Source organism: Neptunitalea chrysea, assembly GCF_027924145.1.
Taxonomy (GTDB): domain Bacteria; phylum Bacteroidota; class Bacteroidia; order Flavobacteriales; family Flavobacteriaceae; genus Neptunitalea; species Neptunitalea chrysea.
Genome location: NZ_BRVP01000004.1, coordinates 57153 through 114823 on the forward strand (window position 1 = coordinate 57153; position 57671 = coordinate 114823).

The 57671-nt window shown below is 33.7% G+C and carries 56 protein-coding genes, 1 pseudogene and 1 riboswitch (2 of these 58 cut by a window edge); of the genes and pseudogenes, 22 read left to right on the forward strand and 35 right to left on the reverse strand.

Annotated features, from left to right (window positions below):
- From lon to rpsA, 4 genes are all read left to right on the forward strand, one after another.
- Positions 1-1458, forward strand: the 3' portion of a protein-coding gene (lon, locus tag NBRC110019_RS03470) for an endopeptidase La (RefSeq protein WP_281752413.1). Its footprint begins 993 nt before the window's first position; 1458 of the gene's 2451 nt are visible here — the last part of the coding sequence; its start codon lies off the left edge, out of view; its stop codon occupies positions 1456-1458.
- 139 nt (positions 1459-1597) lie between these two features.
- Complete coding sequence (porQ, locus tag NBRC110019_RS03475) at positions 1598-2617, forward strand: type IX secretion system protein PorQ (protein WP_281752415.1); 1020 nt, start codon at positions 1598-1600, stop codon at positions 2615-2617.
- A gap of 23 nt (positions 2618-2640) precedes the next feature.
- Positions 2641-3324, forward strand: coding sequence for a (d)CMP kinase (gene cmk, locus NBRC110019_RS03480; protein WP_281752417.1), 684 nt, complete (start codon positions 2641-2643; stop codon positions 3322-3324).
- A gap of 182 nt (positions 3325-3506) precedes the next feature.
- Positions 3507-5273 (forward strand): 30S ribosomal protein S1, encoded by a 1767-nt coding sequence (gene rpsA, locus NBRC110019_RS03485; RefSeq protein ID WP_281752419.1) that lies wholly within the window; start codon positions 3507-3509, stop codon positions 5271-5273.
- 77 nt (positions 5274-5350) lie between these two features.
- Here rpsA and NBRC110019_RS03490 read toward each other — a convergent pair whose 3' ends face one another.
- The 6 genes from NBRC110019_RS03490 to NBRC110019_RS03515 all read right to left on the reverse strand — a co-directional run bounded on the left by NBRC110019_RS03490 (position 5351) and on the right by NBRC110019_RS03515 (position 10340).
- On the reverse strand, positions 5351-6016 hold the full coding sequence (locus NBRC110019_RS03490) for a response regulator transcription factor (protein ID WP_281752421.1): 666 nt from the start codon (positions 6014-6016) through the stop codon (positions 5351-5353).
- Positions 6009-6791 carry a sensor histidine kinase gene (locus NBRC110019_RS03495; protein ID WP_281752423.1) on the reverse strand — a complete coding sequence of 261 codons (783 nt, stop codon included), beginning with the start codon at positions 6789-6791 and terminating at the stop codon, positions 6009-6011. Before NBRC110019_RS03495 ends, NBRC110019_RS03490 begins: the two co-directional genes overlap by 8 nt.
- A 658-nt stretch (positions 6792-7449) precedes the next feature.
- Positions 7450-8055, reverse strand: coding sequence for a hypothetical protein (locus tag NBRC110019_RS03500; RefSeq protein ID WP_281752425.1), 606 nt, complete (start codon positions 8053-8055; stop codon positions 7450-7452).
- A gap of 160 nt (positions 8056-8215) precedes the next feature.
- The gene (locus NBRC110019_RS03505; RefSeq protein WP_281752427.1) at positions 8216-8962 is read right to left on the reverse strand and encodes a hypothetical protein; all 747 of its coding nucleotides are present in this window, start codon (positions 8960-8962) and stop codon (positions 8216-8218) included.
- A gap of 135 nt (positions 8963-9097) precedes the next feature.
- Entirely contained in the window at positions 9098-9760 is a 663-nt protein-coding gene (locus NBRC110019_RS03510; RefSeq protein ID WP_281752429.1) for a hypothetical protein, read from the reverse strand.
- A 10-nt stretch (positions 9761-9770) separates the two neighbouring features.
- Positions 9771-10340 carry a hypothetical protein gene (locus tag NBRC110019_RS03515; protein WP_281752431.1) on the reverse strand — a complete coding sequence of 190 codons (570 nt, stop codon included), beginning with the start codon at positions 10338-10340 and terminating at the stop codon, positions 9771-9773.
- Positions 10341-10592: 252 nt separating this feature from the next.
- Between NBRC110019_RS03515 and NBRC110019_RS03520 the strand changes: the two genes are divergently transcribed.
- Entirely contained in the window at positions 10593-11183 is a 591-nt protein-coding gene (locus NBRC110019_RS03520; RefSeq protein WP_281752433.1) for a DUF2062 domain-containing protein, read from the forward strand.
- Here the strand turns inward: NBRC110019_RS03520 and NBRC110019_RS03525 are convergent.
- The 3 genes from NBRC110019_RS03525 to NBRC110019_RS03535 are packed head-to-tail and all read right to left on the reverse strand — an operon-like array spanning position 11176 to position 14151.
- A complete protein-coding gene (locus NBRC110019_RS03525; RefSeq protein ID WP_281752435.1) occupies positions 11176-11973 on the reverse strand; it encodes an ABC transporter ATP-binding protein in 798 nt (265 codons plus the stop codon). The genes NBRC110019_RS03520 and NBRC110019_RS03525 overlap by 8 nt on opposite strands.
- Before the next feature lie 3 nt (positions 11974-11976).
- Positions 11977-12999, reverse strand: coding sequence for an iron chelate uptake ABC transporter family permease subunit (locus NBRC110019_RS03530; protein ID WP_281752436.1), 1023 nt, complete (start codon positions 12997-12999; stop codon positions 11977-11979).
- Complete coding sequence (locus NBRC110019_RS03535) at positions 13000-14151, reverse strand: ABC transporter substrate-binding protein (protein ID WP_281752438.1); 1152 nt, start codon at positions 14149-14151, stop codon at positions 13000-13002.
- Positions 14152-14391: 240 nt separating this feature from the next.
- Positions 14392-14596: riboswitch (cobalamin riboswitch) on the forward strand.
- A gap of 29 nt (positions 14597-14625) precedes the next feature.
- On the opposite strand from NBRC110019_RS03535, the gene NBRC110019_RS03540 reads away from it, so the two are divergent.
- From NBRC110019_RS03540 to NBRC110019_RS03550, 3 genes are all read left to right on the forward strand, one after another.
- Positions 14626-16458: a TonB-dependent receptor plug domain-containing protein gene (locus NBRC110019_RS03540; protein WP_281752440.1), complete on the forward strand. Its 1833-nt coding sequence runs from the start codon at positions 14626-14628 to the stop codon at positions 16456-16458.
- A 3-nt stretch (positions 16459-16461) separates the two neighbouring features.
- Positions 16462-17541 carry a YncE family protein gene (locus NBRC110019_RS03545; RefSeq protein WP_281752442.1) on the forward strand — a complete coding sequence of 360 codons (1080 nt, stop codon included), beginning with the start codon at positions 16462-16464 and terminating at the stop codon, positions 17539-17541.
- Positions 17542-17776: 235 nt separating this feature from the next.
- Complete coding sequence (locus NBRC110019_RS03550; protein ID WP_281752444.1) at positions 17777-18637, forward strand: tetratricopeptide repeat protein; 861 nt, start codon at positions 17777-17779, stop codon at positions 18635-18637.
- A 68-nt stretch (positions 18638-18705) separates the two neighbouring features.
- Here NBRC110019_RS03550 and NBRC110019_RS03555 read toward each other — a convergent pair whose 3' ends face one another.
- A complete protein-coding gene (locus NBRC110019_RS03555; RefSeq protein WP_281752446.1) occupies positions 18706-20232 on the reverse strand; it encodes a GFO_1087 family putative carboxy terminal peptidase in 1527 nt (508 codons plus the stop codon).
- A 127-nt stretch (positions 20233-20359) separates the two neighbouring features.
- On the opposite strand from NBRC110019_RS03555, the gene NBRC110019_RS03560 reads away from it, so the two are divergent.
- The 4 genes from NBRC110019_RS03560 to NBRC110019_RS03575 are packed head-to-tail and all read left to right on the forward strand — an operon-like array spanning position 20360 to position 22452.
- Complete coding sequence (locus NBRC110019_RS03560; RefSeq protein WP_281752448.1) at positions 20360-20878, forward strand: GFO_1088 family ECF-type sigma factor; 519 nt, start codon at positions 20360-20362, stop codon at positions 20876-20878.
- Complete coding sequence (locus NBRC110019_RS03565) at positions 20856-21311, forward strand: PG0215 family putative anti-sigma factor (RefSeq protein WP_281752451.1); 456 nt, start codon at positions 20856-20858, stop codon at positions 21309-21311. The genes NBRC110019_RS03560 and NBRC110019_RS03565 overlap by 23 nt, the downstream gene beginning before the upstream one ends.
- Positions 21312-21314: 3 nt before the next feature.
- The gene (locus tag NBRC110019_RS03570) at positions 21315-21845 is read left to right on the forward strand and encodes a GFO_1090 family protein (RefSeq protein ID WP_281752453.1); all 531 of its coding nucleotides are present in this window, start codon (positions 21315-21317) and stop codon (positions 21843-21845) included.
- A 49-nt stretch (positions 21846-21894) separates the two neighbouring features.
- Positions 21895-22452 (forward strand): GFO_1091 family lipoprotein, encoded by a 558-nt coding sequence (locus NBRC110019_RS03575; protein ID WP_281752455.1) that lies wholly within the window; start codon positions 21895-21897, stop codon positions 22450-22452.
- 99 nt (positions 22453-22551) lie between these two features.
- On the opposite strand, the gene NBRC110019_RS03580 is transcribed toward NBRC110019_RS03575, so the two are convergent.
- Both NBRC110019_RS03580 and NBRC110019_RS03585 read right to left on the reverse strand, forming a co-directional pair.
- The gene (locus NBRC110019_RS03580; protein WP_281752457.1) at positions 22552-25023 is read right to left on the reverse strand and encodes a right-handed parallel beta-helix repeat-containing protein; all 2472 of its coding nucleotides are present in this window, start codon (positions 25021-25023) and stop codon (positions 22552-22554) included.
- A 485-nt stretch (positions 25024-25508) separates the two neighbouring features.
- On the reverse strand, positions 25509-26324 hold the full coding sequence (locus NBRC110019_RS03585; protein ID WP_281752459.1) for a 2,3,4,5-tetrahydropyridine-2,6-dicarboxylate N-succinyltransferase: 816 nt from the start codon (positions 26322-26324) through the stop codon (positions 25509-25511).
- A 106-nt stretch (positions 26325-26430) separates the two neighbouring features.
- On the opposite strand from NBRC110019_RS03585, the gene ruvX reads away from it, so the two are divergent.
- The 3 genes from ruvX (at position 26431) to NBRC110019_RS03600 (ending at position 28029) form a co-directional block, all read left to right on the forward strand.
- Positions 26431-26847: a Holliday junction resolvase RuvX gene (ruvX, locus tag NBRC110019_RS03590; protein WP_281752462.1), complete on the forward strand. Its 417-nt coding sequence runs from the start codon at positions 26431-26433 to the stop codon at positions 26845-26847.
- Positions 26848-26937: 90 nt separating this feature from the next.
- Positions 26938-27528 carry a peptide deformylase gene (def, locus tag NBRC110019_RS03595; RefSeq protein WP_281752464.1) on the forward strand — a complete coding sequence of 197 codons (591 nt, stop codon included), beginning with the start codon at positions 26938-26940 and terminating at the stop codon, positions 27526-27528.
- Positions 27529-27579: 51 nt separating this feature from the next.
- Complete coding sequence (locus NBRC110019_RS03600; protein WP_281752466.1) at positions 27580-28029, forward strand: DUF5606 family protein; 450 nt, start codon at positions 27580-27582, stop codon at positions 28027-28029.
- A gap of 59 nt (positions 28030-28088) precedes the next feature.
- On the opposite strand, the gene NBRC110019_RS03605 is transcribed toward NBRC110019_RS03600, so the two are convergent.
- From NBRC110019_RS03605 to NBRC110019_RS03615, 3 genes are all read right to left on the reverse strand, one after another.
- A complete protein-coding gene (locus tag NBRC110019_RS03605) occupies positions 28089-29228 on the reverse strand; it encodes a response regulator (protein ID WP_281752468.1) in 1140 nt (379 codons plus the stop codon).
- A 219-nt stretch (positions 29229-29447) separates the two neighbouring features.
- Positions 29448-30686 (reverse strand): beta-ketoacyl-ACP synthase II, encoded by a 1239-nt coding sequence (gene fabF / locus NBRC110019_RS03610; protein WP_281752470.1) that lies wholly within the window; start codon positions 30684-30686, stop codon positions 29448-29450.
- A 40-nt stretch (positions 30687-30726) separates the two neighbouring features.
- Complete coding sequence (locus tag NBRC110019_RS03615; protein ID WP_281752472.1) at positions 30727-31317, reverse strand: TetR/AcrR family transcriptional regulator; 591 nt, start codon at positions 31315-31317, stop codon at positions 30727-30729.
- A gap of 154 nt (positions 31318-31471) precedes the next feature.
- Between NBRC110019_RS03615 and NBRC110019_RS03620 the strand changes: the two genes are divergently transcribed.
- A complete protein-coding gene (locus NBRC110019_RS03620) occupies positions 31472-33643 on the forward strand; it encodes a TonB-dependent receptor (protein ID WP_281752474.1) in 2172 nt (723 codons plus the stop codon).
- Here the strand turns inward: NBRC110019_RS03620 and NBRC110019_RS03625 are convergent.
- Positions 33638-34500, reverse strand: a pseudogene (locus NBRC110019_RS03625) (bestrophin family protein). The gene NBRC110019_RS03620 and the pseudogene NBRC110019_RS03625 overlap by 6 nt on opposite strands.
- Before the next feature lie 151 nt (positions 34501-34651).
- Here NBRC110019_RS03625 and NBRC110019_RS03630 point away from each other — a divergent pair.
- From NBRC110019_RS03630 to NBRC110019_RS03650, 5 genes are read left to right on the forward strand one after another with little or no spacing between them, the layout of a single operon-like run.
- Positions 34652-35275, forward strand: coding sequence for a tetratricopeptide repeat protein (locus tag NBRC110019_RS03630; protein WP_281752475.1), 624 nt, complete (start codon positions 34652-34654; stop codon positions 35273-35275).
- A 3-nt stretch (positions 35276-35278) separates the two neighbouring features.
- A complete protein-coding gene (locus tag NBRC110019_RS03635; RefSeq protein ID WP_281752477.1) occupies positions 35279-36625 on the forward strand; it encodes a histidine kinase in 1347 nt (448 codons plus the stop codon).
- Between the two features lie 9 nt (positions 36626-36634).
- Positions 36635-36934 (forward strand): 2TM domain-containing protein, encoded by a 300-nt coding sequence (locus NBRC110019_RS03640; RefSeq protein ID WP_281752479.1) that lies wholly within the window; start codon positions 36635-36637, stop codon positions 36932-36934.
- The gene (locus NBRC110019_RS03645; protein ID WP_281752481.1) at positions 36912-37247 is read left to right on the forward strand and encodes a 2TM domain-containing protein; all 336 of its coding nucleotides are present in this window, start codon (positions 36912-36914) and stop codon (positions 37245-37247) included. The genes NBRC110019_RS03640 and NBRC110019_RS03645 overlap by 23 nt, the downstream gene beginning before the upstream one ends.
- 23 nt (positions 37248-37270) lie before the next feature.
- Positions 37271-38026: a LytR/AlgR family response regulator transcription factor gene (locus NBRC110019_RS03650; RefSeq protein ID WP_281752483.1), complete on the forward strand. Its 756-nt coding sequence runs from the start codon at positions 37271-37273 to the stop codon at positions 38024-38026.
- On the opposite strand, the gene NBRC110019_RS03655 is transcribed toward NBRC110019_RS03650, so the two are convergent.
- Both NBRC110019_RS03655 and NBRC110019_RS03660 read right to left on the reverse strand, forming a co-directional pair.
- Complete coding sequence (locus tag NBRC110019_RS03655; protein ID WP_281752485.1) at positions 38023-39207, reverse strand: LETM1-related biofilm-associated protein; 1185 nt, start codon at positions 39205-39207, stop codon at positions 38023-38025. The two genes, NBRC110019_RS03650 and NBRC110019_RS03655, sit on opposite strands and share 4 nt — an antisense overlap.
- A 135-nt stretch (positions 39208-39342) precedes the next feature.
- Positions 39343-41577 carry a bifunctional alpha,alpha-trehalose-phosphate synthase (UDP-forming)/trehalose-phosphatase gene (locus NBRC110019_RS03660; protein WP_281752487.1) on the reverse strand — a complete coding sequence of 745 codons (2235 nt, stop codon included), beginning with the start codon at positions 41575-41577 and terminating at the stop codon, positions 39343-39345.
- A gap of 75 nt (positions 41578-41652) precedes the next feature.
- Here NBRC110019_RS03660 and NBRC110019_RS03665 point away from each other — a divergent pair, with 75 nt between their 5' ends.
- Complete coding sequence (locus NBRC110019_RS03665; protein WP_281752489.1) at positions 41653-43458, forward strand: glycoside hydrolase family 15 protein; 1806 nt, start codon at positions 41653-41655, stop codon at positions 43456-43458.
- A 258-nt stretch (positions 43459-43716) separates the two neighbouring features.
- On the opposite strand, the gene NBRC110019_RS03670 is transcribed toward NBRC110019_RS03665, so the two are convergent.
- From NBRC110019_RS03670 to NBRC110019_RS03750, 17 genes are all read right to left on the reverse strand, one after another.
- The gene (locus NBRC110019_RS03670) at positions 43717-44550 is read right to left on the reverse strand and encodes a DNA adenine methylase (protein ID WP_281752491.1); all 834 of its coding nucleotides are present in this window, start codon (positions 44548-44550) and stop codon (positions 43717-43719) included.
- A gap of 167 nt (positions 44551-44717) precedes the next feature.
- Positions 44718-48083 carry a hypothetical protein gene (locus NBRC110019_RS03675; protein ID WP_281752493.1) on the reverse strand — a complete coding sequence of 1122 codons (3366 nt, stop codon included), beginning with the start codon at positions 48081-48083 and terminating at the stop codon, positions 44718-44720.
- 2 nt (positions 48084-48085) lie between these two features.
- Positions 48086-48439, reverse strand: coding sequence for a hypothetical protein (locus tag NBRC110019_RS03680; protein ID WP_281752495.1), 354 nt, complete (start codon positions 48437-48439; stop codon positions 48086-48088).
- Positions 48440-48446: 7 nt separating this feature from the next.
- The gene (locus tag NBRC110019_RS03685) at positions 48447-49325 is read right to left on the reverse strand and encodes a hypothetical protein (RefSeq protein ID WP_281752497.1); all 879 of its coding nucleotides are present in this window, start codon (positions 49323-49325) and stop codon (positions 48447-48449) included.
- The gene (locus NBRC110019_RS03690) at positions 49304-49765 is read right to left on the reverse strand and encodes a hypothetical protein (RefSeq protein ID WP_281752499.1); all 462 of its coding nucleotides are present in this window, start codon (positions 49763-49765) and stop codon (positions 49304-49306) included. Before NBRC110019_RS03690 ends, NBRC110019_RS03685 begins: the two co-directional genes overlap by 22 nt.
- A gap of 52 nt (positions 49766-49817) precedes the next feature.
- Positions 49818-50714, reverse strand: coding sequence for a hypothetical protein (locus NBRC110019_RS03695; RefSeq protein WP_281752501.1), 897 nt, complete (start codon positions 50712-50714; stop codon positions 49818-49820).
- 3 nt (positions 50715-50717) lie between these two features.
- Positions 50718-51002: a hypothetical protein gene (locus tag NBRC110019_RS03700; protein WP_281752503.1), complete on the reverse strand. Its 285-nt coding sequence runs from the start codon at positions 51000-51002 to the stop codon at positions 50718-50720.
- Entirely contained in the window at positions 50987-51358 is a 372-nt protein-coding gene (locus NBRC110019_RS03705; RefSeq protein ID WP_281752505.1) for a hypothetical protein, read from the reverse strand. The genes NBRC110019_RS03700 and NBRC110019_RS03705 overlap by 16 nt, the downstream gene beginning before the upstream one ends.
- Positions 51348-51629 carry a hypothetical protein gene (locus NBRC110019_RS03710; RefSeq protein WP_281752507.1) on the reverse strand — a complete coding sequence of 94 codons (282 nt, stop codon included), beginning with the start codon at positions 51627-51629 and terminating at the stop codon, positions 51348-51350. The genes NBRC110019_RS03705 and NBRC110019_RS03710 overlap by 11 nt, the downstream gene beginning before the upstream one ends.
- The gene (locus NBRC110019_RS03715; protein ID WP_281752509.1) at positions 51629-51844 is read right to left on the reverse strand and encodes a hypothetical protein; all 216 of its coding nucleotides are present in this window, start codon (positions 51842-51844) and stop codon (positions 51629-51631) included. Before NBRC110019_RS03715 ends, NBRC110019_RS03710 begins: the two co-directional genes overlap by 1 nt.
- Positions 51845-52318: a hypothetical protein gene (locus NBRC110019_RS03720; protein WP_281752511.1), complete on the reverse strand. Its 474-nt coding sequence runs from the start codon at positions 52316-52318 to the stop codon at positions 51845-51847.
- Positions 52319-53302: a hypothetical protein gene (locus NBRC110019_RS03725; protein ID WP_281752513.1), complete on the reverse strand. Its 984-nt coding sequence runs from the start codon at positions 53300-53302 to the stop codon at positions 52319-52321.
- The gene (locus tag NBRC110019_RS03730; protein ID WP_281752515.1) at positions 53287-53910 is read right to left on the reverse strand and encodes a DUF6046 domain-containing protein; all 624 of its coding nucleotides are present in this window, start codon (positions 53908-53910) and stop codon (positions 53287-53289) included. The genes NBRC110019_RS03725 and NBRC110019_RS03730 overlap by 16 nt, the downstream gene beginning before the upstream one ends.
- A complete protein-coding gene (locus NBRC110019_RS03735; RefSeq protein WP_281752517.1) occupies positions 53910-55889 on the reverse strand; it encodes a phage tail tape measure protein in 1980 nt (659 codons plus the stop codon). The genes NBRC110019_RS03730 and NBRC110019_RS03735 overlap by 1 nt, the downstream gene beginning before the upstream one ends.
- A 256-nt stretch (positions 55890-56145) precedes the next feature.
- On the reverse strand, positions 56146-56532 hold the full coding sequence (locus NBRC110019_RS03740; RefSeq protein ID WP_281752519.1) for a hypothetical protein: 387 nt from the start codon (positions 56530-56532) through the stop codon (positions 56146-56148).
- Positions 56532-56969, reverse strand: a complete 438-nt coding sequence (locus tag NBRC110019_RS03745; protein ID WP_281752521.1) for a hypothetical protein — start codon at positions 56967-56969, stop codon at positions 56532-56534. Before NBRC110019_RS03745 ends, NBRC110019_RS03740 begins: the two co-directional genes overlap by 1 nt.
- A 3-nt stretch (positions 56970-56972) precedes the next feature.
- Positions 56973-57671, reverse strand: the 3' portion of a protein-coding gene (locus NBRC110019_RS03750) for a DUF2586 family protein (protein WP_281752523.1). The gene runs 483 nt beyond the window's last position; the window shows 699 of its 1182 coding nt (coding positions 484-1182); its start codon lies off the right edge, out of view; its stop codon occupies positions 56973-56975.

Below are 57671 nucleotides of genomic sequence, written 5' to 3' on the forward strand. Positions count from 1 at the left end.
TTTTTAGACTTACCTTGGGAAGAGTTTTCTAAAGATAATTTTGATTTAAAGAGAGCGCAAAAAGTACTGGATAAAGATCATTATGGTTTAGAGGATGTAAAGAGACGTATTATTGAGTATCTAGCGGTACTAAAGCTTCGTAACGATATGAAGTCTCCTATTTTGTGTTTATACGGGCCTCCTGGGGTTGGTAAAACATCGTTAGGGAAATCTGTAGCAGAGGCTTTAGGGAGAGAATATGTACGTATTTCTTTAGGCGGTTTACGAGATGAGGCAGAAATAAGAGGACATAGAAAGACTTATATAGGGGCTATGCCGGGTAGAATTATCCAGTCGCTTAAAAAGGCAGGTACTTCTAATCCTGTATTTGTGTTAGATGAGATTGATAAGCTTTCTGTAGGTCATAATGGAGATCCTTCATCTGCTATGTTAGAAGTATTAGACCCTGAGCAGAATACTGAGTTTTATGATAACTTCTTAGAGTTAGGATACGATTTGTCTAAGGTGATGTTTATTGCTACAGCTAACAGTTTAAACACTATTCAGCCAGCTTTAAGAGATCGTATGGAGATTATTAACGTAACCGGATATACCATAGAGGAGAAGGTAGAAATTGCAAAACGCCACTTGTTACCAAAACAATTAAAAGAGCATGGTTTAAGTAGTGATAACCTTGTGATTGGCAAACGAGAGCTTGAAAAAATTGTAGAAGGGTATACAAGAGAATCTGGGGTAAGAGGATTAGAGAAGCAAATTGCCAAAATGGTAAGATATGCTGCCAAATCTGTGGCAATGGAAGAAGAGTATAACATAAAAGTTACGGTTGAAGATGTTGAGAAGGTGCTTGGGCCTGCCAGATTGGAACGCGATAAGTATGAGAATAATGATGTAGCGGGTGTAGTAACCGGATTGGCATGGACCAGTGTGGGAGGAGATATCTTATTTATAGAATCTATTCTGTCTAAAGGAAAAGGAGCAATGAGTATTACGGGTAACCTTGGTACAGTTATGAAAGAATCTGCTACCATTGCGTTACAATACATTAAAGCAAATGCTGATGAATTAGGAATTGATGCAGAGATATTTGATAAATATAATGTACATATTCACGTTCCTGAAGGAGCAACTCCAAAAGACGGACCAAGTGCTGGTATTACTATGTTAACCTCGTTAGTGTCATTATTTACGCAACGTAAGGTGAAAAAGAGCTTGGCTATGACAGGTGAAATCACGTTACGCGGTAAGGTGTTACCCGTAGGTGGAATTAAAGAAAAAATATTAGCTGCTAAAAGAGCAAGAATAAAAGAAATTATTCTTTGTGAAGATAACAGAAAAGATATTGAAGAGATAAAAGAGAGCTATTTAAAAGGACTTACGTTTCATTACGTAAAAGAAATGAGCGAAGTGGTAGCTATTGCGGTCACCAATCAGAAGGTGAAAAAGGCCAAGAAATTATAAGTGAAATAGCCCTGTGTATACAGGGCTTTTTTATAGCTCTATGTAGAATGTTGAATGGAGTAGTAATTTAAATGTAGGAGGATTAAAATATTCTTTAATACTGCACGTTGTTTAAACAAGATTTATTTATTTTGCGCACATGCAAAAATTCTGGCTAACCTTATTTTTACTTTTAAACTGTTTATTTATCTATGCCCAGATGGGAGGTAAGTATACTTATCAGTTTCTAAATCTGGTATCTAATCCTCGTCAGGCAGCGTTAGGAGGAAAGGTTATAACCAATTACGATAACGACGTTTTACAACCTATTTTTAATCCGGCAAGTATAAATAATGATATGAGCCATCAATTGGCTTTAAGTTATGTAAATTATCTTGGCGATGTAGGGTATGGTTCTGCTGCCTATGCCTATAAATACGATAGGTATGTAAACACAATTCATGGAGCAATTACGTATGTAAACTACGGTAATTTTGAGGGGAGAGATGAATACGGAAATGTTACTGGAGATTTTAGTGGAAGCGAAACTTCTTTATCTTTTGGATGGGCATATCAAATTCCGTGGTCCGATTTTCATGTAGGAATTAATACAAAGTTTATTTATTCTACCTTTGAAAGTTATAACTCTGTTGGTGGAGCTTTTGACCTTGGGTTGATGTATATTGATGATAAGCTAGATTTTAATGCTGCTATTGTGGTTCGTAATATTGGTGCGCAATTCACTACCTATGCCGGACAACAAGAACCCTTACCCTTACAAGTAGATGTAGGGCTTTCTCAATTATTAGAACATGTACCTATTCGTTGGCATTTAACCTTTGAAGATTTACAATACTGGAATGTTTCTTTTTCAAATCCAGTAAACTCAGAGGAGTCTTTAGATGGTACGGTAACCGAGGAAAAAGATAATATTTTTAAAGAAGTATTTAGGCATACCGTAGTTGGGGCAGAATTATTTCCTGATGGTAATTTTAATATTCGTTTGGGATATAACTTTAGAAGAGCGGCAGAAATGAAAATAGAGGAGTACAGAACCTTTTCTGGATTCTCTGGTGGCTTTGCTCTTAAAATAAATAAAACAAAGATTAGTTATACCTTTGCTCGGTACACAAATGCATCTCACAGTAGTTTGCTTGGGTTGCAGTTTGATTTAGAGTAGGTTTCCAATTTCAAAAATCAACTATGACAAAAAAAATTATAATAGCGATTGATGGTTTTTCTTCAACCGGTAAAAGTACTATGGCTAAAAAATTGGCCAATCAACTCGGTTTTATTTACGTAGATACTGGGGCAATGTACCGGGCTGTAACCCTCTATGCTATGCAACATAATTTAGTAGCTAAAGAGTATACTAATACCGAAGACTTAATAGCTTCTTTACCACAAATACGATTAACTTTTACGCTTAATGAGCAGCTTGGGTTTGCTGAAATGTATCTTAACGGAGTTAATGTAGAGAATGAAATACGTACCCTTGAAGTATCTTCATTTGTAAGTACGGTAGCCGCTATACCGCAAGTACGCCAAAAGTTGGTAGAGGAGCAGCGAGCTATGGGAAAAGAAAAAGGGATTGTAATGGATGGTCGCGATATTGGTACAGTGGTATTTCCTGAGGCTGAGTTAAAATTGTTTTTAACGGCGTCGGCAAAAGTTAGAGCAGAAAGACGTTTTAAGGAGTTAACCGATAAAGGAGATAATGTAAGTTTTGAATTGGTATTAGAGAATATAGAGCAACGCGATCATATAGATTCTACACGTGAAGATTCGCCTTTAAAGAAGGCTGAAGATGCTATAGAAATAGATAATTCAGATTTAAGCAGAGAAGAACAATTTAGCCTTATTTTAGATATTGTTTCAAAAAATTAGCTAAAAAGAGTTTTTTAAGAGATAAGTGCTTGTTAATCAAAAAGGAAGTTTGTACTTTTGCACTCCTTTTTAGCACGGTTAAGGAAGAAGAGGGGATAGAATTATTTATTTTTAATAACAACTTCTGTTATATAGTGTTTAACTTTCTTATATAGAGCAGAATACAAATTTTTAATCAGCATATGGCTGAAGAAGTAAAAACAGAAACTAAAAATCCGGAAGAATTTTTAGCTAATTTCAACTGGCATAACTACGAAGAAGGTATTGATCAAGTTGAGGATGACAAACTACAAGAGTTTGAAAATTTAGTTGAGCAAAACTTCGTAGATACTGCAGATGAAGAAGTAGTAGAAGGAGAAGTAATTCACATTACAGATCGTGAAGCTATTATTGATATCAACGCTAAATCTGAAGGTGTAGTTTCATTAAACGAATTCCGTTACAATCCTAACTTAAAAGTTGGTGATAAAGTAGAGGTATTAATTGATGTTAGAGAAGACAAAACAGGACAATTAGTATTATCTCACAGAAAAGCCAGAACTATTAAAGCATGGGATAGAGTAAATGCTGCTCATGATAGTGGTGAGGTTGTTAACGGTTATGTTAAGTGTAGAACTAAAGGAGGTATGATTGTAGATGTATTCGGAATCGAAGCTTTCTTACCAGGTTCTCAAATTGATGTTAAACCTATCCGTGACTACGATCAGTACGTTAATAAAACGATGGAATTCAAAGTGGTTAAAATTAACCATGAGTTCAAAAACGTAGTTGTTTCTCATAAAGCACTTATTGAAGCTGATATTGAAGAACAGAAAAAAGAAATTATTGGTCAGTTAGAAAAAGGACAAGTATTAGAAGGTGTTGTTAAAAACATTACTTCTTATGGTGTGTTCATTGACCTTGGTGGTGTTGATGGTTTAATTCACATTACCGATCTTTCTTGGTCTCGTATCAACCACCCTAACGAGGTTGTTGAATTAGATCAGAAACTAAATGTTGTAATCTTAGACTTTGATGATAACAAGTCTAGAATTCAGTTAGGTCTTAAGCAATTACAGAAACACCCATGGGAAGCTCTTGGTGAAGATGTAAAAGTTGGTGACAAAGTTAAAGGTAAAGTAGTAGTTATTGCTGATTACGGTGCGTTTATTGAAGTTGCTGATGGTGTTGAAGGACTTATCCACGTTTCTGAAATGTCATGGTCTACTCACTTACGTTCTGCGCAAGATTTCGTAAATGTTGGTGACCAAGTTGAAGCTGTTGTTTTAACTTTAGACAGAGAAGAGCGTAAAATGTCTCTTGGTATCAAACAATTAACTCCAGATCCATGGACAGATATTACTACTAAATATCCTGTTGGATCTAAGCACAAAGGTACTGTACGTAACTTTACTAACTTTGGTGTGTTTGTTGAATTAGAAGAAGGTATTGATGGATTAATCTATATCTCTGATCTTAGCTGGACTAAGAAAATTAAGCACCCATCTGAGTTTGTAAACGTTGGTGATATTTTAGAAGTTGTTGTTCTTGAATTAGATGTTGATGGACGTAAACTTTCTTTAGGTCACAAACAAACTACTGCAAACCCTTGGGATAAGTATGAACAAGAGTTCGGTTTAGGAACTGTTCACACTGCTGCTCTTGAAGAGATTGTAGACAAAGGTGCTACAATTACTTTCAATGAGGATATTGTTGCTTTTATTCCTTCTCGTCACTTAGAGAAAGAAGATGGTAGCAAACTTAAGAAAGGTGAGACTGCAGAATTCAAAATCATTGAATTTAATAAAGAGTTTAAAAGAGTAGTTGCTTCTCATACAGCTGTATTTAAAGATGAAGAGAAGAAAAACATGAAAGCTGCTACAGTTAAGTCAAACAATACTACTGAAAAAACTACTTTAGGAGATTTAGATGCATTACAAGAATTAAAAGATAAAATGGAAGGAAAATAATTTTCTGAAGTTTTAATAATAAAGAAAAACCTCTGATGATTCATCAGAGGTTTTTTTATGACTATAACTGATCAATTTTAATCTGCATCTTTCTTAAACGGAGGAGTTAATTGGTTTTTAAAAGAAAACAATACCAATCCAACTTTTGATTTAATGTCGTAACGGTCAAAAATAGCCGCTCTGTATGCCTCAATAGACTTTACAGATAGCCCCATAATGTCTGCAATTTGATCATAGGTGTACTCTTCTGCTTGGCATACCAGTGTTAAAAATTCCATTTCTCTTTCAGATAGTTGAATATTGGATCCATTTGTAGGTTTGTTTTCGTACTGGCGTACACGTTTTAAAATTTCTGATACATTATTATATCCTATTTTTATAATGTTGTCAATGGTAGCTTTTAATTCTTGAGCGGTACAGTTTTTATGTAAAAAGCCACGGGCACCCAAATAATAAGCTTCATCAATAATAGACTCATCAAAGTTCTGAGTAAGCAGCAAAACCTTTATATCTGCATCTTTTGCCTGTAACTCTTCCAATACTTCTAAGCCATTTTTAAAAGGCATCGAGTAATCTAGTATGTATAAGTCGGGTTTGGGCTCTAATGGTAAAGAATTCAGGAAATTTACGCCGCTTTCAAACTCATGTAGTACCTCATAGGTTTCCATCCTTTCCAAGAGTCCTTTAAGACCTTGCCTTACAATCTTATGATCGTCTATGATACAAATAGTAGTTTTATTCATGCTTAGAGTTTTTTGTAAGTGTTATGGTTGTTCCTTCGTTGGGGTTGGTGTCAATATCTACAGTATAATTAATAGCTGTGGCTCTGTGTACTATATTTTTAAGTCCCAAACTACTTTTTTCTTTAGCAGTTTCATAGTTAAAGCCTTTTCCATTATCACTAATATACATTTTAAATTCCGGTTCCGTATCTACAATAATATCCACTTTAGTCCCTTGCGAATGCTTAAAGATGTTATTCATAATCTCCTGAAAAATACGGTATACAACAATGGTTTCGTTGGTGTTGTATTGTTTTTGCATAGCCCCGTGCAAGGTAAAATAGATAGTTATAGAGTTGTTCTTTTGTAAACGTTGTACTTCTTTATTAATAGCCTTTAAAAGGCTATGTTGCAATAATAATTGGTTGTTTAAAGAGTGACTAATATTACGTATAGACTGTGATAATTGGTTTAAAGACTCTGAAACGGGTTCTAATGTTTCGCTTAATTCAGGTTGATCTAGTTTAAGGTTTTCTAACTGAAAATTGATATAGGTAAGCTGTTGCCCAGCATCATCATGTAAATCTTGTGAAATATTATTAAGCGTTTGCTCTTGGGTTTCTATAATAGTATCGTTCAGTGTTTTCTGAAAATTCAAATCCTTTTCATAAATAACTTTGGTATAGGTTTTTACCTTTTGTATATACAGCTTTATGATTAATGCACAAAAAAGTACAATCAGGCATATAAATAAAAAACCTATGATGATTCCAAAAGCTATATTTTTAAGCGGCATGTTTTTTTTACTTTGAATATATATAGATTCATTAATGAATAATATATAAGATTTATTGTGGTGATGATAATTTCATATAAAGGTACATTTTGAAATATGATTTTTTCTAAAATAGCTAGGTTTCTAAATCCAAATAATAGACTGATTCCAAAAAAATATATTATAGGGGCACATATAAGTAAAAAATTATTATCAAAAAAAAATGATAATTCCTCATTTTTTAGTTTATGAAATGAAATGAAAATGAAAAATGAAATATAAAAAATACAACCAATAATAGTGTTTATGTATAAAAATTCAGCTTGTGATAAGAAAATAAAATTTGATAATGAGATTAATACATAAATAAAAATGAATTTAAACTTTTTCTTATTAATACTATTTAGAGAGTTACTGTATAGTAAAAATAACCATAGGCCGTTTGATATTGTTAAATAAAAGGAAGTGGTTAAAATAATGCTTATATTATTGATAATTAAAATAATATTAATTATTTCAGTTAGAAGCGATAAAGAAATTATTAGAGTTACTAGGAGTCTAATTTTAAGAATAGAAATAGCATTAATTAATGTTATTAAAATATAAATATTAACTGGATTAATTAATGCTATTATATCTTTAAGTGTTTGCATATACTTAATTAAACGCTGTAAACGATTTATAAACTTTTTGGAATTTGTGAAATATCCAAAGTTAGATTACCTCGGCCTGGAATTACAATTATTATTTTATTAAGAGTATCGTTTGGGGTTTCAATTTTAGCGCTTTTAAATTCAATTTTAGATCTAACATCTAAATTCATATATTTTTCAATTGCTTTAAAAAGTACTATTGAGTAACAATTTTGATTTTCATCAAACTTAGTTAGTTTTCTAAAAGTAACTTTATTATCTTTTATATAAAAATTTAAATAATATTCATAAAATTTATGGTTTCCAATAGAGTCTTTTATTGCCTTAAAAGGTATTGATAATGGAGTAGTTTGATTATCAACTGTTACTCGATAATTATTCACAGAAACCATATGCTCAATAAGTGTTGTGGAGTATAATAAGTCGGGGCAGACATTTTTACCATTTTTTTTTAGCCAATCAGCTTTGTCACTTACCCTTGTAATGTTTTTATAGTCTGTTAAATCACTACAAGAAGCAGCTTTGGGTGTTACTAAAGTGGAAGTGTTATTTGGTTTTTTATTTTCGCAACAAGAGTATATAACTAATAGGAGACATGTTGAAAAAAGTAAATACTTAAGTGAATTTTTCATGTTTAAATAAATTTCTGATATGATTATTTAGTTTTTAATATTTATACTAATTAATTAGTATAAATCATTTCACTAGCAATTTTATAATTTGTCACACTTATTTTTATTCAATTTTAAAATTGTTAATTGTAGATTTATTTATATGATATCTTAGGAAACACTAATTATTTAATGTGGGATTATCTGTATAATCATAAGTCAATACAATTTCCCTTTGAGGAATTTGTATGTGTATACTATTTATTTTTTCAGTAAATAGCATTTCCTTGGAGCTATTTTCCGTTAATTTATTTTCAATTAATAGACTTTTTAAAAAAGGCAAAGAATAACAAGAATCAGAAGTATTATAGTTACTAAGTTCTGTTAAGACAAGTGTTCCGTTCTCAATGCTTAAGGAAATATACTGATTGTAATTATTAGGAATTTTTTCTACAGAACTTTCATCTAAAAGGTCTTTTAATTCATTGTAAAATTCATAGACCGAAAGAGATGCCTGTTGAGACTGTTCTGGGTATAAGGTAGTTTGTTCAGAAACTCTATGCGCTTCTTCAATTAATGGAAATGAAACTTCAAAATCGATATAATCGTCGTTTTCATTTAGCCAATTAGAAACCGAAGTGTCACAACTGGTACTATTTGTTAAACAATTGTCATAAATAGCATTTAAATTAATGTAGTAAATAAGGTTACTGTTAATTGTAGTACTATCGGCAATAAATGTGTTGTTTGCTGTTTTCCAATTAGCTGTAACTGTAGAGGCTTTAATTGCAATATAGTTGTCCTCAGTTGTGCGCGCTACTAAAGATATATCTGTTGAGTGAGTGTTTGTTTCCTCTGTTTCTTCTGTGCAAGAAATCCATACAACAGAGATTAATACAAAGGCAGTTCTAAGAATAATTTTTTTCATGATTTATTGAATTTGAATTAATGCTAATGTAAACAGTTAGTATAATGTACTCTATTGTAAAACCACTAGTTAACACTTAGTGTATTCCTTTTTTTAAATTAGGGGTTCCCCTAGTGTATAGAAATGATTGTTTAATTACATAGGTGGTGTTAGTTTGGTTGATGTTTTTCCTTTTTTAAATTCACTATGCATGTATAATGTTATTAATATCAGGTATATACAGTTGATGGTGGTGGTTAATAGCGAGAACAAGTCAATGTTCGCAAAAATAATTTCTTCGCTAATTTTTTTGCTTCTAAAAGAAAATAATAAACTAAACCCCATAAAGTAAATTATAGGAGCCATTAAAAGCGTAAATTCATTAGAAGAAAAATAATCTGTCCTTTCTTTTTTTAGATGTATAAAACTCTCGGCTAAAAATAGCGGAATATATATAAAGGTGCCTATAACAAAATTATAATGGTTGAATTGTTTTATGCCTTCCCCAAAACTAAAGTTAAACAAGCTTAACACAAGAAAGAGTACAATCGCTAGGGATACCACTATAGGCTTTACAAAGGTATTATGGTTTAAAAGCACTAAAAACCACAAAACAAAATGGACTGTTACATAAATATTGGAGGTAAGTGCACCTGAAATATTAAAGAAGCTCTCAAATTCTAAAAAAATAGTATTGATAAGAATAACAGATAAAATACCTAATACTAACAAGTTTTTTTTATTGGGCTTAAAATGCATGCAAAAAGCAGCTATAATTATAGTAATACCATAACCTAATAAAAAAAACTTGTTTAGCATAGTTTAGATGTTATCCCGGATATTTTGTTAAATTATAAAAATCTGTTGAACTTCCAAAGGTTAGCTTTATTAAAATATCGCTATTTGTATCTTTAATTACCTGAAAAACATTATCGTTATCCATAAAACCATATTTGTTTTTTAACGCAATAAATAGTTTTGCAGCAAAAAAGTAGGCTCCTGAATCAAAATTGGTATTGGTGCTGTAACTAGCTTTACCCGCACTTTCAGTAATGGCTAAAAATTCAGTGTAGTTTTCATCAAAGGTGTTGTACTTGCTTATAATATTATTATACGTTATGGTGTCTAGTACACTATAGCTAGTAGGTGCAGATACTTTATGTAAAGCAACAAGACGAGCATACTCAACAGAAGTTTCTGTGTATTTACTTTCTTCTCTTAAAAATTTAACCCGGTTTAGCATGTTAGCAGGACTCTGAAGGTTTACGTAAAAGAAGTCGTTATCTTCCATAATGCTAACGCCTGTGTAGTCTGTGTCTGCTAGTATTTTTTCTTCCCATCCACTTACAGGGTTGTAGTCAACTAATACTTTTGATTTTTTAATGGCAATAATTTTCATAATAAAAGGGTTTTTGTTAGATAAAATGTTAGGATGAAAGTAGCGGCTTTCATTTTTATTCTAGTTCTAGAAATCACTAGTTATTGAATAGGTTATTTCTTGTAGAGAACTAGGGGTAGTGAGTTTATATATAAGGGGTTTACCTAATTGTTTTATTGCTTATTTTAAGATAACTCCCTAGAAATCTCAACATTTTTTTAACTAAATTCTCGTTTTCTATTTATATCTTACCTCTATAAAAGTTTTATGGAAATGAGTAACCTGCTAAATCTTAATAAAGCTTTTGATAAATACACTGGTGATGAGGTTGTGAAACGGTTCCTTTTTCATGTTCAAGTAGTGTATTTACAAATTTGGCATGCTATGGTGCTTTTGTTTTATTGGAAACCTAAGATCATAATTAGCAATTTTAAAAGTAAGGGGTTCAAGAAATTTTTACGAGAAGATATTTTAGGAAGTAATGACACCCCCAGGAAAAAAGCACTTTCGGTGGCTTTGGGTATAGTAGTTGGGTTTACTCCATTTTATGGTTTTCAGTCTATTATAGTACTATCTTTAGCGAGTATATTTAAATTGAATAGAGCTATAGCATTAGCTACCTCTTACATAAGTATACCTCCGTTAATTCCGTTTATTGTGTACGCCAGTTTAAAAACCGGCTATTGGGTTTTGGGTAATCATGCGCCCCTTACGTTAGATGCCATTTTTAATAAAGTGGATATTTGGGAACAAATAGAGTTTTATTTATTAGGTAGTTTGGTTTTATGTGTTGTTTTAGGAGTATTCTTTGGGATGCTCACCTATACTTGGTTAACGTATTTAAATAAAAGAAAAACTACTTAGTTTTATTTACTTTAAAACTTCCGGTAGCAGCATCAAAACGAATTAAATCTTTGGGAAATAGGTTACTAAAACTTCCATTACTAATAAGGTTACAAGGCTGATTAACTACAAAATCTTCTTTGGTAAGCAACATCATCTGATCACATAATTGTATGGCTAAATCTATTTCGTGCGTTGAAAAAAGAATGGTTTTTTGGGTGGTGTGTGCCACTTCTTTCAGTAAGCTTAAAGTGTATGCTTTGTGATAAATATCTAAGTGTGTAGTAGGTTCGTCTAAAATAATAATAGAGGTATCTTGCGATAAAGCTCTCCCTAATAAAACCTTTTGTAACTGTCCATCACTTAATTCGTAATTTTTACGGTCTTTAATAGGTTCTAACTTTAAAAGATCTATAACCTCTTTAATTTTTGCGATGTCAGTTTTTGTGAGAGAACCAATCCAATTGGTGTATGGTTGTCGTCCTAGGGCAATAATTTCTGTTACGGTTAAATTGCTGGCGGGTATATTACCTGTTAAAACTACGCTGAGCGCCTTTGCAAGTTTTTGCTCAGAATAGGTATTAACATCTTTTCCGTTTAATTTAATGGTACCGTTAATAGGATTGTTAATGCCACATAGTGTTTTTAACAGGGTAGATTTCCCTATTCCGTTAGCACCAATAAGTCCAATAAGTTCTCCTTTACCTAAAGCAAATGAGATGTTTTTAGCTATACTAATTACTTGTTTTTTATGAGTATAGCCAATTTCTAGTTGAGAAGCCTCTAAGGTATGTGAACTTGTGATACTCATAAATTACAAAAGTATTTTTCGTTTACGTAACAATAACCAAATAACCATTGGAGAACCTATAATAGCAGTAATAGCGTTGATAGGTAAAGTAAACTGGCTACCCGGTAACTGCGCTATACTGTCACAAAATAGCATTACAATACTTCCGGTTAACATGGTTGCAGGTATTAATATAAGATGATTAGCACTTTTAAATAGTAAGCGAGTTATGTGTGGTACTGCAAGACCAATAAAGGTTATAGGACCAGCAAAGGCGGTAATACTACCAGCAAGTAAACTGGCAGATATCATAACTATTAAACGTATTTTTTTAACGGAAACTCCCATACTTATAGCATACTGTTCGCCTAATAGTAAAGCATTTAAACCTTTAATGGTAAACAATGTAAAAAATATTCCTATAAATATAACAGCAGCAAACAATCCAACTTCTGGCCAGCTTAGATTTCCAAGACTACCTAGATTCCAAAATACATATTGCTGTAGTTTTTCCATCGAAGCAAAGTAAGAAAGAATGTTTACGATAGCAGAAGTAAGGCTTCCGAACATTAATCCTATAATTAATAGCGCCATGGTGTCTCGTATATTACGAGCTACTATTAAAATAGCGAGTAAAACTATAAAACTACCAATACTGGCACCAATAGCTATAGATAATGAACTTGATAGAAATGAAAAGCCCATTATAGAACCACCCATAACCAAAATAGCAACTCCTAAACTAGCTCCAGAGCTTATACCAAGTACAAATGGGCCTGCTAACGGATTTCTGAATAAGGTTTGCATAAGCAAACCAGAAACAGAAAGTCCAAATCCGGTTAAGATGGCGGTAATAGTTTTAGGTAGCCTGTATTGTAACACAATGTGTGTCCAGGTTTCTTTAGACGAACCTTGCCCCGTAACTATTTGAAAAACTTCAGTAAACGGAATTTTTACAGATCCTAAACTTATATCTATAATCATTCCTGCCAGTAGTAAAACTACTAGCCCAAGAAAGATGGTTTTATATGATACAGCTTTGGGCAATTATTCTAAAGTTTTAAAAAAGTGAGGTGTGTAATTTTCTAAAGCGTCTGGATGTAAATAATATATAATATCTTTTAACACCAAATCGGGTCTGGATGGAGCCATTTCATAATATAACAATCCCCCCGTAGGGCCTTTTGTGTTACTAAAGGTATAGATTTTTTTGTTCTTAAAAGCTTTAAAGTTTTTATATGAATTATTTTCCTGAGTTAATTGATTGTAAGCAATAAATTGCCCGGGAGCAATCCAAAAATCAGCATCAACACCCATATCATAAACCGATTCAAAAGTCATCTTCAAGCTACCTGTTTCGTCGGTATTTTTCCAGAGATAGTTGGTGTTGGCGTCTGCTAAAAATTGAGCCATCCAGCTTTTACCACCAGGCAGGTACCAAACATCTTTATACATAGCACCACATAAAACAGTAGGTTTTTCGGTACGTTCAGCCACTAATTGCTTTGCCTTGAGATAGTTTTTTTCTATATAATTAAAAATGCTATCGGCTTCTTTTTCTTTATTAAAAAAGGGAGCAAAAAACTTAATCCATTCTGCTTTTCCTAAAGGTGTTTCTTCTGCCCAGTCACCATTGTAAACAACAGGTATTCCTGTTTTTTGGATGGTTGCATAGGTTTTATTTTGGTCGTTTATAGAAAACCCAATAATTACATCAGGGTTTATGTCTATTACCAGTTCTGTGTTTATAGATTCGTTGGCTCCTAACTCTTTTATTTTTCCTTCTTCAATCATTTTTCTAGTGTTAGGAGACGAAATATATTGAGTATCGGGAAAGCCCACTAAAGTGTTTTCTACCTGTAAAGCTTCGAGCGAAGGAATATATGTTGTAGAAGTAGCTACAATTTTAGAAACCGGAGTAGTTACAACTGCATCAAAGTTTCCATCAGGCTTTTTATTTCCTTTAGGAACAAGGGCATAGGTAAAAGTTTTGGTAGCATGTGGCCACGGTTTGGTAACTTTTAGTAAGGTGTAACCATCTTTTTTTTCGATATAAAAACCCTTGGCATAGCTGGGTTTTAATAAGGAATCTGTTGTTGTTTTTTGAGGTTCAGATTGTTTTTCTTTACAGGAACCGAAAACAAAAGCTACAGTAAAAAGAAGTAGTAAAAATCTTGATATACCCTTAAATTTTTTCATAAGGTCAAAGGTATTTAAAATTGAATTGCTAACAAAAGTCATTTTTATAATCTAAATAATAGGTTACTTTTCAGAAAATTTAGGCGACATGGATTCAAATAATACAACGTTGTATTTAGTTGCAACCGTCATAGTGTTACATTTTTTAGTTGGCTTTATTTATTTGATTGCAAAGCTTTCTAAAAAAAATGATTTTGAAAGATGATATTTTTTAGGTTTTGTTAAAAAAATATATTGTAGTTTTGTTCACAGAATATTGGTTTTGTCAGACATGTATATTTGACAAATGAAAAGGGAATTCGGTTAAATTCCGGAGCTGTTCCCGCAACTGTAAGCTTAGTTTTTGTAAATGGTGACTACTTACTTCAATTACCACTGAACATTTTGTTTGGGAAGGTTGTAGTTATACGCAAGCCAGGAGACCTGCCATATTCATAATATAATTTTATATAAGCCTTCGGGAAAAAGGTATGTATGAATATGAAACAGAGCTATCTCATATCTTTATTTGTTTTTTTTGCTGTACACGTTGTTCATGCACAAGAACCTATTCCTTTGGAAGAGGTTGAAGTGTCCGATAGTCAGTTAAAAAGATTTTCTAACACCCAACAAACAACGGTGTTAACAGATAGTGTATTGGCAAAAAATGAGCCTTCGTTAACTTCTTTATTAAATTATTCTACCAATATTTATTTTAAAGAAAATGGACTAGGTATGGTGTCTTCACCTTCTTTCCGGGGTACTACTTCTCAACAGACGGCTGTATTGTGGAATGGGATTAATATCAACTCTCAATTAAATGGGCAAACCGATTTTAATACAATATCTATAAGAACTTTTGATGAGGTGGAAGTACGTAGCGGCGGCGGAAGTGTGCTTTTTGGAAGTGGAGCTATAGGAGGGTCTATTCACTTAAATGACTATTTAAGGTTTAATAAAGGGTTTAATACATCGGCATTACTACGTTATGGCAGTTTTAATACGTTAGACTCCAGTGTTAAATCGGGTATTTCAGGTGAAAAATGGAGTGCTAATTTGGCTATTGGAAGAACGAGTTCAGATAACGATTATGATTACGTAGCAGTGGATGCTAAAAACACGAACGGACAATTTTATAACAATAGTTTTTCTTTCAACACCGGATATAAAATAAATGATAAAAACCTTTTAAAGTGGTACAGTTATTTGTACGATGGAGAACGTCATTTTTCCACTATTACAACCAATGAAACTAAAACAAAGTACAGAGATTTTAATACTAGAAATTTGGTAGAATGGGATGGCTTTTACGGAAAATGGCTTTCTAAAACCAAACTAGCATATATTACAGAGCACTATAAATATTATGCCAATATAGATAGCGATAATTATACTGAAGGAGAGGCAAAGACTTTTATTGGTAAGTATGATATAGCGTATAACGTTTCTCCAAAATTGTTACTGAATGCCGTTGCAGATGTTACCCATACCAATGGAGAGGGGAGTAGTATTCCAGAATCGGAGCGAACCATAACCTCTTTTAATATAATGGCAAAACATACAATATTGGAAAAACTATTGTATGAGGCAACACTTCGTAAAGAAATCACAGCTAATTACGATAGTCCGTTTTTATATAGTTTAGGAATCAATTATCAACTAACAAAACAATACGAAATAAGATTTAACACCTCAAAAAATTTTAGAATACCCACGTATAATGATTTGTATTGGGTAGGTAGTGGAAACCCCAATTTGCTACCGGAAACCTCAGTACAGTACGAAGTAGGGAATTCTTATTCCTCCAAGCACATAAATGCATCTGTTACGGCATTTTACAATAACATTGAAGACATGATACAGTGGCTTCCATCCGGATCGGTATGGACTCCTGTTAACACTCAACATGTAAATACGTATGGTGCAGAAACTCAGTTGAAAACCTCTCTGAATATTAAAAGTCATGAAGTTGTTTTTATCGGAAATTATGCTTACACGGTTTCAAAAAATCAAGAAACCGATAAACAGTTAGTATACGTTCCTTATCATAAAGGGGGTGGTGCACTTTCATATGGGTTTAAAAATATAAGTGTTCAATATCAGCTATTGTATGTAGGAGAGGTGTTTATTTTAGCCGATAATAGCCCGAACTATGTACTTGACGATTATCTTATTTCTAACCTGTCTTCTGAATATGTGTTGGGAGAAAAACAAAAATTGACCATAGGCGTAAAAGTAAACAATATATGGAATAAGGCATATCAAACTGTTGCAAACAGATATATGCCAGGACTTAATTTTAATTTTTATTTACATTTTAAATTATAGAAAATGAGGGATTTATTTAAAAGTATGATTTGTGCAGCTTCGGTAGCACTACTTTTTGTATCATGTAACAGTGATGATGACGATACTAAAACAACAGAACCATTAGGAGATTATGAAACGGGAATTTTTGTAACCTCTGAAGGAGGTTCAGTATCTGGGACGGTAGATTTTATTTCTGAAGATTTTTCATCTGTTGAAAACGGAGTTTATCAAAATGTAAATGGTGAAAACTTGGGGACTTATTTAGAGTCAGCTTATTTTGATGATGAAACTGCATATGTAGTTGTAGATAATGCTTCTACAATTTATGCAGTAAATAAATATACTTTTGAAAAAATAGGAACTATTACAACGGGCTTATCAATGCCTAGATTTATGACAGTTAGCGATGGTAAAGGATATGTTACCAACTGGGGAGATCCATATGATTCGACAGATGATTTTGTGGCTGTTGTAAATTTAGAAAGCTTAGCGGTAGAAAGTACGATAGCTGTAGGTGAAGGACCCGAAAGAATTCTTTCTTATGATGGTAAAGTATATGTAACTCATAAAGGCGGATACAATACTAATAACATTGTATCAGTAATAGAAACTTCAAGTGAAACGGTTTCAACTATTGAAGTTGAAGATAAGCCTGATGAAATTTTTGTAAACGATGCAGGTGATATTGTTGTGTTATCTCATGGAGCTACTTTATACGATGCTAGTTGGAACTATATAGGAGATACAGTAGGGGCTATTTCTAAAATAGACCCTAGTAACAATACATTAGAGTTATCATTAGAGTTTGTAGAAGGAAGTCACCCTGGTTTAATGTATTACTATAAGGGTGTTTTATATTATGAATTAAGCGGTACTGTATATACAATGTCTGATAGTGATACAGCTTTACCTACAACTGGTATTTTAGATTTAGGAGGTATTTATGCTTATGGTATGGCTGTAGACGACAATAACTTATATGTTATTAACGCAAGTTTTTCTGAAATGAGTGATTTAATAGTATATGACCTTAACTCATTAACTGAAGCCTATACATTTGACGTAGGACTTGGGGCTTCTAAAATTTATTTTGCAAACTAATTAATATAGGACGTAAAAAATTTTTAATTTTTAAAGAAGGAATGACTTGTAAGACAGGTCTGGTGTTTATATGTTAACTTAAAAGAGTCTTCAAGATGAAGGCTCTTTTCCTTTTTTATAAAAAAATAGAGTTACCTAAATCATATTTTTTTTGTATTTTTAAATAATAGGTAAAGCTTTTTTTTAATTAAATTTGAAACGAGAGAAATAACCCAAGCCTGTAATACTATTGCATATGAAAAAGAAAAAACAGAACAAAAGAATATTAATAATACTTGTCTTACTACTGTTATTGGTAGGTGTTATTATCTTTTTACCTTCTGAAAAAACAGCTTCTAAACCTAATGATGTTAGTGTAGAACCCAAAAAGGAAATAGAAGTTACTACGAAAGACGGGGTATCACATGAAGAAATGCCCGTAGAAGTTAAAGAGGAGAAAGATAAAATGTCTCTAGAGGAGATAGAGGCTTTGAAAAAGAAGAGAGCTCAAGAAGCAAAGGACAGGGCAAAAAATCTTAAAAAAGGACAAGAACAATATAATCAGGCTTTAATTCTTTTAGAAAAAGAAAATACAGAGGACGCTGTAATTTTATTAAAAGAAGCTGCAAAGAATAGGGTTAAGGAGGCACAAAGTAATTTAGGGAAGCGTTATTTTGATGGGGATGGAGTTAGTAAAAATGTAAACTTAGCAATAGAGTGGTTATTAAAAGCGGCTAGACAAGGAGAAGTAGAAGCACAACGCACCTTAGGGTTTGTATATGCCAGTGGTTATGCCGTAGATAAAAATTATAAAAAGTCTTTTTACTGGTATGCCAAAGCAGCTAAACAAGGTAATAGTTTTAGCCAAAGTGAACTAGGTAATGCCTATAAATTTGGTTTTGGTGTTGCTAAAAGTGATAAAAAAGCTTTTGATTGGTATTTAAGGGCAGCCAATCAGGGTGATGTTACCGCTCAGTTTAATGTAGGAATGTCTTATGAGAAAGGTGAAGGAATTGAAAAGGATATAGAGATGGCTAAATCTTGGTACAGTAAGGCAGCAGAGCAAGGGTATGGTAATGCAGAAAGAGCTTTGGAAAGTTTAAAGAAACCGAATTAAATTTTAATTATAACAAATAACACGTCCTAAAATAGTTAATCTATTTTAGGACGTGTCTTATTACCATCTTATTCTAAATCTACAGATGGTATGGTAATTTCATCTGACGGATTATCTAAATACATCGTATTAAAAGAACGAATGTTACTTTTGTTATTAGCAAATTCTCTTAATGGAAATGCGACAGAAGGAAATGTTCTTTTTGTAGTCGTAGATATTTGATTAAGTGCTTCGGCTAGCAAAGGCTCAGCAGTATCTCCTAATACCCCCATATTGGTTAAATCTTCTAGCATATCAGTATCTGGTGTTAATCCGTTATCTGCGTACTCATAGAATCCGTTAGCATTTTCGTTTCTACCTACTAAGGGTTGCATAGCCCAACTATTGTCAGGGTTTATATAGCTTTCTCTATTTGAGTTGTAAACATATGAGTTTTCAGGATCATCAACCAAAGTAATAGAAAATTCATTTTTACCACGGGTATAATCTCCAATTTGATTAACTGTAATGTAAGGGTCTAAAGCATTAATAACCAATTCGCTTGCCGATGCAGTAGTATAACTAGTTAAAACGTATACCTCCGATAAGTTAAGTGTGTTTAGTGTTGCTCCATCAGAATTGGTATTTGTAAAGTAATCATTTAACTCACTACTTGATAATTGCGATTGTACTTTATCATTCCAACGTTGCTTAATATATAGTTGTCCGTTAAATTGTCCGGTAATCAAGCTAGATAAAATACGTGACGTATTTACGCTACCACCACTATTGTAACGAAGGTCTAAAACAAGATCAGTAACGTTGGCATTTTTTAATTCAGCAAAAGCATCATTTAATTGCGTATTAAAGTTAGCAGTAAAAGCATTGTACATTAAATAGCCCACCGTACGGCTACCTACATTAAACGTATCAACAATATAAATAGGATCCTCTGTATAACTATATTCAGTTAATTCTATAGATACACCATTTTCGCTTATAGCATTCCTAGGAGGATTATAGCTGGTTACTAAAGATGGGTCTGTAATTTCAGCCATGTTTAAGGTATAAGTGTCAGAACTATATAGCAAATCACTATAATTATTCAACGTTAATTGCGTTCCGTTTACACCAGTAAAAATATCACCTCTTTGAATGTTTTTAGAAGAAGCATCAGAATTAGGCATTATGTACTTTACAAAACCAAATACTTCATCGTTATCAGAAAACGTAGCCAAGCCAAATTCAACTCCATTAGTAGTATAAGAACCACTTAATGAATTTACAAGTTCGGTATAGTCACTAGTTATATAGCTAAATCTATCAATGGCGTTGTCACTGCCATAAACATAGGTATGCTGATTACATAGATTATAAAATAACTCAGAAGGACCAGAGAATGAAGTTATAAAATCATTGTATTCTTCATTAGAAGAAAATCGATCATCTGCCAGATCTTCAACATCTGCCTGCCAAAAGTACCAGAAATTCATACCCTTCCAAATAAAATCTTCGGTAGATTCGGAAGATGTAAAGGTTAAGATATTATCATCTTTGTCATCACAAGAAGTAACGACTAAAAGGGAAAATAGAATAAAATATAGTGAACGTCTCATTGAATAATGTTTTATCATTGCTTAATAAACTCTAAATTTAGATACTTTATTATAATTTGAAAATTTTTGTAACAAAATTAAATGTGGTTCGTCTCCCTTATATAACCACCAAAAAGAATTGTATAACATGGATGCTTCGGCCTTTTTAAATACGGTACTGCCTTTTAAAGATAAAATGTTTAGGCTAGCTAAAAGGCTTTTAGTTTCGACAGAAGAGGCGGAGGATGCTACCCAAGAAATACTTTTAAAGTTGTGGAGGAGTAATGATAAAATGGCTTCTTATAAAAGTGTTGAAGCCTTTGCCATGACAATGACCAAAAATTTTTGTTTAGATCGATTAAAATCTAAACAAGCAGGGCACTTAAAGTTAGTGCACAGTAATTATCAGGATGAATCGGTATCCCTACAACGAAAGATTGAAAATGTAGATAGTTTAGAGTGGATGCAACGAATTTTGAAAACATTACCAGAACAACAACGTATAATTTTACAATTAAGAGATATAGAACAATATGAATTTGAAGAAATTGCCGAAATGATGGATATGAACCAAAGTGCTATAAGAACAGCACTTTCAAGAGCTAGAAAGGCAGTTAGAGAATCATTAATTAAAACTCACAATTATGGAATTCAACAACAAAACTAAGTATATAGAAAAGTTACTTGAAAAGTATTTAGAGGCTACTACTACAGTAGCTGAAGAGCAAGAACTAAAAATTTATTTTTCTAAAGAAGATGTGGCGCCACATTTATTAGAATATAAGATGATGTTCGGGTACTTCTCTGTAGCCAAAGAAGAGCGGTTTACCAAAAACGTTCCATTAGAACCTAAGAAAAGACACGTAAGTCGAAAATGGATTACCGTTGCAGCTGTTGCCGCTATAAGTTTTGGCGCTTTTTTTGGAGTTGATTTATATCATTCGATGAAAGAACAGAGAGAAGCAGGATTGGCTTATACACAAACCAAAGAAGCTTTTGAATTATTAGCTCTTAACTTGAAAAAAGGAAAAGAACAAATGATGTACTTAAACGAATTGGAAGAAACAAAAGAGAAAATTTTTAAAACTGTAAACAATTAAGAAATGAAAAAAATAATTTTATTAATAGTGTTAGTGGTAGCTCCACTTGTCTCTAAAGCTCAATCTGTATTTGATAAGTTTGAAGATATGGATGATGTAACTACTGTAGTAGTTAACAAAAGAATGTTTGAACTGTTTGTTCATATTGATTCTGATGATCCGGACGCAAAACGTCTTATGGATATGGTGAAAAGTCTTCAAGGATTAAAGCTTTTTACAACTGAAAATGAGAAAATAGCTAAGGATATGTCTGCGACAGTTTCTAAATATATTAAAACAGGTAAGTTAGAAGAGTTAATGCGTGTTAAAGACAAGGATGCAAACATTAAGTTCTACATTAAAGAAGGGAAAGATAAAGACCATGTAAAAGAACTGTTAATGTACATTGAAGGAATTAGTGATGTACACATTAAAGGTAGAGAAGTAGAAAGTGTATTATTATCTATTGTTGGAGATATTGATTTGAACCAGATAGGTGAACTTACCAAAGCTATGAACTTGCCTTCTGAACTGAATAATGTGCAAAATAAATAATATTCATTAAGGCATTACCTTAGGTGATGCCTTTTTTAAAGCTTTACCCATGGCAGTAATTGTTAGATATACAATTAAACTTTTTATTATAATAATGCTTTTGATTGTAAGCATATCATGTAATGTAAAAGGAGGAGAGTTACAGGAATATTTCGTCGAAAATTCATCGAAACCTGAATTTATCTCATTTGATATTGCTACATCAATTTTTGATGTTTCACAAACAGATTTTTCTGAAGAAGAAAAAGAAATATATAAGTCAATCAAAAAACTAAATATTTTAATGCTACCTTCTGAAAATGGTACTTACCAAGAGCAAAAGAGTAAAATAAAGAGTATTTTAAAAGGATCTGACTTTGAGGAGCTTATGACACTTAACAGTAAAGAAATGAATGGTAAGCTCTATTATATAGGTGAAGAAGATGCTATTGATGAAGTAATTGTTTTTGGGTATAATAATGATAAGGGGTTTGCTTTAGTACGCTTGTTAGCAGATAATTTAAAACCGGAAAACATAGGGACAATAGTTCAAATAATTCAAAACTCTAAAATGGATGATAACTCTTTTATGTCTCTTCAAAAAGTTTTCGATTTTGAGTTGAATTAATAACACATAAGGAATATATACTAATTTGTTATAATAAACGAGGCTAATGATATCATTAGCCTCGTAGTCATTAATAATTAACACAACTAATCCAAATAATTACTTTATATAGAGCATTTTATTAAACGAATTGTCTCCATTTTTAACTTGTACTATATAAGAACCCGATTTTAAGTGTTCTATATCTATTTTTTGAACATTGTCTTTGTTCATTTTTTTAGTAAGTATAGTAGCTCCCTGTAAATTATATATATTAATTGTTGCATTTGGTGCTACAACTTTTGTATTGATATAAAATATTGATGTTGCCGGATTAGGATAAATTGAAAGTGTTGAAGTTTTGGTAATTTCGCTCATCATTCTTGAAGAGTTTCCTGTTATTTCTATCCAATCAATGTCTGCACTTTCTCCCGATGCATTTGTTTCTAATATGATCGTGTTATTTCCAGAATTCAAAGAGGTAGTAAATGAAGCAGTACTAAATGATCCACTACCTGTTTCTGGTAACGACAACGTTTGCGAACTACCACCATTAATAATCATATCTACAGAAGAATTCATAGAAGCTTTTCTAGTGTATCTAACCGTAATTGTATAACTTCCAGAAGAAGAGGCGTTGTAGTTCCATTCAATTTGTTTCCCAGAAGAGTTGCTAAGGTTAATAGCATTACCATTATCGGCATTACTATATGATTTTAAGGAGCCGTCATAAGATATAGTTCCCGAATCATTATCTTCAATTCTTGTAGCACTTCCACCACCGCTACTGCCGCTTGATGGAGTAGCTGAAGCCGCATTTGAATTATCAGATCCATTTACTTTAATCCAATAGTAATATGTTGTACCGTTAGATGCGGAATTATCTGTATAGCTTCTGTCGCTGCTTGATGGAATATAAATTCTTGTTCTTCCATTGGGATCCGAATCAGTATCTCTATATACTTCTTGCGAAGAGACAGAAATGCCACTAATACTCCAACTTAAACTTACTGAACCATCTCCGGCAGAGGCAGAGAGTACAATAGATGGAGAACCGCCACTTCCTGATGGAGTAGCTGAAGCCGCATTTGAGTTTTCAGATCCATTCACTTTAATCCAATAATAATAAGTGGTACCGTTGGATACTGAATTATCGGTATAGCTTCTTGCGCTATTTGCAGGGATGTTAATTTTTGTTCTTCCATTAGGATCCGAATCAGTGTCTCTATATATCTCTTGATTATTTACAGTACCACCTGTAATATTCCAACTTAAACTTACTGACCCATCTCCTGAAGAGGCACTAAGGGTAATAACAGGCGTACCTCCACCTCCTGAAGATCCACCTGATTCGATGGCTCCTAAATCGGGTGAAGAACCATTATATGATGGTAATAGGCTATAATTGGAACCAACATCAATAAGAGAACTTCCTGATGAAAGATTCAGAAATCCATTTGAAGTAGGATTACTATTAGAACCAGGAGATAATGTTTGAAAATCTGACGATGAAGCCGTGTAAGGCCATGAATCCTGATTATCAAAAGCATTTGGATAGGTACTTGAATCACCTCGTATACGGTCATTAGAATTCGAATCATAGGAGAGGCAGTTAACAAAAGTATGAGATGCATTATCTCTTGTATGGTAATTATATTGTGTATTGTTATACGAAGTACAATTGACAAATTTAATGTTACCTACATTTCCATTATCAGCAAAACCATGTTTACCATTATTAAAAGCAATACATCGTACTAATTGGTGATTGATATTATGGGCAGAAGACCCTAACTTATAACCGTTTTTATCTCCATTTCCGGATGTAGATCCATTGGTTAAACTACCATTATTATGAGAAATACATTCTTCAAAGTATACGATACCTATAGCACCGGTATCAGATTTGGTATATAAATCCCATCCATCATCAATGTTGTGGTGCGCTACACATCTAATGAATTTATTTCCCGTTCCACAGGTTAATTTGGCAGCAAAACCGTCGGCATCTTCATTGTCGGGATCTTTATTATCGTAAGCTTCACAATCTTCTATAGTGTTATTACTAGGCCATTCACTAATAGAATCATAATCGGTATCATATCGACTAAGTTGAAGTCCTGTATCTCGATTTTCTTTAAAAATACAGTCTTCAATGTGATTGTAATTCCCAGATAGTAGCATTCCGTTATCTCCTGCACCTTCAATGGTAATACCTTTCCAATGCCAATAAAAAGCATCCATTACAATTCCTCTGTTTGAGGAACTTGTTGATTGACCTGAAAAATCGAGTACTACTGTTTGACTGTTATGTGCAAAAACTCTAATAGGATTAGAGGAAGTTCCGTTTTTACTTCTATCTATAACAATGGTACTACTATAGCTATAAGTACCTCCTTCAATATAAATATAATCTCCGGCAGACACTACGCTGATCGCTTTTGTAAGTGTAGCGAAAGCATTTCCGGTACTAGTTCCTGAATTAGAATCGTTTCCTGATGTAGAAACATAATAGCTAGTTGCATGAGCTGTGTAAGAGCCAAGTAATAGTAAAATGACTCCTAAGCATGAATAAATGAAATTTTTTTTCATGACATTAGTAAATTTAGGTTAATAATTAGTAAAATGCTTGATTTGGGGTCTAATCTATTCGGTTTTATGCAATCGATTGCATGAAGCGTCAAAAAATAAAATACTTACATATTTTATTAATTAGGCCAATTACCACTATATAGTAGCAGTAATGGTCTAAATACTTTTAAAAATCAATAATATATTGACTTAATAAGTTAAAATTAGAATTTCATAATCAATAAATATTTAAATTAATACTAAAAGAAAACGGTTAACCTTACATTTTTGGGGGATATTATGTAATCGATTACACTAGCTAGTATTTCAAATATAGTAATTTTATTTTACTTTTTGTAATGAAATAATAATAAAATAATGATTATTTTTAGTATTTCTTTGTGAGAAGTAACTTCCTTTATAAAAAATTTAAAATTAAAACATCAGCTTCTTAACATGTTCTATTTGTTAAGAAGCTGATGTTTTTTAATCATGTAAGTTTGCCTTTATACTGCTACATCATATTCCCTTAAAGCATTGTTTAAGGAGGTTTTAAGATCGGTAGATGCTTTACGTTTTCCAATAATTAAAGCACAAGGTACATTATAAGAACCTGCTTTAAATTCTTTGGTATAACTTCCAGGTATAACAACTGAGCGTTCTGGTACTATGCCTTTCATTTCAATAGGTTCATCTCCGGTTACATCAATAATTTTAGTTGAAGCAGTTAATACTACATTAGCACCTAACACGGCTTCTTTCTCAATTTTAACACCTTCAACTACAATACATCTAGATCCTATAAATGCACCATCTTCTATAATTACCGGAGCTGCCTGCAGTGGCTCAAGAACACCACCAATACCAACACCTCCGCTAAGGTGTACATTTTTACCAATTTGCGCACAGCTTCCAACAGTAGCCCAGGTATCAACCATGGTACCTTCATCTACATAAGCACCAATATTTACATAACTTGGCATCATAATAACACCTGAAGAAATATAAGCTCCGTGACGCGCTACGGCGTTTGGTACTACACGTATTCCTTTCGCTTTATAGTCTTTTTTTAGTGGAATCTTATCATGGTATTCAAAAATTCCTGCTTCTAAGGTTTCCATTTTCTGAATAGGGAAATAAAGTACCACAGCCTTTTTAACCCATTCATTCACCTGCCAACCATTTTCTGTAGGTTCTGCTACTCTTAATTCACCTGCATCTAATAAATCAACAACTTTTCTAATAGTGTTAATGGTAGTTTCGTCCAATAACAGAGAGCGGTCTTCCCAAGCTTTTTCTATAACCTGTTGCAAATCTTTCATTTGAATTTCAAAATTTTTATTCAGGTTGTAAATATATAACCTTCCTTAGAAATACCGACAGAATTTTACAGGTATCACATTTTAGGTTACTTTTGCAAAAAAAATAATGTCGAGAGTTTTAGCCTTAGATTTTGGTACCAAAAGAACCGGTATTGCGGTAACCGATGAATTACAGATAATAGCATCTGGTTTAACTACCGTGGCTACAAGCGAGCTTCTAGTTTTTTTAAAAGAGTATTGTAGTAAAGAATCAATAGCGCTTTTTGTTATTGGAGAACCTAAGCAAATGAATAATGAGGCTTCGGAAAGTGAAGTGTACATCAAGGAGTTTATACAAAAATTAGAGGCTGCAATTCCACAAATACCTATTCAGAGGGTAGATGAAAGGTTTACATCTAAGTTGGCTTTTCAGTCCATGTTAACTGGAGGTTTAAAAAAGAAGCAGCGAGCTAACAAGGCTTTAATAGATGAAATTTCGGCTACAATTATTCTTCAAACCTATTTAGATAGCAAAAAATACTAATTTGTACTTATCTTTGTAGCTTTGCAAAAAATGAGAAATTAAAAATCATCTTAATTAGTCAAAGAAAAGAATCCAAAAAGAAGGAGAGATATGATATTACCCATTGTTGCCTATGGCGATCCTGTTTTAAGAAAAGAAGCAAAAGATATAAGTGCTGAGTACCCTAAGCTTGATGAATTGATTAAAAACATGTTTGAAACCATGTACGGAGCTAGTGGAGTTGGTTTAGCAGCCCCTCAAATAGGGTTGCCAATTCGTTTGTTTATTATAGATGCTACCCCTTTTGCAGAGGATGAAGATTTAGATGAGGATGAACAGGAAGTATTATCGAATTTCAAAAAAGTATTTATAAATGCTCAAATTTTGGAAGAAACCGGTGATGAATGGGGGTTTTCTGAAGGGTGTTTAAGTATTCCAGATATTCGCGAAGACGTTTTTAGAAAAGATGTTGTGAAAATTGAATATTACGATGAAAACTTCGAAAAACATGTAGAAGAATTTGATGGTTTAGCGGCCAGAGTTATTCAACATGAATATGATCATGTTGAAGGAATTTTATTTACCGATAAACTATCGTCATTAAAAAAACGTTTATTAAAAGGAAAACTTTCAAATATTAGTAAAGGAAAAATAAAAACAGAGTATCGCATGCGTTTTCCAGAAGCAAAAAAAGCTCGTTAATTTTTTTGTTTCCATAAAAAATAGAATATTTGCGCCTCTAAAATTGAATATATGAGTTTAGACAAAATTGTTGCTATAGCAGGTAAGCCAGGATTATATGAATTAAAGACACAAACCCGTACCGGATTTGTTGCTTCTTCTTTATTAGACGGAAAGAAAATTACTGTTGGAATGAGAAGTAATGTAAGTGTTCTTTCTGAAATTGCAATCTATACTTTAACTGAAGAAATGCCGTTAAAGGCGGTATTTGCCAAAATTCAGGAAAAAGAAAACGGTGGAGAAACAGCAGTAGGTCATAAAGAATCTAAAGATAAATTAGAAGAGTATTTTTTTGAAGTATTACCTGATTATGATGAAGACAGGGTTTATACAAGTGATATTAAAAAAGTGATTCAGTGGTATAATTTATTAATTAAAAATGGATTTACTGATTTTACTGAAGATGAATCTACAACAGAAGAAACAGAAGAAGTTACTTCTAAAGGAACAGAACAAGAATAAATTAAAAAAAATCCGGCTTTTGCCGGATTTTTTATTTACCTAAACTTCCTGTAATTTAACTAGGTTAATTTTAACGTAGTTTTTTTTTGAGGTTTTTCACCCTTATATGTGCGGGCTAAAGTGGCTAATTGTAAAATAATTTTAAAATAATCTTTTACCGAAAGTTTTGTATAGGACTTAGTCTGTTTGTTATCTACAGGGAGCTCATACATATTTAATGACGCCGATTCGTTGTAGTGTTTTTTTAGTCGTATCAAAAGTTCTATTGCAAACCATTTCTTTGTTTTAAACTTTTCTTGAAAACCATATTTTACAACTTCTCTTTTCAGGATTTTTAAACCACTTAAGGCATCTTGAAAAGGCATGTCTACAATTTTATTTACAAAGCGTTTAATATGTTTATTAGATGCTGTTAATGATGAGGTTGAGGTTGCTGTTACAACTTCATAATTATTATCTTCAATAGTTCTATATACTCGATCAAAGTTTTTTATAGTAATACCTTGTTCAATATCTATATAACCTATATAATCTAAGTCTTCTAATTCTGCCATATAAAGCATACCAAGTCGTATGGCTTCTCCTTTTCCTTTTGGAGTTTCACAATTATAAATGATAACGTGATCTTCTCTCCCTTTTCTCAACTTATTTAGAATATCTAACGTATTGTTAGTACTTGCGTGGTTAACAAAACAAATATGATATCCTGTGTAGGTGTCTATAAAATCTGTAAATTCTTTTGTAAAACTCGTTTCATCTATATTCTGAACAGGAATAACGACTCCTATACATTTTTTTTGGATAATAGTTGGTGTAATAGATTTTTCAATATTAGCGGTTTTTTTACCTAATATATTTTTAACCCGTGCACTAATTTCATCTAGTGTTAATGGCTTTTTCATATAATCTTGAATCCCTAATTCATAGGTTTGAAGAATTATATTTTCATCAGTATTTCCTGAAAGTACCATTATCGGAATTTGATCTCCTTTTTGTTGGCGTATATACTGAATAATTTTAATGCCGGAGATGGTTGGCATATCGATGTCTACAATCACTAAATCTGGTAAAAATGTTTCATAAGTTTCTACTACATTTAAAGGAGAGACCAATGTTTTTACCTCATATCCTAATTTGGTTAGTCTTTTCTCTAAAGGTAAAAGAACAAGTTGTTGATCGTCAATAGCCAGAATTTTCATAAGCAACAATTTAAATTGGTGATTAATAGCGATTTATATTTCAAATCTATACTTATTAACATATTTTTAGTACAGAATAAGTTAAATAGTGGTTTTTCTGTAGACGAATGTTTTATTTAAAAGGATGAATGGAAATTTAAAAGTGCAATAAATGATAGGTATAAATAAAAAAGTCTCAACATTGTTGAGACTTTTAACATATATATAAAGATTATGCTATTACATTTTTTTAAAGAGAACAGTTGAATTGTGTCCACCAAAACCAAATGCATTACTCATGGCCAAATTAACCTCTTTTTCTAGTGCTGTATTAGCAACAATAGATAAACCAGTTGGAATGTTTTCGTCTAGTTCGTGTACGTTAATGGTAGGAGGAATAATACTGTTGTTAATAGCTTTTATAGCTAATATGGCTTCTACAGCTCCCGCAGCCCCCATTAAGTGCCCAGTCATAGATTTAGTTGCACTAATGCTTAAACTTTCAGCATCCTTAAAAGTTTTGGCAGTAGCATTAAGTTCCGCTAAATCTCCTAAGTTAGTAGACGTAGCGTGTACGTTTAGGTAATCAACATCTTCTGGGTTAACACCAGCTTCATTAAGGGTGTTAACCATACATCTGTTAGCACCTAAACCTTCTGGGTGAGGAGAGGTCATATGGTAAGCATCTGCAGTCATAGAGGCTCCAACAATTTCTGCGTATATATGAGCACCTCTTTGTTTCGCATGTTCGTATTCTTCTAAAACTAAGGCTCCGGCACCTTCGCCCATTACAAATCCATCACGGTCTTTGTCAAATGGTCTACTTGCCTTAGTAGGATCGTCGTTTCTAGTAGACATTGCTTTTAAGGCCGCAAAACCACCAATAGAGGCAGGAGTAATACCTGCTTCAGATCCTCCGGTAATAAACATCTTAGCCTTACCGAATTTTATATAATTATAGGCATCCATGATTGCAGTGTTCGATGTAGCACATGCAGATACCGGTGTATAATTAATGCCTCGTAGCCCAAACTTCATAGAAATCATTCCTGAAGCCATGTTAACTAATATCTTAGGAATAAAAAACGGATTAAATCTAGGGTTATAGTCTTGTTTTACAAAGTTTTCCACCTCTTTTTCAAAAGTAGACATACCACCTTGTCCGGTTCCCCATATAACACCAAAATCAAACGGATCAATTTTTTCTAAATCAATTCCAGAGTCGTTTAGAGCCTCGGTAGCTGCATGTAAGGCATACTGAGTGTATAAATCTCCTCTCTTAATTTCATTTCTTGTTAAATGCATTTGAGGATCAAAGTCTTTTAATTCACAGGCTATTTGGGTTTTAAATCGCTCACTGTTAAAATACGATATGGTTCCGGCACCACTAACTCCTTTAATACTATTTTCCCAAAATTCGGATATCGTATTTCCAATAGGGGTAAGGGCACCTAGCCCGGTTACTACAACTCTTGTCATGTTGAATAATTAATGATTAAAACTATCATAGAATTTACTTTTACAAAAAGATGTTATCTATCTGTTTTCGTAGAATCTCTAGATTATTATAAATTACGTTTGGGTTATTTAATGTTTTAGATAAAAGAATACTGCCTTCTACTATTGAAACAAAGAAGTATGCAAATTCAGTAGGGTTCACTTGATTACTAATCTCATTGGCTTGTTGCCCCATTTCTACAAGCTTTTCAAGACCATGAATCCAGCCTTTAAAACGTTTTTGAACAATTTTAAACAAATGCGGATTGGTATCATCGGTTTCTATGGCGCTGTTCATATAAGCACATCCACCATAGTTTAACACGTCAGGAGCCATTTCCTGAAACACCTCCAGATAGGCATTGAATTTCTCTTTAGCTGTATCTACAGCAACAACTCTGGTGGTTATTTTATAATTTAGTTTATTGATGTTATATTCTAAAGCGGCAACAGCAACCTCCTCTTTATCAGAAAAATTTCCGTAGATAGCACCTTTTGTTAAGCCGGTAGCCTTAGTGATATCTGCCATAGAAGTACCAAAGTAACCTTTCTTATTAAAAACAGGTGCGGTGTTTTCAATAATGTATTCGCGCGTTTTTGATGCCTTTTTCATATTATTTTTAAACGGCTCAAAAATATACCAATCGGTATATTGTAGCAAGGAAAATATGAGAATTAACATTTCAACCTACAAAATTTACAATTCGGTAAGTACATTTTTCCGAGGTTGTTAATTTGAAAGATGTTTGTCCTGTAAAAACATAGCCATGAAATTATTATTTACTTTACTTATCGTTTTATTTAGTTTTATAACAGGACTATTACATGCACAAACTACTGTGAGTGGTGTTGTGCTAGACTCTAAAAAGAATCCCATTCCGGGGGCTAATATTTATTTAGATGGTACCTATGATGGTACCACTAGTACTATGGACGGTACTTTTAGTTTTACTACAGAAGAAACAGGAACACAAAAGCTACTAGTTTCTTATATAGCTTTTGTTACCTATGAATATGTAGCAGAAGTATCTCAAATGAATAAACTTACCATTATTTTAAAAGAGGAAATAAATACTCTTACAGGTGTTACACTTACCGCAGGTACTTTTGAAGCTGGGGATAATGCCAAAGTTACCGCATTAAAACCATTAGATATAGTTACTACTGCTGGGGCTGTAGGTGATGTAGTGGGTGCCTTACAAACCTTACCAGGAACAAGTACTGTATCTGAAGATGGACGCTTGTTTGTTAGAGGTGGAGAAGCAGATGAAACACAAATATTTATTGATGGAGTTAGAGTGTTTACCCCTTATAATGCTTCGCCAAATAATAGCCCAACCAGAGGACGATATTCTCCATTCTTGTTTAACGGTACTACATTTTCTACTGGCGGGTATTCTGCTGAGTATGGTGAAGCGCTTTCAAGTGTTTTATTATTAAGTACAATTAATGAGCCAGACCAAGAAAGAACCGATATTTCTATTATGAGTTTAGGTGCCGGTTTAGGTAATACACAAATTTTTGGTAAAAACTCTGTAAGCGTAAATCTTGGTTACATGAACTTACGACCTTATTTAGAGTTGTTTCCTGATCGTAATGAATGGGATAAGCCTTACCAGATTGGTTCAGGTGAAGCAGTTTACAGACACAAGTTTACAAATGGGTTATTAAAATTTTATTCAGCTTTTGATTATACCAATTTTGCCGTTAAGCAAAGAGATATTAATTATGAGAACAGAACAAGTTTTGAACTTACAAACCAAAACTTTTATAATAACATATCTTATAAAGGGAGTTTAAAAAATGATTGGATATTAAGTACTGGAGCGGGGTTGTCTTACAGTAAAAATAAGTATGATATTTATACAGATATGGCAGAGGGCATAGACCAACAAAACATATCGTACCACCTGAAAGTAGATTTAAAAAAGAGGTTTAACAAACATCTTAAATTGAATACGGGAGTTGAATACTTTTCATCCAATTATGACCAAGACTATGAAAATGATAATAATATTGCCTACGCTACAAAAGTTACTAAGGAGTTACCTGTTACATTTGCAGAAACCGATATTTTCTTCACAAATAATTTAGCATTAAAAGCTGGTATTAGAGGTTCTTATGATTCGGTTTCAGACAGATTTCTTTTGGCACCTCGTACTTCATTAGCTTACAAAACCGGAACCAATAGTCAAGTGTCTCTAGCTTATGGTGATTTCTATCAGACTGTATCAGATAATTATTTACAATATGCAGGTTCGTTGAAACCTCAAAGGGCTCAGCATTATATAGCTAATTATCAGTATGTAAAAGGCGGACAAATTTTTAGATCGGAGTTGTATTATAAAAACTATGCCGACTTAGTAAAATATTCGGGTGATGAAGCTGCCTTCAATAGTACTTATAATAATAATGGATATGGGTATGCTTCTGGATTAGATATTTTCTGGAGAGATGAGAAAACCTTTAAAAATATGGATTATTGGGTAAGCTATTCATACATGGATACTAAAAGAGATTATAGAAATTATGAGGCCGAAGTAATGCCTAGTTTTGCAGCAGATCATAACTTCTCATTAGTAACGAAGTATTGGATAGAATCTTTAAAAAGTCAGTTTGGGTTTACTTATTCTTTTACTTCTGGCAGGCCGTATGATGACCCTAATTCAAATCAGTTCATGGCTGGAAAAACAAAATCGTATAACAATTTAGGTCTTAATTGGTCGTACTTAATAGATCAGCAAAAAATACTGTTTATATCATTTACAAACCCATTAGGATTTAAAAATGTGAGTGGTTATCAATATGCAGATGCTCCTAATTCAAATGGAATCTATGAAAGAATGACCGTACGCCCAAATGCAGATAGTTTTGTTTTTATTGGCTTTTTCTGGACTATTAGTAATGATAAAAAAACAAATCAGTTAGATAACTTATAAAATTTCACCAACGTGTTTTTTAATATTGGCAGCGATCTTCCTTGTAGGAAGATCGTTTGCGTCATCACCAAACGGATCTTCTATTTCTTCGGCAATTAATTCTAAACTTGCCAATACGTAAAAAATAAAAACAACCACCGGAATTACATAATAGCCTAAACTAAAAACATAGCCAAAAGGTAATGTCATAACATAAAAGAAAATAAACTTCTTGATGAAAGAACTATACGAAAAGGGTATAGGTGTATTCTTAATGCGTTCGCAAGCACCACAAATATCTGTAAACGATTGTAATTCGGGATTTAATGTAATTAATTGATCGCCCGTAATTTTTTTTTCTTTATATAAATCGGTTACTTTTTGTATGAGTATTTTAGCTACCTGATTGGGTCTGTGATGATCGTGTTTTATAGGAATAACATAATCTTCATCTAATTGATGTTCGGTACTTTCATCATTTAAATGTTTTTGTAACATTAAAGCATAAGTAGGTATAGCTTGTTTAAAAAAATTACGATCAGCATCGTTGGTAAGCATAGAAGATAGCTTAATAGCCAAATTACGACTATTGTTTACTAAAGCACCCCAATGTTTTCTTCCTTCCCACCAACGGTCGTAAGCAGTGTTAGTTCTAAAAACTAATAATAATGAAATAACAAAGCTTAAAACACCATGCATAATGGTAATATTTTTAACATGGCTTTGGTCACTAAGTTTCCAGTATTCAATTTCTAGAAATGCGACCAATAAAGAATACCCCCAATAACAACCATTAAAGGAAGTAGCTTTCTGAAGGTGTCTGCTTTATGAAATTTAAAAATAAACGTAAGCCAGTCTTTCGGGTTGTATGATATCATGCGTATCTGAATTTTCTATCAAAGTACAGTTAATAATTTAAATTTTCAAAGTATTATACAATTCGGTATTCATAATTTACAGTTCGGTCATACGGTTTTTTAAAAAGTAACACTAACCAATACTTTTACAGTGTAATTAAAAACAAAAATAATGAAACAAGTTATTGCATTTTTAGCACTTTTTATTTCAATGAGTAGTATAGCACAATCTACTTATGAAAAAGGAATGAACAAAGGTTTTAAACTTTGGGGAGAAGGTAAATCATTAGAGGCCTCTAATGTATTTGAACGTATTAGTAATGTTGAAAAAGAAAATTGGATACCATTATATTACGTAGCACAAATAAATATTTTAGACGGTTTTACTATTAAAGAAAAAACAGAACTGGAATTAAAGTTGGAAAAGGTAAAAACTGCTTTAGATAAAGCGAAAGCACTATCACCTAACAATCCTGAGCTAATGGTTTTAGAAGCATTGTATAATACAGTATGGATTGCTTTTGACGGCGCTACTTATGGGATGACATTAGGAGCACCAACCACCGAAATTTATAAAAAGGCATTGGAATTGGCTCCTGATAACCCTAGAGTAGTATATTGTTATGCGGAATGGAATATGGGGATGGCTAGTTATTTTGGTAAGGATACCACACCGTATTGCCAAGAAGTTAAAAAAGCCATAGAACTTTTTAGTACCTTTAAAAATGAAACGCCTTTTTATCCAAGTTGGGGGAAAGACAGAGCAGAACAGATTTATAATAGTTGCAACAAATAATTCATGAAGAAAAGAAGTATTATTAGAACATTTATAACAGGTTTAGTTATTGGTATTACCTTATTGGTTGTTATTACCCTAATGAATATAGTTAACGGCACCGAGGTGGTATTTAATATGAACTTTGTTAAGAATATAGGGATTTTTCTATTGTATTCTGAGGTGCTTCTTTTTTTGAATGGATATTACTTTGATTATTTTAATACAAAGTTGACATGGGGTAAACAAAACCCGGTAGCAAGAGTATTTTTAGGAGTACTAGGCGGAATTATTGTAACCATGATAGGTGTTTTTTTTCTAAGGTTCTTTATAGTTGTTGGATTAGAAGGACATGGCGTTAGTTATTTTGTACAAAATGAAAATCCAAAAGATTATACATATAGTTTAATTATAACTGCGTTTGTTACCATAGCGTATCATGCTATTTACTTTTATAGAGAACTTCAAAAAAATAAAATTAAGGAACAAAAAATTATAGCAACAACGGCTTCGGCTCAGTTCGATGCATTGAAAAATCAATTAGATCCTCATTTTTTGTTTAACAGCTTAAATGTATTAACCAGTTTAATAGAAGAGAACCCTAATGCAGCACAAAAATTTACTACCTCATTATCTAAGGTGTATAGATATGTGTTAGAGCAAAAAAATAAAGATCTTGTTACAGTAGATGAGGAGTTAAGTTTTGCGAGAACATTTGTGAATCTTTTAAAAATGAGATTTGAGGATAGTATCGTTTTTGATATACCAGAGAAAGCAAGTAACCCCGAGGCAAAGGTAGTACCACTATCATTACAATTGTTACTTGAAAATGCAGTAAAACATAATATGGTTACACCACAAAAGCCATTACATGTGCAAATTTTTGAGAAAGACGGAAACCTTGTGGTACGTAATAATTTACAACCCAAAGCAGTTGTAAAAAAGAGTAGTGGTGTAGGCTTGCGAAATATTCAACAGCGCTATGCTATTTTAACCAAAAGAGCGGTGGCTATAGGAAAGTCTGAAACTGAGTTTCAGGTGGCTGTACCCATGCTTACCAAACAAATTTCAAATACAATGAGAACAACAGAAATAAAAGAGAATAGTGCTTATTTAAGAGCACGTAGAAAATTGGAAGATCTTAAAGAATTTTATACCAGCTTAATAGCGTATTGTTTTGTAATACCATTTTTATTTTATATTAATTATACAAGTTCTTGGCAATTTCAGTGGTTTTGGTTTCCAGCACTTGGCTGGGGAATGGGGCTTGCTTTTCAGGCTTTTAAAGTGTATGGACCCGGTGGAAATTGGGAAGATAGAAAGATAAGAGAGATTATGGAAAAAGATAAAAAAACAGATAACTGGAAATAAGAGAATATTATGGAAGAATATAAAGAAGAAGCATATTTTAAAGCTAAGAAAAGAGTAGAAGAGATTAAAGGTTTTTATTGGAATCTGTTTTCATATATTGTAGTGATTCCGTTTTTAATCTTTGTTAATTACATGACCTACTGGGAATTTAAATGGTTTTGGTTTCCTATGTTTGGTTGGGGTATTGGTTTAACTATCCATGGTTTTTCTATTTTTTATAGAGGAAAATTTTTTGGAAATGAGTGGGAAAATCGTAAAATACAAGAATTTTTAGAACAGGAAAAAAATGAGAGAACGAGATATGAATAAGTTGGGTAAATACTCTGAAGATGAAGCTTATGTAAGAGCTAAAATTAGAGTAAAAAAGATGAAAGGCTTTTATGCGCATTTAGCATCGTATATTATGGTAAACCTATTTTTGATTGGGTTAATTGTTTTTAGTGGAGGTGGTGTAGAAAGCTTAACAAGATTTGGTACTTGGTCTACTGCATTTTTTTGGGGGATAGGAGTGGCTTTCCATGCATTTGGTGTTTTTGGCAAAGATGTAATGTTTAATAAAGACTGGGAAAATCGTAAAATGAAGGAGTTTCTAGACAAGGAAAATAAACAAAATTGGCATTAAACTAACTTAAGTTACTATAATTAATGAAGGTAATAATAATAGAAGACGAAAAACCAGCTGCAAGAAGACTATCTAGAATGTTGTCCGAATTAGATGTAGAGGTTTCTGAGATGTTGCATTCGGTAGAAGAATCTATAGCATGGTTTCAAAAAAATGAGCATCCTGATTTAATATTTTTAGATATACAGTTATCAGATGGGTTATCTTTCGAAATTTTTGAAGTGGTTACTATTGAAAGTGCCGTTATTTTTACCACGGCATACGACGAATATGCGCTTAAAGCATTTAAATTAAATAGTATTGATTATTTACTAAAACCTATTGATGATGAAGAGTTAGAAATTGCGGTTAACAAGTTTAAACTGAGAATGCCGGAGAAAAAGCAACTAACTGTAGATTTTGATGAAATCAAGAAGTTATTAGTAAACCCAATTGACCGAACATATAAAAAACGATTTACAGTTAAGATAGGACAGCATTTGAAAATGTTACCCATTGAAGAAATAGAATGCTTTTACAGTGAAAATAAGGGGACTTATGCAGCAACTGTAGATGGAAGAAGTTACTTGTTAGAAACCACTTTGGAAGAGTTACAAGAAGATTTACAACCCGAAATGTTTTTTAGAGTTAGTCGTAAATTTTATATTAACATTAATGCTATAAAAGATATTATCTCATATACCAATTCGCGCTTACAATTAAAGCTTCATAATTTTGATGATTTTGAAATTATTGTAAGTAGAGAGCGGGTAAAAGAGTTTAAAGATTGGTTGAGTTAACGTATTCGGTTGTCATCAAAAGCTGACGGTAGTAACTTAGGTATAAACTTAATTAAAAGGGGGAGTAAAACACTGCCGCCTGGTAATAAGAATATTGCCAGAGATGGAATGGTTTTACAAATGTCTAGTAATTGTTCTTTTACTTTTTGTTTTTCTTCGGTGTTTAACTCTTTAGAGGTACTTTTAGATAGTAAAACTACTAATTCTTTACTTTGAGATAGCTCTAATAATAAACGCTTACTATTTCTGGTAATTAAGTTTTTTACCATGGTGGAAGAGTTATCGTAAAAGTTTTTTACCGGGTTCGGGTTGTTAAGATATTTTAAGTCTTCCTTGTTGGTGTCAAAAAAATCATAAACCGTTAGAATTGATTTATTAATCTCCTCATTGGAGATATTTAAGTAATTGCCTAAATTTTTGATATAATCAATTTCGGCTATTTCAAGATTTTTATCATCCCAAACAGTCATACACGTCATATCTAATAAGTACCTTTTTTCCAGATCATTAGTTAAAAAATCTAAATGTTCCTCGTAGGTTAATTTCCGATTGACGTAATGCTCATGATAACGTAACGAAGCTTCAAACAATTTCAGTAATTGCTTATCGTACGTACTTTTTTCTTTTTTAGTAGAAATAGTAGCAATTACTACATTTTCAATTACAGTTTCTAGTTCTTTTACGTATAGAACACTATCATGATTTTCAACTTCTAAATACTTTTTAAAAGCTAAAACATCTATATAAAGTAATGCATTAGTAAGTACACTACTAAAGTTTTTAGTAATAATGTTGCTATCAAATAATACCCTTTTTGCAATTATTTTTTCTAATTGAGATTCATTTTTTTTATCACTAAAAAAATCAGGTAATAAACTAAATGATTCTTTTTTTAATTGCTCATAAAAGGCAACACAAGTAGTTATAAAGTGTTCATCTGTTTTACGGGTAGTATAATAAACATTATAAAGAGCTGCAAATAAATTAATTTTAGTGATTTCCTCAGTAGTTAATATCAAATCTTCAAAATTGTCATTAACACAAAAAACACTAGAGCCATAAATAAAACCACATAACTTTAGTTTGGGATAAAATAAAGAATCATCATCATTTTTAAGCATGTTGATTTCATCTTTATAGGTAAGGTATTTATGTATCCAACCAGATGCAGAGGGGTTCATTTGCTGAGCTTATTAGGTATTCAAAAATAAGTATTATGCTTAAATATATATTTATTTTCATAAAAAAAGCTTTCTTACAAGAAAGCTTTTTTGTGATTAATTATTTAAGGTTTATAATCTCTAAGAAAATAGTCCTTATTTAGACGCTACACTTAAAATAGGTGTTTCAGTAAATTTTTTCAATAAATTACGTACTTCTAAAGTGTTTTGTACAAAATATTTAGCACTTGTTTTTTGCAAGCCAACTTTTACGGTTATAGCGCTTTCAGGTAAATCTCTAAACATATATTCGTCTGTCCAATCGTCACCTATAGCAAATACAAAGTCATAGTTATCTTTCATTAACATACGGCTAGCAGCACGTCCTTTATTTACATTTCCACTTTTAATCTCAATTACTTTATTACCCTCTAAAACACTTAAATGGTGATTAGCAATTAAACTGTTTAAAACCGTTTTTAATTCAACCGAACGTAATGTAGCCAATTCAGGGTCAACTTTTCTAAAGTGCCATGCCAATGAAAAGTTTTTCTCTTCTATAAATGTACCCGGAGTTCTGTCAACAAAGGTTTCTAAAATAGGTCGTAATTTAGGCATCCAGTCTCTCTTAACATTTTCAAGAGCTACCCAATCTTTTTCTTTATCCTTTAACCAAACACCATGCTCTGTAATCATGGTATACGGTTTATCTCCATACCATTTTGTAAATGTTTCTTTATCTCTACCACTAATAATAATTACATCCGTATTTGGTTGAGCATTCAAGGAATCAAGCAAATTGTATAACTCTTCATCTGGTGATGCATCAAGCGGATTATTTTTAAAGCCAACTAACGTACCGTCGTAATCTAGAAAAACTAAACGTTTTTTAGCCGAGCTATATTTCTCTAAAATATTGTTAGTAAGCTTGGTATTAAGTTTTTTTGATACAAGCGTATTTATAACATCTTTTGTAGAATTAAGTGCTGTGAAAAACTCTTGAGCCCATTTCTCCACTGTATACCTTTTAAGACGTTCTTGCATAACAGAAATTCTAGCTTTCTGTTCATCTTTAGGCATTTCTAAAGCCATCTTAAGTGTTTTGGCTACATCTTCAAAGTTGTTAGGATTAATTAATAGAGCTTCATTCATTTCTTTGGCTGCACCTGCCATTTCACTTAATACTAACACTCCATCTTGGTTTACTCTGGTAGCTACATATTCTTTGGCAACTAAATTCATTCCGTCTCTTACCGGAGTAATCATGGCAACATCACACGATGTATATAAGTCTATAAGATTATCAAATGGTAGTGAACGGTAAAAATACCAAATAGGGGTCCAGCTAACAGTTGAGAATTTACCATTAATACGCCCCACCAATTCATCGGTCTCTCGTTTTAGTAATTGATATTGAGGTACATTAGAGCGTGATGGTACTGCTAACATAATAAGACGTACTTTTTGTTGGTATTCGGGATATTTTTCTAAGAAATATTCAAATGACTTAATTCTGTTGGGGATTCCCTTAGTATAATCTAAACGGTCTATAGATAAAATCATTTGTGCTTCATTAGATGCATATAAATGATCATCTAATTTTTTTTGAATATCTGATTTTTCCGTTTCTGAATTTTTGCTATGTTCTCGAGCTGCATTATAAAATTTATCAAAATCGATACCCATAGGGAATGAGTCAATCTTAATAATGCGGTCATTATAAGAGATTTCATTAAAATTTGTGTCTAAATGAAGCAATCTTCTGGCACAACTTAAAAAGTGTCTTTCGTAATCATAAGTGTGAAAGCCAATTAAATCGGCTCCTAGCATACCTTCAAGTACTTCTTCACGCCATGGAAAAGTTCTGAAAACCTCATAAGAAGGAAAAGGTATATGCAGAAAAAACCCGATAGAAGTATCGGGTTTTTTTTGTTTTATATACTGAGGTAATAAAAGTAACTGATAATCGTGTACCCAAATGGTATCACCATCTTCAGCATTTTCAAGTACTACATCTGCAAATTTTTGGTTAACTCGTTTATAAGATTCCCAGTTTTCATTTTCAAAAGAGGTATATTCTAAGAAATAATGAAATAGTGGCCATAAGGTTTTATTGCTAAAACCATAGTAAAAATGATCCACATCGTTCTCGGTAAGCGGTACCGTTGCACAATGGTTTTTTTGAATCTCTGCTAGTACTTTCGGTTTAGTTTCCTCATTTAAGTCTTCTTCGGCTAAACCGGACCAGCCTATCCAAAGACTTTCCCCTTCTTCATGAACAGATTTCATTCCTGTAGCCAAGCCACCAACACTAGGACTTACGTTTATTTCATTTTCTTCAAGCTTAATTTGTAATGGCAGTCTGTTAGAAATAATAATTGTTTTACTCATAAAGGAATCAGTTTTTATTTTTTTTTGTTAATTTAAGCATTTTAAAACTACTTACTGCTATAAAAAATATAATTAATGAATAATTTACATTACGGTATTATCGGAAATTGCAAAAGTGCAGCATTAATTTCAAGAGAAGGTTCAATAGATTGGTGTTGTTTACCAGAGTTTGATTCTTCTTCAGTTTTTGCTAAACTTTTGGATGACGAAATAGGGGGAAGCTTTGAATTTCTTGTAGACGAAACTTATACTATTACTCAATCATATTTTAAAAATACGAATATTTTAATAACCAAATTTTCAAGTGGTTACGATGTTTTTGAAGTACACGATTTTATGCCCCGGTATTACGTAATAAATAGTGATTCTTACTATGCGCCGCCGGATATTGTTAGGTATGTTAAACATATTTCAGGAACTCCTAAGTTTCAGGTGAAGTATGATGCAAAGTTGAGGTATGCTAAAGGAAAAACAGAGACACTTTTAAAACCAGGTTTTATTGCGAGTATATCTCATAACGAACGATACGATTCTATTTATCTGTATACTAGTATTGATCAGGAAAAAGTTATGAAGCCAGAAGATATCTTCCTTACCAAGGATGAATTCTTTATGGTAAGTTACAATGAAAAGATAATGGAACAGACAGTAGATAAAGCTCTGTTTCAACTAGAGAAAACAAAAGTGTATTGGTTAAACTGGATAGAGAATACACCAAAGTATAAAAAATACCAAGAAGAAATATTAAGAAGTGCCCTTACACTTAAGTTGTTAAGTTATGATAAAACGGGTGCTATACTTGCTGCAGCAACTACATCTTTACCGGAAACAATTGGAGAGGTACGTAATTGGGATTATCGTTTCTGTTGGATAAGAGATGCTTCTATGACCATTAAGGTTGTGTCTGATTTAGGACATGAGGATATGGCTAGAAGATTTATGCAATATGTTATTGATTTGGTACCTGATAAAGATGAGAAGCTTCAAATTATGTATGGTATAAACAAAGAAAAGAAGCTAACAGAAGAAACCTTAGATCATTTAAAAGGGTATAAGAATTCTGCTCCGGTACGTATAGGTAATGCTGCTTATATGCAACGCCAAAATGATATTTACGGAATTTTGATGGATGCTATTCATCAACAGATTGTGAAGTTTGAAACAACTTTAGACAATTGTGAAGAACTTTGGGGTATTACTAAAGGAATTGTTCTGCAAGTAAAAGAACATTGGCAAGAGGCAGATAAAGGAATATGGGAGTTTAGAACTGAAGAGCGTCATTTTACCTTTTCTAAAATGCTGTGCTGGGTAGCTATTGATAGAGCGGTTAAGACGGCAAAAATTCTTAATAAACAAAGATATATTGAGCGCTGGAAACCGCTAGAACAGGAAATAAAAAATGACATATTTAAAAATGCCTGGTCTGAAGATAAACAAGCATTTGCTCAGTCTTACGGTTCTGAAGATATGGATGCTTCTGTATTATTAATGGAATCTTACGGCATTATTGATGCGAGAGATGACAGATATGTTAAAACTGTACATGCAATTGGAGAAGAGCTTTGTAATGATGGTTTAATGTACCGTTATAAAAACAAAGATGATTTTGGGTTACCTTCTTCCTCTTTCACCATTTGTTCTTTCTGGTTTATTAATAGTTTGAATAAGATAGGAGAGCATAAGAAAGCAAGTGAGATGTTTGATCAATTATTGTCTTATAGTAACCATTTAGGGTTGTTTAGTGAAGATATTGATTTTAAAACAAAACGTTTGCTAGGGAACTTTCCGCAAGCATATTCTCATTTAGCTTTAATTGAAACGGCTGCTAATTTGGCTAACAATTTTACAGATGAACACATTATGAAACAAGCAATTAATTAATTGTAAATTGCTACATAAATACAAATAAAGACCGGAAGACATCCGGTCTTTTATTTTTAAATAAAATAATACTTGTAAATGTAATGATTAGTTTATTGATGCAAATATAATCGCAAAAACCAAATGTACATAAATTCAAAACGAAATGTACATTTTTGAGGTACAAAAACACACACGCTATATGACGCAAAAGCCCTGTTTTTCAGGGCTTTTTTAATGCTTTTTTGTTGGTAGATTCAACCAATATTCGTACCTTTATCAGGTAGTTATCGAGTACTTATACAACATCTGATCTTCATAGCCAGATTGATAATTCACCCTATTTTGGGTAGTTGTCATCACTGCGTCTTTGAATGGATTTCCCGTGTAAGTACGGGTTTCAATCCAATCGCATAGCTCTACTATTTGGCTTTTGTTACTGGTAAAGTAAACATACCTGTGACCATCTAATACGCTTAATACGTCTAAATAGTCTCGTAAGCGCCAATAGTCTTTGCTGTTGTAGCTTTTGGTATCAGTACTCAAATACGGTGGATCTACCAAAAACACTACATTCTCATTCTTGTATGTTTCGTATAGCTCCTTGTAATCACACTGTACACGTTCTACGCCATCTAAGTAGCCGCTTACTTGATAATCGGTCAGTCTTATGCGGTTATACATAGTTTCTTTCTCCATTTCTTCTATGCTAAAGGCATATTTCATGCTAAACAATATATTGCTGCTTACCGTAACATAATCAACATATCCGTATTGCTTTTCATGTTGTTTTAAAGCTTCTAAGACACGTTGTTTATCCTCCATAGGCAAACGTTCTTTACTCTTTAAATGACTCAATAGAGGTCTTAATTTACCCAAAAGCTCGTTTGTTTGTTCAAATGATTGTAGTCGCTTCTGAAAGTCGTCATAATCATTCCATACTACTTTTGCTTCTGGATAATGATTCTTTACGGTATGACTAAGAAGACCAGAACCGCCAAAAAGATCTACGTATACTGCTTCTTTTTCAAAGCTGTTTAAACACTCTTTAAACTTCTTTATAAAGTTCCTCTTTTGCCCTTGAAATGGTAAGGGCGCATTGTTGTAATTCATAATTATTCGTTTTTTGATTGATGATTTTTTAATGATTGATATATTTGCAATCTCTCACAAATAAAAAGGTGCACACACACCAACCTGAAGGCATTTGCCTCCGGCGTGGTGTGTGTGCACCTTAACTTTTTAGCAGGGTGAGAGCTGCTATTTAGAGTCGGGGGTTTTTAAATTAAAACTAAGCTATCTTCGTTTAATTCATAGCGAAATGCTACTAACCAATTATCCAACATATATTTTTTGCCTAATATTGAATTGGTTTCATCTGTATTAGGTATAAAAACATCATTATAATTTTGGCCACTTTGATCTGTAAATACTTCTCTAGACTTCTCAGAAAAACTATCCGTAATATTACCTTTACCACTGACATTACTACTGTTAGCATAAGCTATTGAGATAGGATCTATTTGTCCTTCCAAGAGAAAAACACAAACAAAAGTATCATATACCTTTACCTCTGAAATCTCTATTTCCTCACCTAAATTATTATATGCTTGAAATCCATAATTTTCAAGAATAGTATCTATGGTATAGTTATTTATATTCAAAGGAAATTGTTCAGAAATAAAGTGAATTCGGAGTTCATTATTACTTATTCTCTCTATTTTATGAGGCTGTAATGTTGAATACTGTTTTTTTTCTATCAATACATTTCTCATCGCTATTGCTGCTTTTTCGGCAAGCCATCGATATCCATTTCCTGTAGGATGCAATGGATCTTCTCCTGTTTTATATGCGTAACAAGGACTAAACATATAAACATTGTCATTCTCGTTAGCAACTTCCAGTTGGGCACTTCCTATAGGCATATCAGTTGCTGTATAATTCATTTGTGTCTGATATATGAAGAAAGCGGGTGATTCGGTTTGATCTGTAAATACACTAAGGGCTGCTTCCTCAATATCGGCTATAAGTTGCTCCAGATATCCTTTATATCCCTCTTTTGTACTAATAGCCGGTCCTGTGCCATCCCAATCAGCCATAGATCTAGCTGTACTATTGGCCTCTCCCTGTAGAAAAATAGTTCCTCCAAATTTTATAGTTTTACCTTCTGAATCAGCGATAGATTTAGCTGCATTAAATGCGTCTATAATTCTTTGAAAATAATCACCATTATTAGCTGGGCAATCTTTGCTAAGCCATTCTATTGATGTACCTCCTTGACCACAAGAGGTCGCTACAAATGTGGTATTAAATCCCATTCCAATGGAATTAGCATAGTACCTTAAAAAATTTATAGCAGGTACTATAATATGCTCAGTAGATCCATTGACTAACGGTTGAAATGTTGTTAATTCATTTGAATAAGGGAATGAAATATTACTTCCCAATCTTTTATTATCTTTAAAACTAATCGTACTTAATGCATTACTACCACCTCCTACACTTAATGATTGACCATAACCTAAGTAAAAAATATAATCTGCATCAAATGATTGCCAATCATAATTTTTTTGTTTAAAAAACTCCAAAGATTTTAGTCTATTACCTCTATTAATTTCTTCATAATCTATTGTATATCGATCTATTTTAACTGAGAAATTTGAGTTTGTTGGTTGAAGCATGTTAACGTAAATATATCCGTTTTTTTTCGCTTTAATTGTAATAGGAGCTTCTAAACTATTAACTGAACTATCCGCTACTGAATATATATTTCTTTCAACATCAGTCAACGCATAAGCTAATGCGACTGCCCCCGTAGATCTAGTTGCTATTGTAATTTCATCACCTGTATACACAGCTATTTTAATACATGACCACCAATTATTTGTAGTAGTAGTATATTCTGTTGGTGACTCAGGAACCGAACTACCATTGAGTGGATAATAATAATTAAGCAATAGGTCAGATTCCAAATATACATTTCTATTTTTATATAAGTCTTCTCCTATATCATCCAACCTTTGATCTTGAGTTGTTTGATGCTCTTCCAAATCATCCAACCTTTGATCTTGAGTTGTTTGATGCTCTTCCAAATCATCCAACCTTTGATCTTGAGTTGTTTGATGCTCTTCCAAATCATCCAACCTTTGATCTTTAACTTTTGGTTTCCATGTTATTGTATCTAGAGAAGATTCATTATATGTCTTAATATCTTGACCTGCAAGAGCGGCTTCCCAATCTACCATTGCTGTAAATGAAACGCCATTACCACTTAAATCTTGATTGCTTTCTATTTTAGCAATTCTACGTCCTTCTGTTAGCTCTGGTTCGACATAGGCACTTAAAGTAAATTGGCAAATATTAGTAGATTCTCCTGTAGATTCATTAAAACTCCTTAACAAAACTTTCCAAGTATCACCAGATCCAGGATCATATGACCTCCAAACGTTATAGACGAATAGTGGCTCTGTGCCTTTGTAACCATATACTTCAATATCAAGTAAAAAGTTTTTACGATTTTTATTGATAGGAAAAGCAGCAAATGGAAATATGGCATTGTAGTTATTAACTGTTTTCTCGTAGTACGTTTGGTTAACTTTCTTAGTTATGTATCCTAATTCACCATTTTTAAATTGTATTGGAGAATTATCTACATCCGGAAAATTTGTGTAAATACCTTCATGCAGAACTTCAAACATTACATCATAAGTATAAGTTCCAGGAGTTGATATTGGGGTTATGACACCTATTCTTTTATATGATAACCTATCAAGAATACCGTAAACAGTATCTTTTAAGTTATTTTTTAAATGACTTTTCCACGTTATTGTATCTAGAGAAGATTCATTATATGTCTTAATATCTTGACCTGCAAGAGCGGCTTCCCAATCTACCATTGCTGTAAATGAAACGCCATTACCACTTAAATCTTGATTGCTTTCTATTTTAGCAATTCTACGTCCTTCTGTTAGCTCTGGTTCGACATAGGCACTTAAAGTAAATTGGCAAATATTAGTAGATTCTCCTGTAGATTCATTAAAACTCCTTAACAAAACTTTCCAAGTATTACCAGATCCAGGATCATATGACCTCCAAACGTTATAGACGAATAGTGGTTCTGTACCCTCATAACCATATACTTCAATATCAAGTAAAAATAATCTTCTATTAGAATTTATTTTAAATGAACTACTGTATGGAAAATTAGTTCCTAAATCAATTAATCGGTCACTAAAACCTTTAGGAGTTAATCCATCTTTATCATTACTTGAATCAAACTCACCTGTTGCTTTAACCAAAGGCAAATCGCGCAATCTTAAGTAACCAGAACCTTGCGTACTATCATATTTATAAACTCCATCATCAGTTGTATCATCTGGATTGTTAATATTAAATAGTGTATTGTCTGCAGGTAATGGATTTACCGCCATTGCTATAGCTAAAGTAGCGTAGCTAACCCCGGAGTTACTTATGTTCTCAACCGTTTCTCTAAGGTCATTATGACCTTCAACAACCTCTTTAGTCTTATCTACAACCGCATTGAACTCTGAGTTTTTGATATACGTGTTGGAAGGTATACCTTCTAAGGCGGCCACTTTAGCAGCGCTATCTACTTTCTCTTCTATGTTTAAGTTATCTATCCCCATAATTATGCGTCTCTAAGGTTTGTATATTCTAGTTTCAGAGCGTCGTACTCTGCTTGCAAAGTGGTGGTATCTTCGCCAAGTTCAGTTGTGAAGGTGATTTCAAAATAACGCTTCTTTAGCTCTTTACGACGGTATTCAAGAGAATCCCGATCGGTAGGATCAGCTTCTGGAAACGTTGGGTTTTCACTCTCCAATTCAGTTTTAGTTAATCCCAAATACTTGTTAGGATCATCCTGAATTACCTTTTTGATAAACTCTTCTTTTGTAGATAAGTTATCAGTAGAAGGCAGCTCGTTGTAATATCCTTTTACAACATCATTCTCTAAGTAAAAAAAATAAGTCCCTGTTGTTGCCATAGCGCTCTTAGTTTTTAATCCAAATAGCCAGCCAGTTCACTTTAGGAGCTTGGCGGTGTTCAGAGTTGTTTGCGAAAATCTTTACTTTATCATCGGCATAGTTAATAGCCCACTTACACCACAGGGTGTCATCTTGGTTTACTTCACCATCAAAATACACCTCGGCTAAGGATGGAATAAACCCGGCCAAATTTGTCACGCTATATCCGGATGGTGGAAAAATGTAAGCGCAATTATAATCCATGTCATTTTGCAATTGACCTTGAGATAGTGTTGTCATCACTATAGAACCTCTGGTTACTTTCAAACTTTGAAAAGGTTTGTTCTGTATGTAGGCATCAGATTGCGGACTGGTATTGTTCCAATCTGATTTCACATTTACTTCAGCGCCCTCTTCCAAGGTGGCTATAAAATTAACCATTGCCTGAGTTAAGGCGATATATCCCTCTGTAGGTACAAATTGCTGACTGGCAAAAGCCGTAAGCTCTTTTAAAGTTTTCAAACGTATCAAGTCCGAAAAGGGAAAGGTCTCAACGCCTCCTGTACCAAAGCGTAAATACCTGGTCTTATAAACTGGTAACACATCTTGGTTACTATCTTCATCTAAGTCTGCATCATAAGCAGCCGTAACTTCTGTGTCTATAAGTGTAACCTGGTCCTGGTATGCTCCGCTTTCAAATAGTAATATTTCACCATTGTAAGAAACATACCCTTTGCTGTAGGTTCCGTTGCCATCATTCACCAGTCCGGTTAAAATGGTTTTGTCTCCAGATTCTTTTGCTATGGCTTCCAATGGTTCACGCCATGCTTGCTGAATGAAACGCCATGTTTCATTGGTAGCCGGAAATCCGGTAGCTGATATGATTAATTGTTTACCTGAACCCATAGTATGTTGTAATTTTTACTGTATAGTTTATAATAATCTATTTCACCTCGCATTCGAGTTAATATAGCCGTTTCTGCAGTTTCCCCTTCTGGTTGTAATTGTGGAGGTACGCATACTGAAAAATCAACGCCATCGCCCACAATATCATCCGGCTCGTAATAGTGAACCGGGTCATTATCTTCTGGCTCGTAATGATAGACCTCTCGGTTTTCCAACGGCTCATAGAAATACACCGGTTGTTTAAACTCGGTGTTAACAATTCTAATGCGCCTTTCAAGCGGATCAAACAAATCATTCAACATAGCCTCCATATACACAATTTGACTATTGTGTTTTACTCGGTAAATGCTGTTGGCTCTAAAGTTTAGAAAGTCTAAATGCAACAATTCTAAAGGGCGCAACATTACCGATAAGAAAGCTTTATTGTTAGGCTTTCTCATGGCCTGCATTAAAAAGAGCTTCACTAGCTCTAGCCAGTTTATGAGATATGCATTATTCATCCGTTAGCTTCCAAGAGATTAATAAATCATCCATTTTAAAATAACCTGAGTCGGCCACTCTAAAAACATTAATAGCTCCTACATTCGCTATTCCTTCCTGATCATAACTATAGCCACCATATTTACTTGCTGCTGAAGTAATGTTGGCAGTTAAAACGCCTTCTATATCTTCCAATGCGCGTTCGAGTTTTCGAGTGCTGATGGTTCCGTTAAATTCAAGATCCTGCAAAAAAGCATCAATAGCATCTTGTACAGGAGTATCCGCTGTTCCGTCCAATCTTTGACCTTGTGGATTCAACACTAACGGATCATAATAACAGTCAAGGCGAAGGCGTAATAAATCGGCTGTTCCTGTGGTAATGGTGATTTGAGTACCTGCATCAACTACTTTGTTAAGCATGTAGCTTTTCAAGGCCGTAAAGTTTGGTTCCTGGATAGGCGCTAAACTTTCCCCGTCCATCGTAGCCACTTTTAATCTCAAAATTCCATAACCTGCAGCACTGATCAGTTTCACAGCAGCAGCTTGTTTTACAATCTTAGCAGCTGCTATTTGTTCATCGGTTAGGTTGTCTGTTATAAACTGATCCGTTCCATCCGTAACCGGAACACCAAGCATAAAGCCCAGCGCTTTATTTCTATACCAGTCGCGGGTGTGCGGTTTTTGCTCGGCCATTAAAGCAGTGATCTCAGTTTTAAAAGCATCCCACAATTGCTCAATGGTAGTAATGGAAAAGGCTACCACATCAAAAACCAAATTTTCAAAGCTCACCAGGCTAAAGGTGTCCGTAAAACTTGCGCCTACCTCAAAACCATACATAGCGGCCAATACTTCACTATTCATGAAGCGTGTGGTTAGTATTGATTTTATTTCGTTGAGTGTTCTTGCCATTTTTTATTGTATTGGGAAAACTTGTGGTAACATATAATCAAGAGCGCTTAGCTCTGGTTGCTCGGTAGTTGCTGTGGCTATTTTTTGTTTTTTCTTCTTGAAATATTTTGCCACATCTTTGTTTTCAAAATCCGTATTGTCTGCATCGTTTATTTGCATACCAGGATTTAAAACCTCGGTTAATGAAATGCCATTTTTGATGGCTAATTGCATAGCTTGTTCAACACTACCATGCATTTCAATTGCCAAGTCTAATACCGATTGATTATTTATTACCGTTTTTCCCATGTTGCTAATTCTTCTTTCAGCTCTTTAACCACCTTCTTTAATGATCGGTTTTCCTCTGTTAAGGTTTTGTTTCGGTTGGTTAGAAGTTTTATCTCATCTTCCAACATTTTCACTTTACGATCAAACACTTCAGAAAGCTGTGCATACTTCGTTTCATACCTGCCTCCAAGATCATCGAGCATAACCTTATAATAGTTAGCTAACTTAATCTCATTATCAATCTCAGTACTTTCAGCGTTTTCCTGTTCTTGCTTTGTTTGAGCTTCTTGTCTTTTTTTATTGAACAACCAAGTAAAAAAAGCGCCTAATCCGGTTCCAAGTCCGCCTGTAAGTCCGGCTAATAATTCAGGATTCATTTATGTTGGTTTTTAGTTGTTGCTTTATCGTTTCATAATCAATGTTGTCCTTTGCTAAATGCACCCGAACGCGTTGTTCTATATCGAACCGTGGAGCTCCTGTTTTTTTCAATTGTACCAAGTTGGGACCGAGCGTTGGCGAAAACTTTTGAGCTCCTTGACTCAACTGTAATATCAAAGCCACTTCTTGCATTTGTGTGTTGCCAATTACAATACCTCCGTTGCTGGCTTGTAAATCGTTATCATCATTTAGCAATATTCCCTTTCTCATTACTCTTGAATTGTTCCTGTTCCAGTTACAGCTCCTCCAGTTGCACTGGTTCCAGTAACTGCCGTTTGTCTACCAATAACAAATTGAGCTACTCCGTTTGCTAACTCATCGGCCAAGTGTTGCCGAGCTTCAGCAACATTTATGTTTGGATCATCAGAACCAAACTCAAAGGCTGCCTTAAATTTTGCTGCTAACTGTTCTTCTGTTATTGCCATTTAACTACTTTTTAAAATGGTGTTTAAACGTTGTTTAATTGTTTCCATAGCTACTACATTAATGGTGTTACCATAAATCACAACTATCTTATTCAGTTCATCGATCATGTCATTAAACACGGTTTTCAAATCCTCGTTACCGCTTTTAATAATCACACCAGATTCTTTCACGGTGAGTTCTGTGGTACCGGTTTTAAAATTCAATTCCTCAAGCTCGGCTGCATCTAGCAAAAAAGCATTGGCAGGATTGTTTTCAATCAATCCAATAAGGCATAGCGTATTTACCTTTGGCTTTTTATATTCAGCACCTCGGCCAAGGTCTATATCATAATATTCAAGATCATCTGTCTGACCTTTGGCTACCATGGTTTTGTTTTCCCAGTCTACACTTACACAGGTGGCATACGCTGTTTGAATGGGCGTAAGTTCTTTAATACGCTGATTGATTAACTCTGTAAATGCTCCTAATCCCATTTAAATTTGTTCTCCTATGGTTATTTCTTGGCGAATTCCGCCACGGTCAAAACTTTTGTAAACTTTATCTATGTAATAGGTTCCTGAGCGATCATCATACAAACTACTTTCAATATTCGTTTTCATACCATGATCTACAGAAGGCACACCAAAAGCGGTGAACTTTCCATCGAACCTGTCTTTTTTCATTTTTCGGTAGGCTACTAAACCTAAATCGCGTAGCCTTGCTTTATCGGAAATGTTGTAATACGTTAGCGTATGTTCATTACCAGTTGTATCGCCAATATTATCCACTGTAATTTTAGAGCCATTGGCCAAAGTGGATACACACTTGATTTTTATAATAAGTTCATCGGCTCTTTTATAGTTCAAGTCATTGGAAACACAATTGCGCTCTAAGTGAAAATTCACTGTGTCATCGGTTGTATTATCGGCGTAATACTTGCCAGATCTTACAGCACCATTCTGCCAATAAGTGTATAAATTGTACGTGCTTTTCAACTTCTCTAACACAGCGCCAACGGTTGTATTAGCAAAACGAACCCCTCCAAGATCTACACCTTCCAAAGCATCAATTGTGTAACCAGGTATAATTTTCTTTAGCAATTCCTCGAGCGTAATTTTAGCTGCTGAAAAATTAACCGGTAATCGTTTTATCCGGAACATTTCATCTTCAAAATCAATCACGGTTGGTATGTCCGATGATACTGCAGTAACATATCCTATAAACTCGGTTATGTTATTGCCATCATATCCAAACTTTACGGTGATTGCATCTCCGCGTTGAAATGCTTTTTGTGCGTTGTATTTAAACTTTCCACTTTTACCAAAGAACGAATAGTTACGAGGCATGGTTAAAGAACCTTTAGAGCTCATCTCTTTAAAAGTCTTTTCAAACTCAATAGCCGTAACTTTATACAATACTATTTCCTCTCTTCTGGAGTTGTCCGGAAATACTATTTCGCAGGTCATTGCATAGGCCATTGTACTTGGTCTTTAGATTCGTCACTGTACATTTGAAACTGAAAAGCAATATTTCCATCTCCGCCCTGGATAAGATTGTGAGACCAATCTGCAATGGTAACGGAATCAACTTCTATCCAGTTAAAAGCCTCCCCTGAAATACGTATGCTATCTGCCAATACTTCCCATTTCTTCAATTCTTTAAACTTCTCTGCAGCGGAGCTTTCCTGATCATTTAAACACAATCCTTTTACATCAATAACCCAATCATCAAAAGAGAATATCTCTTTTACTGATCCGTTATTGCCTAGCAAATTGGTGCGCTCGATAATTTTACCTCTACGAAACGAAAACATCGTAGTAGCCGGTAAATAGTAATCTGGCATTCGTACAATTTCCATCTTTCCCAATGCTGTATAACGATTGTATCCATCTTGTTGAAACTTCACGGGTAATAAAATCGGCGTCCCCATCCATGAAGTCATTGAACGATCATAATACTCAGGTAATCTTACAATATCTGAATAGTTGAGCTCTGGTGATGATGGTGTATCATTAGGAATAGTAAACACAGGAGCTACCCCAAAAGCATCCAAAAATAAATCGCGTATGTTATAGCTAATTCCCATTATCCTAGTTGTACTAATCCGTCTCTTAATCGATCGTTGATCATTCCTGTTATTTGCTCTGCTATCTCACGTACCTTTAACTTGTCGTTTACCGAGAAGTTATTAGTGACATTCAAAGTCATGTTTAAAGTTCTACCTCCTCCAGAACCACCTCCGCCTGAAATGGCTAATCCACTTCCAGAAGTTGCTCCGTTAGTAGTTCCTCCAGTTAAAGTATTATTAGCTGTTGGAGCTAAAGCATTATTGATGGATGGCTTTTTATCTAAATTTTCATCAGTGAATAATTCTCCAGAATCTTTTGCCGTTTCTGGTTTCCTTTCTTCTGTTAAACTTAGGCCTTCCCGCAGCTTTTGAATGTAAGCCTCACCAGTCCCGGCTAGTTTACCCAGCCCTGGTATTTTAGAGAGTAACCCCAATAGCTGCTGTACAGGCATTAACAAGGCATCTAACAACACAAGACCTATCCGTTTTAACCCGGCGATAATTCCGCCATTTTCAAAGGCTTCTGTGATACTATCCCAGTGCCTTCTAAAACTTTGAATAATGTTAATGATCATGCCGAGCGGACCGAGTATAAAGCTGAGCGCTGCACCCCATTCATCATATTTCGCGATTACTGCAGTAATAATTCCTACCAGAGCTGCAATACCTAAAATGATTAAACCGATCGGGTTGGCATCCATGGCCACATTCAAAGCCCATTGTGCTGCAGTTTGTAACCATGTAGCATTTGAGAGCATTTGTATTAATGGAATGGCACCTGCCAATATTTGAAATACTGGAGCCATCTCTTGAGCATAGATCCCAACGCTTCCAAATGTCTGACCTGCCCAGGTACGTATATCAGAAAAGAAACCTTTTATACCTGCACCTGCAGCTTCTACAGATTTAAGTTTGCTAATATCTAAGTCCATAGTGGCTAATCCATCAATAAACTGTATACCGGCGTCTTCACCGGCACCTTTGAAAATATCTGCAATAATCTTTTGGCGAAGCTCAGGAGTTTTGTCCTGCATTTGCTGAGATATATATTGAATAGCTTCAATGGGTGTTTTTCCTGCCAAATCTTTTGGGCTAACTCCAATACCGGCCAATGCATCTTGCTGAGTTTTATCCATTTCTCGTAAAGCCAAATTGGCTTCTTTCAAAGAGTCAATTGCTTTATCAGAATAAATACCTTCTTTTCCGGCGCTTGCTATCAAGGCTATGGCTTGAGATTGTGTTAACCCTAGTTCCTTTATGAAAGGTTGGTATTCTTTCAACTGATCAATAAAATCTCCATTAGCATCAGCACCACGTTCAAATCCCTCCTCAATTAATGCTATGTTTTCTTGATAGGTACCGCCAACTTGTTTGGTCATAGCATTGGCAGCCCTAGCGATATCCAAAACATCTTCATCGTAAAGATCGGCAGCTCTTCTTGTTCTTGCTACAAAATCATCTAAAGCATCACCAGACAGGTCAGTCATTCTTTCAATCGCTGCAGTTTGTGTAGCTACATCTACTGAGAAATTCAAACCATCTGAAGTTTTTTTAATCATTTCATTTGTTTGATTGATTCCAGTAGCAATATCAGTCCATTTTTGTTGCTCCTTTGTAAACTTCTTAGCCTCTTCGGTTAAGTCGTTCATATCTTGTTCAGCACCTTTCAAGTCCTTACGTAAACGCCCAATTCGCTCTACTGCCTTTTCATATTCCTGGTTAGCTTTGGCAGCTTCTTTGCCCGGACTTGCATTTTTAGCAGCATGCGCTAAATCTTTGATTTCCTTTTCAGCATCTTTTACTTGAGCTGCTAAATCGGAGTAGTATTTTTTAGCTTTGGTAAGCGCTTCTTTGGTTTCCTTTTCATTGAATTGTACTGCTTCGGATGCCTCCTCAACATCCTTGGTCATATTAGAAACTGACTTTACCACATCTTTTACCGGTTTGGTAACGTGGTCTATAAATTCTAATATCCAACTTGTTGTGGTGTTACTCATTTTTGTTTCTTAGGAGTTGCCTCATCAATGGCTTTAAATACTTCGTTTACTACTTCTTGCAATACGACTTTGAAATGGGTCGCCTGAGCTCGGTTGGTTACTTGTTGGTAATAGATCCAATCTTGAAAGCGTTGTGCCCATTCTTCATCACTGAGCTCTTTGGGATCGATATTATAATGAACGCGGATGATGGCATTAATTTCTTGAAGCCATGTATCCGCGTTGTTATCTTCCTCCGGGTTTAACCAAAACCCGTCTACAACTTTTTTAAGGTTCCTCGAGCTTCTTTTACAAGTTCGCCCACGTACTTGAGTAATTGGGTGTAAATAGCACCATCATACTCATAGGCATCTTTGTCACCTTCCAATACACAACCCAATAAGAGTTTTTGTACTCTTCCCGGATCTTGTATTTTTTTGGTAGGTTGACCTTTATCGGTTGTTGCTTTTCCTTTTGACTCAGCATCGGCTATGGCTTCCATGACCGCTCTGGATGGTTTCTTTACCAAATAGACAAATACATAATCACCATCATCAGTGGTAATTTCTACTTCTCGTAGGTTGCGTTTCCCTCCAACTTTTGCAGCATGCGTTTGTATAGCCTCATCTCCAAAAGGTTTGTTTATTGTTGGTTTCTTTTCCATTAGGCAGCGTTCCAGATAATTTCAGAGGTTATCAAAGTATATTCATTAGAAATGGTTCCGTCTCCTTGAGAGATTGCTCTAGCATTACCTGTAAATTCACAAGCCATGATAATATCTTTAGTTATGGTTCCATCTTCTTTTTCATACATCACGATGATGTTGAAAGGAGCTATATCACTCAAAGATTTACCTAAAGGCAACGCAGCTTGAATAGCATCTACCTCTTCTTTATATAAAGTGATTGATGCTGTAGCTTCATAATCAGTTTTAGATCTTCCTATAGGTTTAGATCCAACACCTCTTACATGCTCTTTGGTAGTATTATCATCATAATTAACGCCTGTAATTCCTTCTAAATCTCTACCCAATAAATTCACCGTTACAGAGTTCCAACCCTGCATGGTTCCAAATTTGTTTGTTACTGTAATATCTGGCATCTATTAAATGTTATTGGTTAATCCTACGGCTACTTCAAACTCATGTACAATGCCATTGGCCACAATAGAAACTTTTACCGTTACCGGTGCTGTACTGTTTACTATTTGCTTGTTATCTATGGCTGTTTCGTAACCGCTTATTTCTCCATTGGCAACCATTTGATCAAGTTTTGTATCAATCAAAGTTTTCCAATAGGCAGCTGTAGTAGCTGCTATATATCCGGTTTGCGGATCTTTCTTTACTACTCCTTTTACTCGAGGTAAAAGTGTGGTTCTAATGATGCGCGCTGCTTTGTTCCAAACACGGTTGTTTTCAATAAATGCGAAGTCGCTTTCTTCATCCACACAGGTGTAACTGTTTTCAATGAAGTAACCAGGATATTCCTGGTAAGCAGCAATAGCAATATAACCGTTGGTAATGATGGATTGTAACACGGCATTGTCTACTGTCTCAATATCGTTGCCATCACTTAAATAAGCATTCAACCATACAGCTTCGGTATCATCCGTTAACGGATAACTTTCATTGCCTCTATAAGCTAATGGTTTACTTTCGATGTCTACAGATCCTAAGTTTTCATAAACTCCGCGAACCGCTAACATCCCCAGTGCTGCACCCAAAGCTGTGATGCCGTCATTGGCAGCACAACCTACCAATACCGAAGTATTAGGTGCATCTAAAGCGCGTAGATCTTCTGTATA

Excerpts from the sequence above, each read along its gene's own strand:
- porQ (WP_281752415.1), top strand. The coding sequence starts at position 1,598 with ATGCAAAAATTCTGGCTAACCTTATTTTTACTTTTAAACTGTTTATTT.
- cmk (WP_281752417.1), top strand. The coding sequence starts at position 2,641 with ATGACAAAAAAAATTATAATAGCGATTGATGGTTTTTCTTCAACCGGT.
- rpsA (WP_281752419.1), top strand. The coding sequence starts at position 3,507 with ATGGCTGAAGAAGTAAAAACAGAAACTAAAAATCCGGAAGAATTTTTA.
- NBRC110019_RS03490 (WP_281752421.1), bottom strand. The coding sequence starts at position 6,016 with ATGAATAAAACTACTATTTGTATCATAGACGATCATAAGATTGTAAGG.
- NBRC110019_RS03495 (WP_281752423.1), bottom strand. The coding sequence starts at position 6,791 with ATGCCGCTTAAAAATATAGCTTTTGGAATCATCATAGGTTTTTTATTT.
- NBRC110019_RS03500 (WP_281752425.1), bottom strand. The coding sequence starts at position 8,055 with ATGAAAAATTCACTTAAGTATTTACTTTTTTCAACATGTCTCCTATTA.
- NBRC110019_RS03505 (WP_281752427.1), bottom strand. The coding sequence starts at position 8,962 with ATGAAAAAAATTATTCTTAGAACTGCCTTTGTATTAATCTCTGTTGTA.
- NBRC110019_RS03510 (WP_281752429.1), bottom strand. The coding sequence starts at position 9,760 with ATGCTAAACAAGTTTTTTTTATTAGGTTATGGTATTACTATAATTATA.
- NBRC110019_RS03515 (WP_281752431.1), bottom strand. The coding sequence starts at position 10,340 with ATGAAAATTATTGCCATTAAAAAATCAAAAGTATTAGTTGACTACAAC.
- NBRC110019_RS03520 (WP_281752433.1), top strand. The coding sequence starts at position 10,593 with ATGAGTAACCTGCTAAATCTTAATAAAGCTTTTGATAAATACACTGGT.
- NBRC110019_RS03525 (WP_281752435.1), bottom strand. The coding sequence starts at position 11,973 with ATGAGTATCACAAGTTCACATACCTTAGAGGCTTCTCAACTAGAAATT.
- NBRC110019_RS03535 (WP_281752438.1), bottom strand. The coding sequence starts at position 14,151 with ATGAAAAAATTTAAGGGTATATCAAGATTTTTACTACTTCTTTTTACT.
- NBRC110019_RS03540 (WP_281752440.1), top strand. The coding sequence starts at position 14,626 with ATGAATATGAAACAGAGCTATCTCATATCTTTATTTGTTTTTTTTGCT.
- NBRC110019_RS03545 (WP_281752442.1), top strand. The coding sequence starts at position 16,462 with ATGAGGGATTTATTTAAAAGTATGATTTGTGCAGCTTCGGTAGCACTA.
- NBRC110019_RS03550 (WP_281752444.1), top strand. The coding sequence starts at position 17,777 with ATGAAAAAGAAAAAACAGAACAAAAGAATATTAATAATACTTGTCTTA.
- NBRC110019_RS03555 (WP_281752446.1), bottom strand. The coding sequence starts at position 20,232 with ATGAGACGTTCACTATATTTTATTCTATTTTCCCTTTTAGTCGTTACT.
- NBRC110019_RS03560 (WP_281752448.1), top strand. The coding sequence starts at position 20,360 with ATGGATGCTTCGGCCTTTTTAAATACGGTACTGCCTTTTAAAGATAAA.
- NBRC110019_RS03565 (WP_281752451.1), top strand. The coding sequence starts at position 20,856 with ATGGAATTCAACAACAAAACTAAGTATATAGAAAAGTTACTTGAAAAG.
- NBRC110019_RS03570 (WP_281752453.1), top strand. The coding sequence starts at position 21,315 with ATGAAAAAAATAATTTTATTAATAGTGTTAGTGGTAGCTCCACTTGTC.
- NBRC110019_RS03575 (WP_281752455.1), top strand. The coding sequence starts at position 21,895 with ATGGCAGTAATTGTTAGATATACAATTAAACTTTTTATTATAATAATG.
- NBRC110019_RS03580 (WP_281752457.1), bottom strand. The coding sequence starts at position 25,023 with ATGAAAAAAAATTTCATTTATTCATGCTTAGGAGTCATTTTACTATTA.
- NBRC110019_RS03585 (WP_281752459.1), bottom strand. The coding sequence starts at position 26,324 with ATGAAAGATTTGCAACAGGTTATAGAAAAAGCTTGGGAAGACCGCTCT.
- ruvX (WP_281752462.1), top strand. The coding sequence starts at position 26,431 with ATGTCGAGAGTTTTAGCCTTAGATTTTGGTACCAAAAGAACCGGTATT.
- def (WP_281752464.1), top strand. The coding sequence starts at position 26,938 with ATGATATTACCCATTGTTGCCTATGGCGATCCTGTTTTAAGAAAAGAA.
- NBRC110019_RS03600 (WP_281752466.1), top strand. The coding sequence starts at position 27,580 with ATGAGTTTAGACAAAATTGTTGCTATAGCAGGTAAGCCAGGATTATAT.
- NBRC110019_RS03605 (WP_281752468.1), bottom strand. The coding sequence starts at position 29,228 with ATGAAAATTCTGGCTATTGACGATCAACAACTTGTTCTTTTACCTTTA.
- fabF (WP_281752470.1), bottom strand. The coding sequence starts at position 30,686 with ATGACAAGAGTTGTAGTAACCGGGCTAGGTGCCCTTACCCCTATTGGA.
- NBRC110019_RS03615 (WP_281752472.1), bottom strand. The coding sequence starts at position 31,317 with ATGAAAAAGGCATCAAAAACGCGCGAATACATTATTGAAAACACCGCA.
- NBRC110019_RS03620 (WP_281752474.1), top strand. The coding sequence starts at position 31,472 with ATGAAATTATTATTTACTTTACTTATCGTTTTATTTAGTTTTATAACA.
- NBRC110019_RS03630 (WP_281752475.1), top strand. The coding sequence starts at position 34,652 with ATGAAACAAGTTATTGCATTTTTAGCACTTTTTATTTCAATGAGTAGT.
- NBRC110019_RS03635 (WP_281752477.1), top strand. The coding sequence starts at position 35,279 with ATGAAGAAAAGAAGTATTATTAGAACATTTATAACAGGTTTAGTTATT.
- NBRC110019_RS03640 (WP_281752479.1), top strand. The coding sequence starts at position 36,635 with ATGGAAGAATATAAAGAAGAAGCATATTTTAAAGCTAAGAAAAGAGTA.
- NBRC110019_RS03645 (WP_281752481.1), top strand. The coding sequence starts at position 36,912 with ATGAGAGAACGAGATATGAATAAGTTGGGTAAATACTCTGAAGATGAA.
- NBRC110019_RS03650 (WP_281752483.1), top strand. The coding sequence starts at position 37,271 with ATGAAGGTAATAATAATAGAAGACGAAAAACCAGCTGCAAGAAGACTA.
- NBRC110019_RS03655 (WP_281752485.1), bottom strand. The coding sequence starts at position 39,207 with ATGAACCCCTCTGCATCTGGTTGGATACATAAATACCTTACCTATAAA.
- NBRC110019_RS03660 (WP_281752487.1), bottom strand. The coding sequence starts at position 41,577 with ATGAGTAAAACAATTATTATTTCTAACAGACTGCCATTACAAATTAAG.
- NBRC110019_RS03665 (WP_281752489.1), top strand. The coding sequence starts at position 41,653 with ATGAATAATTTACATTACGGTATTATCGGAAATTGCAAAAGTGCAGCA.
- NBRC110019_RS03670 (WP_281752491.1), bottom strand. The coding sequence starts at position 44,550 with ATGAATTACAACAATGCGCCCTTACCATTTCAAGGGCAAAAGAGGAAC.
- NBRC110019_RS03675 (WP_281752493.1), bottom strand. The coding sequence starts at position 48,083 with ATGGGGATAGATAACTTAAACATAGAAGAGAAAGTAGATAGCGCTGCT.
- NBRC110019_RS03680 (WP_281752495.1), bottom strand. The coding sequence starts at position 48,439 with ATGGCAACAACAGGGACTTATTTTTTTTACTTAGAGAATGATGTTGTA.
- NBRC110019_RS03685 (WP_281752497.1), bottom strand. The coding sequence starts at position 49,325 with ATGGGTTCAGGTAAACAATTAATCATATCAGCTACCGGATTTCCGGCT.
- NBRC110019_RS03690 (WP_281752499.1), bottom strand. The coding sequence starts at position 49,765 with ATGAGAAAGCCTAACAATAAAGCTTTCTTATCGGTAATGTTGCGCCCT.
- NBRC110019_RS03695 (WP_281752501.1), bottom strand. The coding sequence starts at position 50,714 with ATGGCAAGAACACTCAACGAAATAAAATCAATACTAACCACACGCTTC.
- NBRC110019_RS03700 (WP_281752503.1), bottom strand. The coding sequence starts at position 51,002 with ATGGGAAAAACGGTAATAAATAATCAATCGGTATTAGACTTGGCAATT.
- NBRC110019_RS03705 (WP_281752505.1), bottom strand. The coding sequence starts at position 51,358 with ATGAATCCTGAATTATTAGCCGGACTTACAGGCGGACTTGGAACCGGA.
- NBRC110019_RS03710 (WP_281752507.1), bottom strand. The coding sequence starts at position 51,629 with ATGAGAAAGGGAATATTGCTAAATGATGATAACGATTTACAAGCCAGC.
- NBRC110019_RS03715 (WP_281752509.1), bottom strand. The coding sequence starts at position 51,844 with ATGGCAATAACAGAAGAACAGTTAGCAGCAAAATTTAAGGCAGCCTTT.
- NBRC110019_RS03720 (WP_281752511.1), bottom strand. The coding sequence starts at position 52,318 with ATGGGATTAGGAGCATTTACAGAGTTAATCAATCAGCGTATTAAAGAA.
- NBRC110019_RS03725 (WP_281752513.1), bottom strand. The coding sequence starts at position 53,302 with ATGGCCTATGCAATGACCTGCGAAATAGTATTTCCGGACAACTCCAGA.
- NBRC110019_RS03730 (WP_281752515.1), bottom strand. The coding sequence starts at position 53,910 with ATGGGAATTAGCTATAACATACGCGATTTATTTTTGGATGCTTTTGGG.
- NBRC110019_RS03735 (WP_281752517.1), bottom strand. The coding sequence starts at position 55,889 with ATGAGTAACACCACAACAAGTTGGATATTAGAATTTATAGACCACGTT.
- NBRC110019_RS03740 (WP_281752519.1), bottom strand. The coding sequence starts at position 56,532 with ATGGAAAAGAAACCAACAATAAACAAACCTTTTGGAGATGAGGCTATA.
- NBRC110019_RS03745 (WP_281752521.1), bottom strand. The coding sequence starts at position 56,969 with ATGCCAGATATTACAGTAACAAACAAATTTGGAACCATGCAGGGTTGG.